General features: G+C 38.2%; 54 protein-coding genes and 4 tRNA genes (2 of these 58 running past the window's edge). 19 read left to right on the forward strand and 39 right to left on the reverse strand.

Annotated features, from left to right (window positions below; genetic code table 11):
* Positions 1 to 491: the 5' portion of a molybdopterin adenylyltransferase gene (mog, locus tag PPBDW_RS18660; protein WP_036791397.1), read on the reverse strand. Its footprint begins 43 nt before the window's first position; 491 of the gene's 534 nt are visible here — the first part of the coding sequence; it begins with the start codon at positions 489 to 491; the stop codon falls past the left edge of the window.
* A gap of 118 nt (positions 492 to 609) precedes the next feature.
* On the reverse strand, positions 610 to 1,056 hold the full coding sequence (locus tag PPBDW_RS18665; protein WP_036791399.1) for a methyltransferase family protein: 447 nt from the start codon (positions 1,054 to 1,056) through the stop codon (positions 610 to 612).
* A 138-nt stretch (positions 1,057 to 1,194) separates the two neighbouring features.
* Here PPBDW_RS18665 and PPBDW_RS18670 point away from each other — a divergent pair, with 138 nt between their 5' ends.
* On the forward strand, positions 1,195 to 1,701 hold the full coding sequence (locus PPBDW_RS18670) for a M48 metallopeptidase family protein (protein ID WP_036791400.1): 507 nt from the start codon (positions 1,195 to 1,197) through the stop codon (positions 1,699 to 1,701).
* A gap of 41 nt (positions 1,702 to 1,742) precedes the next feature.
* The gene (locus PPBDW_RS18675) at positions 1,743 to 2,093 is read left to right on the forward strand and encodes a hypothetical protein (RefSeq protein ID WP_036791402.1); all 351 of its coding nucleotides are present in this window, start codon (positions 1,743 to 1,745) and stop codon (positions 2,091 to 2,093) included.
* A 71-nt stretch (positions 2,094 to 2,164) separates the two neighbouring features.
* Here PPBDW_RS18675 and PPBDW_RS18680 read toward each other — a convergent pair whose 3' ends face one another.
* Positions 2,165 to 2,338: a hypothetical protein gene (locus PPBDW_RS18680; protein ID WP_155395134.1), complete on the reverse strand. Its 174-nt coding sequence runs from the start codon at positions 2,336 to 2,338 to the stop codon at positions 2,165 to 2,167.
* A 295-nt stretch (positions 2,339 to 2,633) separates the two neighbouring features.
* On the opposite strand from PPBDW_RS18680, the gene PPBDW_RS18685 reads away from it, so the two are divergent.
* On the forward strand, positions 2,634 to 3,056 hold the full coding sequence (locus PPBDW_RS18685; RefSeq protein WP_036791404.1) for a DUF3010 family protein: 423 nt from the start codon (positions 2,634 to 2,636) through the stop codon (positions 3,054 to 3,056).
* A gap of 76 nt (positions 3,057 to 3,132) precedes the next feature.
* Here the strand turns inward: PPBDW_RS18685 and PPBDW_RS18690 are convergent, their stop codons facing one another.
* Positions 3,133 to 3,660, reverse strand: a complete 528-nt coding sequence (locus PPBDW_RS18690; protein ID WP_036791405.1) for a rhodanese-like domain-containing protein — start codon at positions 3,658 to 3,660, stop codon at positions 3,133 to 3,135.
* 119 nt (positions 3,661 to 3,779) lie between these two features.
* The gene (locus tag PPBDW_RS18695; protein ID WP_036791407.1) at positions 3,780 to 5,519 is read right to left on the reverse strand and encodes a DUF4832 domain-containing protein; all 1,740 of its coding nucleotides are present in this window, start codon (positions 5,517 to 5,519) and stop codon (positions 3,780 to 3,782) included.
* A 290-nt stretch (positions 5,520 to 5,809) separates the two neighbouring features.
* Here PPBDW_RS18695 and PPBDW_RS18700 point away from each other — a divergent pair, with 290 nt between their 5' ends.
* The gene (locus PPBDW_RS18700; protein WP_036791409.1) at positions 5,810 to 6,655 is read left to right on the forward strand and encodes a mechanosensitive ion channel family protein; all 846 of its coding nucleotides are present in this window, start codon (positions 5,810 to 5,812) and stop codon (positions 6,653 to 6,655) included.
* 48 nt (positions 6,656 to 6,703) lie between these two features.
* Here the strand turns inward: PPBDW_RS18700 and PPBDW_RS18705 are convergent, their stop codons facing one another.
* From PPBDW_RS18705 to PPBDW_RS18720, 4 genes are all read right to left on the reverse strand, one after another.
* Positions 6,704 to 7,495 (reverse strand): ParA family protein, encoded by a 792-nt coding sequence (locus PPBDW_RS18705; protein ID WP_036791411.1) that lies wholly within the window; start codon positions 7,493 to 7,495, stop codon positions 6,704 to 6,706.
* A 117-nt stretch (positions 7,496 to 7,612) separates the two neighbouring features.
* On the reverse strand, positions 7,613 to 7,996 hold the full coding sequence (gene gloA2, locus PPBDW_RS18710) for an SMU1112c/YaeR family gloxylase I-like metalloprotein (protein ID WP_036791413.1): 384 nt from the start codon (positions 7,994 to 7,996) through the stop codon (positions 7,613 to 7,615).
* A gap of 2 nt (positions 7,997 to 7,998) precedes the next feature.
* A complete protein-coding gene (locus PPBDW_RS18715) occupies positions 7,999 to 8,538 on the reverse strand; it encodes a leucine-rich repeat domain-containing protein (RefSeq protein ID WP_036791415.1) in 540 nt (179 codons plus the stop codon).
* 14 nt (positions 8,539 to 8,552) lie between these two features.
* The gene (locus PPBDW_RS18720; RefSeq protein ID WP_036791418.1) at positions 8,553 to 8,768 is read right to left on the reverse strand and encodes a DUF3820 family protein; all 216 of its coding nucleotides are present in this window, start codon (positions 8,766 to 8,768) and stop codon (positions 8,553 to 8,555) included.
* A gap of 332 nt (positions 8,769 to 9,100) precedes the next feature.
* On the opposite strand from PPBDW_RS18720, the gene PPBDW_RS18725 reads away from it, so the two are divergent.
* A complete protein-coding gene (locus PPBDW_RS18725) occupies positions 9,101 to 9,517 on the forward strand; it encodes an META domain-containing protein (protein ID WP_036791421.1) in 417 nt (138 codons plus the stop codon).
* Between the two features lie 57 nt (positions 9,518 to 9,574).
* On the opposite strand, the gene PPBDW_RS18730 is transcribed toward PPBDW_RS18725, so the two are convergent.
* Together PPBDW_RS18730 and mrcB are read right to left on the reverse strand one after the other, a co-directional pair.
* On the reverse strand, positions 9,575 to 10,123 hold the full coding sequence (locus PPBDW_RS18730; protein ID WP_036791424.1) for an NUDIX hydrolase: 549 nt from the start codon (positions 10,121 to 10,123) through the stop codon (positions 9,575 to 9,577).
* Between the two features lie 116 nt (positions 10,124 to 10,239).
* Entirely contained in the window at positions 10,240 to 12,558 is a 2,319-nt protein-coding gene (gene mrcB / locus PPBDW_RS18735; RefSeq protein WP_036791427.1) for a penicillin-binding protein 1B, read from the reverse strand.
* Between the two features lie 293 nt (positions 12,559 to 12,851).
* Between mrcB and PPBDW_RS18740 the strand changes: the two genes are divergently transcribed.
* Positions 12,852 to 13,304, forward strand: coding sequence for a hypothetical protein (locus PPBDW_RS18740; protein WP_036791429.1), 453 nt, complete (start codon positions 12,852 to 12,854; stop codon positions 13,302 to 13,304).
* A 111-nt stretch (positions 13,305 to 13,415) separates the two neighbouring features.
* Here PPBDW_RS18740 and PPBDW_RS18745 read toward each other — a convergent pair whose 3' ends face one another.
* Complete coding sequence (locus PPBDW_RS18745) at positions 13,416 to 13,580, reverse strand: hypothetical protein (protein ID WP_162836320.1); 165 nt, start codon at positions 13,578 to 13,580, stop codon at positions 13,416 to 13,418.
* Positions 13,581 to 13,805: 225 nt separating this feature from the next.
* Entirely contained in the window at positions 13,806 to 14,666 is an 861-nt protein-coding gene (gene hdfR, locus PPBDW_RS18750; protein WP_036791432.1) for an HTH-type transcriptional regulator HdfR, read from the reverse strand.
* A gap of 221 nt (positions 14,667 to 14,887) precedes the next feature.
* Between hdfR and PPBDW_RS18755 the strand changes: the two genes are divergently transcribed.
* From PPBDW_RS18755 to PPBDW_RS18765, 3 genes are all read left to right on the forward strand, one after another.
* Positions 14,888 to 15,244, forward strand: coding sequence for a MaoP family protein (locus tag PPBDW_RS18755; RefSeq protein ID WP_036791434.1), 357 nt, complete (start codon positions 14,888 to 14,890; stop codon positions 15,242 to 15,244).
* A gap of 126 nt (positions 15,245 to 15,370) precedes the next feature.
* Positions 15,371 to 16,396, forward strand: coding sequence for a glutathione synthase (gene gshB, locus PPBDW_RS18760; protein ID WP_036791437.1), 1,026 nt, complete (start codon positions 15,371 to 15,373; stop codon positions 16,394 to 16,396).
* Positions 16,383 to 18,362 (forward strand): flavohemoglobin expression-modulating QEGLA motif protein, encoded by a 1,980-nt coding sequence (locus PPBDW_RS18765; protein WP_036791439.1) that lies wholly within the window; start codon positions 16,383 to 16,385, stop codon positions 18,360 to 18,362. Before gshB ends, PPBDW_RS18765 begins: the two co-directional genes overlap by 14 nt.
* A gap of 91 nt (positions 18,363 to 18,453) precedes the next feature.
* On the opposite strand, the gene PPBDW_RS18770 is transcribed toward PPBDW_RS18765, so the two are convergent.
* Entirely contained in the window at positions 18,454 to 19,740 is a 1,287-nt protein-coding gene (locus tag PPBDW_RS18770; protein WP_036791441.1) for an MFS transporter, read from the reverse strand.
* Positions 19,741 to 20,688: 948 nt separating this feature from the next.
* Between PPBDW_RS18770 and PPBDW_RS18775 the strand changes: the two genes are divergently transcribed.
* The gene (locus PPBDW_RS18775) at positions 20,689 to 21,195 is read left to right on the forward strand and encodes a hypothetical protein (protein WP_036791443.1); all 507 of its coding nucleotides are present in this window, start codon (positions 20,689 to 20,691) and stop codon (positions 21,193 to 21,195) included.
* A gap of 202 nt (positions 21,196 to 21,397) precedes the next feature.
* Here the strand turns inward: PPBDW_RS18775 and PPBDW_RS18780 are convergent, their stop codons facing one another.
* The 7 genes from PPBDW_RS18780 to PPBDW_RS18810 all read right to left on the reverse strand — a co-directional run bounded on the left by PPBDW_RS18780 (position 21,398) and on the right by PPBDW_RS18810 (position 28,325).
* The gene (locus PPBDW_RS18780) at positions 21,398 to 21,871 is read right to left on the reverse strand and encodes an outer membrane lipoprotein (RefSeq protein WP_036791446.1); all 474 of its coding nucleotides are present in this window, start codon (positions 21,869 to 21,871) and stop codon (positions 21,398 to 21,400) included.
* Positions 21,872 to 22,047: 176 nt separating this feature from the next.
* Positions 22,048 to 23,190: an ABC transporter permease gene (locus PPBDW_RS18785; RefSeq protein WP_036791448.1), complete on the reverse strand. Its 1,143-nt coding sequence runs from the start codon at positions 23,188 to 23,190 to the stop codon at positions 22,048 to 22,050.
* A complete protein-coding gene (locus tag PPBDW_RS18790) occupies positions 23,177 to 24,361 on the reverse strand; it encodes an ABC transporter permease (RefSeq protein WP_036792946.1) in 1,185 nt (394 codons plus the stop codon). The genes PPBDW_RS18785 and PPBDW_RS18790 overlap by 14 nt, the downstream gene beginning before the upstream one ends.
* 4 nt (positions 24,362 to 24,365) lie before the next feature.
* Positions 24,366 to 25,340 (reverse strand): HlyD family secretion protein, encoded by a 975-nt coding sequence (locus PPBDW_RS18795; protein ID WP_036791451.1) that lies wholly within the window; start codon positions 25,338 to 25,340, stop codon positions 24,366 to 24,368.
* Complete coding sequence (locus PPBDW_RS18800) at positions 25,340 to 26,773, reverse strand: TolC family protein (protein ID WP_036791454.1); 1,434 nt, start codon at positions 26,771 to 26,773, stop codon at positions 25,340 to 25,342. Before PPBDW_RS18800 ends, PPBDW_RS18795 begins: the two co-directional genes overlap by 1 nt.
* Positions 26,774 to 27,000: 227 nt before the next feature.
* Entirely contained in the window at positions 27,001 to 27,462 is a 462-nt protein-coding gene (locus PPBDW_RS18805; protein ID WP_036791457.1) for a TetR family transcriptional regulator, read from the reverse strand.
* 131 nt (positions 27,463 to 27,593) lie between these two features.
* Entirely contained in the window at positions 27,594 to 28,325 is a 732-nt protein-coding gene (locus tag PPBDW_RS18810; RefSeq protein WP_235604286.1) for a L,D-transpeptidase family protein, read from the reverse strand.
* Between the two features lie 220 nt (positions 28,326 to 28,545).
* On the opposite strand from PPBDW_RS18810, the gene PPBDW_RS18815 reads away from it, so the two are divergent.
* The 3 genes from PPBDW_RS18815 to PPBDW_RS18825 all read left to right on the forward strand — a co-directional run bounded on the left by PPBDW_RS18815 (position 28,546) and on the right by PPBDW_RS18825 (position 32,131).
* Positions 28,546 to 29,799, forward strand: a complete 1,254-nt coding sequence (locus tag PPBDW_RS18815) for a leucine-rich repeat-containing protein kinase family protein (RefSeq protein WP_036791459.1) — start codon at positions 28,546 to 28,548, stop codon at positions 29,797 to 29,799.
* A 278-nt stretch (positions 29,800 to 30,077) separates the two neighbouring features.
* Positions 30,078 to 31,706: an AMP-binding protein gene (locus tag PPBDW_RS18820; RefSeq protein WP_181316443.1), complete on the forward strand. Its 1,629-nt coding sequence runs from the start codon at positions 30,078 to 30,080 to the stop codon at positions 31,704 to 31,706.
* 320 nt (positions 31,707 to 32,026) lie between these two features.
* Positions 32,027 to 32,131 carry a 30S ribosomal protein THX gene (locus PPBDW_RS18825; RefSeq protein WP_065173736.1) on the forward strand — a complete coding sequence of 35 codons (105 nt, stop codon included), beginning with the start codon at positions 32,027 to 32,029 and terminating at the stop codon, positions 32,129 to 32,131.
* Between the two features lie 58 nt (positions 32,132 to 32,189).
* On the opposite strand, the gene PPBDW_RS18830 is transcribed toward PPBDW_RS18825, so the two are convergent.
* The 5 genes from PPBDW_RS18830 to PPBDW_RS18850 all read right to left on the reverse strand — a co-directional run bounded on the left by PPBDW_RS18830 (position 32,190) and on the right by PPBDW_RS18850 (position 35,398).
* Complete coding sequence (locus tag PPBDW_RS18830; protein ID WP_054262183.1) at positions 32,190 to 32,834, reverse strand: DUF1919 domain-containing protein; 645 nt, start codon at positions 32,832 to 32,834, stop codon at positions 32,190 to 32,192.
* A gap of 459 nt (positions 32,835 to 33,293) precedes the next feature.
* Positions 33,294 to 33,370: transfer RNA gene (locus PPBDW_RS18835), tRNA-Asp, on the reverse strand.
* A gap of 40 nt (positions 33,371 to 33,410) precedes the next feature.
* A tRNA-Ser gene (locus PPBDW_RS18840) sits at positions 33,411 to 33,501 on the reverse strand.
* A gap of 164 nt (positions 33,502 to 33,665) precedes the next feature.
* The gene (locus PPBDW_RS18845; protein ID WP_036791466.1) at positions 33,666 to 34,013 is read right to left on the reverse strand and encodes a RidA family protein; all 348 of its coding nucleotides are present in this window, start codon (positions 34,011 to 34,013) and stop codon (positions 33,666 to 33,668) included.
* Positions 34,014 to 34,117: 104 nt separating this feature from the next.
* Positions 34,118 to 35,398 (reverse strand): NAD(P)/FAD-dependent oxidoreductase, encoded by a 1,281-nt coding sequence (locus tag PPBDW_RS18850; protein WP_036791469.1) that lies wholly within the window; start codon positions 35,396 to 35,398, stop codon positions 34,118 to 34,120.
* Between the two features lie 187 nt (positions 35,399 to 35,585).
* Here PPBDW_RS18850 and PPBDW_RS18855 point away from each other — a divergent pair, with 187 nt between their 5' ends.
* Positions 35,586 to 36,620 carry an ABC transporter substrate-binding protein gene (locus tag PPBDW_RS18855; protein WP_036791472.1) on the forward strand — a complete coding sequence of 345 codons (1,035 nt, stop codon included), beginning with the start codon at positions 35,586 to 35,588 and terminating at the stop codon, positions 36,618 to 36,620.
* A 66-nt stretch (positions 36,621 to 36,686) separates the two neighbouring features.
* Here PPBDW_RS18855 and PPBDW_RS18860 read toward each other — a convergent pair whose 3' ends face one another.
* Complete coding sequence (locus tag PPBDW_RS18860) at positions 36,687 to 37,325, reverse strand: deoxynucleoside kinase (RefSeq protein ID WP_054262184.1); 639 nt, start codon at positions 37,323 to 37,325, stop codon at positions 36,687 to 36,689.
* A 350-nt stretch (positions 37,326 to 37,675) separates the two neighbouring features.
* Here PPBDW_RS18860 and PPBDW_RS18865 point away from each other — a divergent pair, with 350 nt between their 5' ends.
* Positions 37,676 to 38,296, forward strand: a complete 621-nt coding sequence (locus PPBDW_RS18865) for a LysE family translocator (RefSeq protein ID WP_036791475.1) — start codon at positions 37,676 to 37,678, stop codon at positions 38,294 to 38,296.
* Positions 38,297 to 38,767: 471 nt separating this feature from the next.
* On the opposite strand, the gene PPBDW_RS18870 is transcribed toward PPBDW_RS18865, so the two are convergent.
* From PPBDW_RS18870 to PPBDW_RS18885, 4 genes are all read right to left on the reverse strand, one after another.
* Positions 38,768 to 38,844: transfer RNA gene (locus PPBDW_RS18870), tRNA-Asp, on the reverse strand.
* A 40-nt stretch (positions 38,845 to 38,884) separates the two neighbouring features.
* Positions 38,885 to 38,975, reverse strand: a tRNA-Ser gene (locus PPBDW_RS18875).
* Positions 38,976 to 39,140: 165 nt separating this feature from the next.
* Positions 39,141 to 40,121 carry a formimidoylglutamase gene (locus PPBDW_RS18880; RefSeq protein ID WP_036791477.1) on the reverse strand — a complete coding sequence of 327 codons (981 nt, stop codon included), beginning with the start codon at positions 40,119 to 40,121 and terminating at the stop codon, positions 39,141 to 39,143.
* Between the two features lie 36 nt (positions 40,122 to 40,157).
* A complete protein-coding gene (locus PPBDW_RS18885) occupies positions 40,158 to 40,886 on the reverse strand; it encodes an IclR family transcriptional regulator (protein WP_036791480.1) in 729 nt (242 codons plus the stop codon).
* Between the two features lie 326 nt (positions 40,887 to 41,212).
* Between PPBDW_RS18885 and PPBDW_RS18890 the strand changes: the two genes are divergently transcribed.
* The 3 genes from PPBDW_RS18890 (at position 41,213) to PPBDW_RS18900 (ending at position 43,370) form a co-directional block, all read left to right on the forward strand.
* The gene (locus PPBDW_RS18890) at positions 41,213 to 41,935 is read left to right on the forward strand and encodes a YebC/PmpR family DNA-binding transcriptional regulator (protein WP_036791483.1); all 723 of its coding nucleotides are present in this window, start codon (positions 41,213 to 41,215) and stop codon (positions 41,933 to 41,935) included.
* Between the two features lie 270 nt (positions 41,936 to 42,205).
* Positions 42,206 to 42,889, forward strand: coding sequence for a type 1 glutamine amidotransferase domain-containing protein (locus PPBDW_RS18895; RefSeq protein WP_036791486.1), 684 nt, complete (start codon positions 42,206 to 42,208; stop codon positions 42,887 to 42,889).
* 193 nt (positions 42,890 to 43,082) lie between these two features.
* On the forward strand, positions 43,083 to 43,370 hold the full coding sequence (locus PPBDW_RS18900; protein ID WP_036791489.1) for a hypothetical protein: 288 nt from the start codon (positions 43,083 to 43,085) through the stop codon (positions 43,368 to 43,370).
* 104 nt (positions 43,371 to 43,474) lie between these two features.
* Here PPBDW_RS18900 and PPBDW_RS18905 read toward each other — a convergent pair whose 3' ends face one another.
* The 8 genes from PPBDW_RS18905 to PPBDW_RS18940 form a co-directional block, all read right to left on the reverse strand.
* Positions 43,475 to 44,062: a DJ-1/PfpI family protein gene (locus PPBDW_RS18905; protein ID WP_036791492.1), complete on the reverse strand. Its 588-nt coding sequence runs from the start codon at positions 44,060 to 44,062 to the stop codon at positions 43,475 to 43,477.
* 9 nt (positions 44,063 to 44,071) lie between these two features.
* Positions 44,072 to 44,716, reverse strand: coding sequence for a bifunctional 4-hydroxy-2-oxoglutarate aldolase/2-dehydro-3-deoxy-phosphogluconate aldolase (locus PPBDW_RS18910; RefSeq protein WP_036791494.1), 645 nt, complete (start codon positions 44,714 to 44,716; stop codon positions 44,072 to 44,074).
* Positions 44,703 to 45,683 carry a sugar kinase gene (locus PPBDW_RS18915; RefSeq protein WP_036791497.1) on the reverse strand — a complete coding sequence of 327 codons (981 nt, stop codon included), beginning with the start codon at positions 45,681 to 45,683 and terminating at the stop codon, positions 44,703 to 44,705. Before PPBDW_RS18915 ends, PPBDW_RS18910 begins: the two co-directional genes overlap by 14 nt.
* Before the next feature lie 192 nt (positions 45,684 to 45,875).
* On the reverse strand, positions 45,876 to 46,730 hold the full coding sequence (locus PPBDW_RS18920) for a tagatose bisphosphate family class II aldolase (protein ID WP_036791499.1): 855 nt from the start codon (positions 46,728 to 46,730) through the stop codon (positions 45,876 to 45,878).
* A 117-nt stretch (positions 46,731 to 46,847) separates the two neighbouring features.
* A complete protein-coding gene (locus PPBDW_RS18925; RefSeq protein ID WP_082386856.1) occupies positions 46,848 to 48,410 on the reverse strand; it encodes a DUF2264 domain-containing protein in 1,563 nt (520 codons plus the stop codon).
* Positions 48,411 to 48,496: 86 nt separating this feature from the next.
* On the reverse strand, positions 48,497 to 50,116 hold the full coding sequence (locus PPBDW_RS18930) for a sulfatase family protein (RefSeq protein WP_036791504.1): 1,620 nt from the start codon (positions 50,114 to 50,116) through the stop codon (positions 48,497 to 48,499).
* A 64-nt stretch (positions 50,117 to 50,180) separates the two neighbouring features.
* On the reverse strand, positions 50,181 to 51,461 hold the full coding sequence (locus PPBDW_RS18935; RefSeq protein WP_036791507.1) for an anaerobic sulfatase maturase: 1,281 nt from the start codon (positions 51,459 to 51,461) through the stop codon (positions 50,181 to 50,183).
* A gap of 192 nt (positions 51,462 to 51,653) precedes the next feature.
* Positions 51,654 to 54,098: a polysaccharide lyase 8 family protein gene (locus PPBDW_RS18940; protein WP_036791510.1), complete on the reverse strand. Its 2,445-nt coding sequence runs from the start codon at positions 54,096 to 54,098 to the stop codon at positions 51,654 to 51,656.
* 504 nt (positions 54,099 to 54,602) lie between these two features.
* Between PPBDW_RS18940 and PPBDW_RS18945 the strand changes: the two genes are divergently transcribed.
* Positions 54,603 to 57,671, forward strand: the 5' portion of a protein-coding gene (locus PPBDW_RS18945; RefSeq protein WP_036791513.1) for a chondroitinase family polysaccharide lyase. 27 nt of this gene lie beyond the right edge of the window; 3,069 of the gene's 3,096 nt are visible here — the first part of the coding sequence; its start codon is at positions 54,603 to 54,605; the stop codon falls past the right edge of the window.

Consider the following 57,671-nt stretch of genomic DNA (forward strand, 5'->3'; position numbering starts at 1 on the left):
CACACAAGAAATGGGCCATCCATCAGATCAATACAGTAAGGCACCGCAGGAAATACAGCATCTAAACATTCGCGGATAGATTTAGGCTTTCCTGGTAAATTAATGATCAAACTATCGCCTCGAAGGCCTGCCGTTTGACGTGACAAAATAGCCGTTGGTACAAATTTTAGCGATTCTGCACGCATTAACTCACCAAAACCAGGCATCATACGATCACATACCGCTTCCGTTGCTTCTGGAGTAACATCACGTTTAGCCGGCCCAGTACCACCAGTAGTGACAATTAAACTACAATTATGATTATCAGCGAGATCAATCAAAGTGCTCTCAATCACATCCTGCTCATCAGGAATCACTTGATAAACAGGCTCCCACGCTGAAGTAAGGTAGTCATTCAGTGTATCAATGATTGCTTGCCCTGAGATGTCTTCATAAACACCAGCACTGGCTCGATCACTAACGGTTACGATACCTATTTTTGCTTTACTCATATACTGCCTCATTCATTTAAACTCAATATTACAGTTAATAGTAACATCCCTATCATTATCAATTGCTCTATAGTGTATGCAAATCAGTAAGCTGGTAAAGCATAAATAATATAAGTATCTAGCACCAGCGTCTGACGCGTTGACAATAGTGACGATACTCATCCCCAAACAAATGCATAAGTATCTTTTCTTCTGGCCCAATCTGATAGCGATTAATGACTAACACAAAGACGATTACTACCAAGCTTGTAGATAACTCACCACTAATAAACACTGCTGCGATAAGTAAAAATAACAAACTTAAATACATTGGGTTACGGCTATATTGATATATACCTCGCGTAACCAACCGAGCTGTTTTTTCTGGTGTAAAAGGGCTAACCGTTGTATCCGCTTTTGCTAACGCTAATACCGACAACAAGCCAATGATTACCGCAACAATGATTAATGGAATAGCCACAAGCCAAAGCGTCTTAAATTGCCATAATGGAATAAAAATCGTACAGCCATACATGGTAAGTAATGCCACAACGGTTAATATTGGAGGGGGTATTTTCAAAGACACAGTTACTCATCCTTACAACTGATAATCATATTATTCATCGAATATAATATATATTAATTTCATTTTACCCAATAATAAGGTTGCCTCGACAGTTGCCACCTTATAGCATAAAGCTTTTGGTTAAGAGTAATAGCGGTCATGCAACAACTCAAATATATTCAAGGTTACCCCCCTCACCTCGTTGATCAAGTTCAGCAATTAATTGAAAAAGATCAACTAAAAACCTTATTACTTAACCGTTATCCAACACCACATACGATTAAAACTGAAAAAGCTTTATACGATTATGTGATTGAACTAAAAAATCAATATTTAAAAAAGTCAGCCCCAATTAGTAAAGTTGGCTACGACAACAAAATTAATGTTATCAATCATGCACTAGGGCTACATACGTTTATTTCTCGTGTCCATGGTAATAAGCTTAAAGCAAAGCATGAAATTAGAATTGCGACAATATTTAAGCAAGCCCCTTTACCTTTTTTACGTATGATTGTAGTGCATGAATTAGCTCACTTAAGAGAAAAAGATCACAATAAAGCATTCTATCAACTTTGCTGCCACATGGAGCCCCAATACCATCAACTTGAATTTGATATGCGCATGTATCTAACACAAGTCGAACATTTTGGTTCTATTTACAAATGAGGTTATCATAGCCATTATATGTAAAATGAAGAGACAACATCATGCAACAAGAAGAATTTGAGATTTTAGTAAAAGAATTGGCAGAGCTCGATAGCGTTTCAGCGATCTTAAATGCATTAAAAGATAATGAAGAGCCTGAAATTGCAGAAACAGCAGCAGCAATGATTGGTCACTTTAGTCTTGCTGAAATCGACGGGCAACAGCGTATTTACCACGTTTTCACTCAAGAAAACGACCAAGGTGAAGAAGAAGAGTTTGCCGAGTGGGTAATGAATGCTAATGATGAATTAATGCGTTTTATTGCTTGGTTCTTCTACACGACATTTGAAATTAACGATAAAGAAACATACCAAGCTGCAGGTCGCTCATACACTCCAGCTAAGCGCAACTAAACGGCAATAATTACTGCCAACGACGATTCGTCGTTGGCATTGTAATCTATATACATAACTTATATGACCAATTAATAGTGGCTTACGTGAACGTCATCTTGTTGGAAATGCTTAGGATCCCAGTTACATAATCTAATCATTGCTATGATGGCAGCGTATTCATCGTTTGTTTGAGCCACTGATAACTGATGTTTAAAAAAAGTTAACATTGTTGTATTTTCGCTGCTAAATAATTCATTATTCATTGTATTCTCTCCTTTAAGTACCCCATCATTTTGACCCAGCTAGCCCAAGCTAAAAACAGAACATCTTTTTTATCTCTTTTCCTGTTTTGGCTTTTTCACTGCACGATTATGTAAACTAATGTGGTAATTGAGGAAATTTCAGCCACTAATTAACGCCCCTTTCTACAAATATTTTCTGATGAAGGCAAGGATGTCAGTTTCAACAACAATATTGATAAAAAACCACTCCATCACTAACAGCTAATCGCTTTTTAGCCTACAATAACGACCAAAATATTATGATTCAGGTATAAACATGAAAATTTGTTCAGTTGAACTACGTAGTAACGAAGCTATTATTTGCCTACTAACATTAGAAGGTGGAATGATCGGTATTCCAGAGTGCCGCACTCAGAAGTTCATTATGGATAATTCTCTTGATAACCAAAAAATGAGAGATTTCCAATTTGCATTTAAAAAACTACTTGATGACTACAAAGTAGAAAAAGTAGTGATCCGTACGCGCGAAACACGCGGAAAATTTGCAGGAAGTTCTGTAGGCTTTAAACTTGAATCCGCTATTCAATTAATTGATGGTCTTGATGTTAACTTTATGTCAAATGCAGACATTAAAGAGAAATTAAAACGCAATCCTATGGCGATTGATTTCCGTGCAACGGGTTTACGCCAATTCCAAGAAGCAGCATTTACAACAGGTTATGCTTTTCTTGGTCGTTAATTAATATAGCTAAATAATAAATAAAGCAGAAGTTTGTAGAAATACTTCTGCTTTACTTCATCAAACTAGATCATATTCATTTAAGTTTTTGTTGTTTTTCTAATTCGTCTTTATCTACATATATCAATTTACAAAGACCCAATAACTTCAATAATGAAACGGCGATTAATGAGCGATAACTTTTATCACAATGTACAATATATGGAGATTCACTATGTTGAAGCTTTCCTTGAATAATTTCAGATACAGGTAAGTATTCAGCATCAGTTTGAGATAAATCACTTTGACGTACATCTAATACTTTGGTGTCAGAATTCGGCAACGATTGAATTATTGTTGCTAATGAAGTGCTCTCAGTTATATCAGTAAGCACACTAACATTCTCATAACCTAGACTTTTTATAGTATCAATCACTTGTTGACAGCTACTATCGGTAATCACTTCAATATCAATATTCTTATCAGGTAATAGTAATTCCAACCAATATTTAAACCCTACACCATGGAAACCTACAAAAACACTATTTTCAACATGATGATCAATAAACTCTTTCTCTGAACGAGTATCAATAATAATATGTTTGCGATCGGTAAATATGTGCATTATTACATCCCTATTATATTTTATAATAACTACATTCTACTAATTTTAACGCTTAGTCTATTTAAATAAAACAATATTGTTAAATATAACCATATCAAGGCTATTATTTTCATAATAAATTAAATAACATTAATTGTTGCTATTTCATTCCAACGTCCAATATTATTTTGTTGCTTAATATATTGTTCACTATGCTTATCCAAAAAAAATGATGATGGATATTTAACATTACCATTATATAAATAATGATTATTATCAACATAACTAACAATACTATTATTGTTTTTAATTACATTATTATTTATGGTATAAGATTGACCCGTATCCGTTGTCATTTTAGTATCATTTGCTAATAAAACCTTGGCATTATATGTACCTTTTTCAACCAATCCCACATCAAGAAAATATTGCCCTTTTGATATTTGATTACCAAGCTGGAAATGATCTGACACTTTATATATTGGCGATTGATCCTCATAATCTGCCGCAGGAAACCAATTTTCTATTTTTGCGTTAGATGTATAATAAGCGATTATACTGCCATTAGCGGTACGTAATCTCCATGTCACAGGATAATTAATATAACTAGGCGCTACGCCTAAGTTTTGCCACTGACTATTAATTGTCAATGTTCTATTTTTGGGAATATTACGACTATAATCAACCTCATTAAGTTGATATCTATATCCTAATTTATTTAAAAATGCAGTAAGCAAAGGTTGATATATATTAGGAATTTGATGTGATTTTGCATCAATCAATGAAGCATGCTCTTTTAATGCAAAATCAAATGTTTGCTGAACTTGATCATAGGTAAGATGTAATGGATTTTTAATATTACTCCAATCCTGAAGTGAGTCTTGGCAAATTTCAAAATCAACGGCGGATTTCTTCCAACGCTGATCAAACAAAACATCAGGAGCTGTATTTGTCTGTATATCTGAAGCATGAGCGATTAATCCAGGATAACCGTCTTCCATTTCACTCCAGCCTTTACTCCAATCGCCAAGACAATCAACTCGCCAGCCAAAACCACGATTCGTAGCATAACTAAGAAAGTCTCCTTTATCCGTTCCTAGCATCGTTTTAGGTGTATGTGGAAAAGCATGAACCAGTGCTGCAATATACGGCTCTAGATCATGTAAAGTATAGCCATTATCAACTAATCCTACGCTATTGCTCGTCTTTGCCGCATACCCAGAAAGATTCCATTCACCCCAAGTCCCCACCATACCCATATCAATACGTAATAACGTCTTATTGTTATCATAACGCTTACCGAGTGCATCAAGAAATTGCTGCATGCGATGAATAAACAAAGGATTTTTAAACATACTCACCGCTTCCTTATCTGATAGGTGACAACTACTACCATTAAGGCCATGACCATATAACTCTTGTACTAACCAGCATGGAATACCACTACTATCTTTATTTACATCAGCATCATATATAGGATCATTTTTACCCCGTAATGCCATGAAACGAATCACAACCTTTTTATTTACAGCAGCAGCCTCTTCTAATACGTTATCAATTTTTTTCTCAAGCATCCTTTCATTAAGATTAGGATCTGTTGCTGTTGTTAATTGATCCCAGTACCAACGGTAATATATCGTACTAGTATCAGGATAAGAGATGACTGGTTTACCTTCATAAAAAGGATTCTCAGGATCATTACTAACAACTCGTTGTAACTCTGTAAAACCAATACCTGGATTAGTTAATACCTTGTTACTTTGCTTTGGAATAACTACAGATAAGTTATTTTCACCAGTAAAACTATGCGTATTATTGTTATTAGCGGTAGGGTTTAATACAGATGTAGCAATTAGAAATGAAAGTAAAGTTGAACTCATTGTGTGCTCTATAATAAGTAATATCAATAAGTTGATAGTATATTTAGGGTGCATTATATTGATAATATGAATAACTTAAACAGTAATATTAATTATTTGAGGTGAAAACTAAATTCTACAAAAAACAACCACATAATTTTATAAATCTATTGTATTTATATAACTACTTGTCATAACTACAATAGATAATTACCAAGAAATAGAATGTAAAATTTATTACTAGATTTAAGCGTAAAAATATGGGATTTTTGTTATATTAATCCTCTAATACCGTCAAGATAAAGGAATTCATGGGTATAATAACTGAAACATTCACCTATTTATTAACCAATAAACTTCTTTTTACCGCACTAATTATTGTGATTATCACGATCGCTCGACGTATTGTACTGTCGCAAGTACGAGGTGATGAATTTTTTGTTACTGAAACCCAGCGAAAATGGATGTCTCGTACTAAGAACGGTACGTTTATTTTTACGCTAGTTATACTATTTATATTATGGCGTTCAGAAATAAATGAATTCGCTTTATCAGTAACAGCGATTGCTGTCGCTATTGTTGTTGCCTCGAAAGAAATCATTCTTTGCTTTACAGGCTCTATACAACGCGCAAGTTCACGATCATTTCGAATAGGTGACTGGATAGAAGTTGGAAAAATCTGTGGTGAGGTTATAGAGCACAATATGATGGCAACGGTCATTCAAGAAATAGATCTTCATCATGGCCAGTATCATTACACCGGAAAAACGGCAACGTTACCAAACAGCATGTTTTTCACTTACCCGGTAAAAAATCTCAATTTCATGAAACGCTATGTTTATCATAACTTTTCCATCGTAGTCAGAGATTTTGTTAATCTTTACCCTTTACTACCCACAATCATCACTAAAATTGATCACCACAGTGAAGATTTTATTGACGTTGCCCGCCGCTATAATAGCATAATTGAGAAACATGCAGGGCTCGATCTACCTGGTTCTGAACCCCATATACATATCAGTAGTTCAACGACTGGTGAACAAATCGTTCATTTTATGCTCTTTTGTCCAACAGAACGAGCAACACACCTTGAACAAGAGATTCGTCGTGATTTCATGGAAGAATATGAACGCGCTTTTCCAGCGACTACCGCATAATCAGTTAATGGTAATTCAACCATGAATTACCATTAATTCAAATTCCGTCTATGCTTTATTCTCCAGTGTTACTGCTGTTTCAATACCATCATACAATTCAATAAATTGCTTAGTTAACTTATGCTTAGGATCAAAATATAGCATTGGGCACTGCTGGTAATGCGATTCTTTCATTTTTATCGATTGGGGTAAATATGGCTCTAAAATAGGAAAACCCAATGTTTTGATCTCCTCAATAATTTGACGAGGAAACTTTGCTTGAGTATTAAACATATTCACCACGATGCCTTCTAACTCTAAATCACGGTTATGATCATCACGTAACTCTGCAAGATTATCCATCACTTTAATTAAAGCTTGCTGAGAGAAACTATCGCAGTCAAAAGGAATTAATAACTTATGCGCTGCGATTAAACCCGACTTAGTATAAAAATTTAAATTTGGTGGCGTATCAATATAGATACGGTCAAAATCAGCCGCCAATACATCGAGCACTTCACGAAGCTTATAAATTTTATAACGTCGTTCAAGTTCGACTTCTAACTTATCAAGTTTTGGGCTGGAAGGAATAATAAATAAATTATCATATGCTGTCGCTTGAGGATAAGCACTGATCGGTGTCGACATCGCAAACCAAGATGCCGTTTGATTTAGAAGCTCTGCAATTGTTTTATCATTCGGTTGATTAATATCAATCCCTAAATAAGCACTACTGTTACCTTGTATATCAAGATCTATCACTAATGTTTTATAGCCTTTAGCTGCGCTAATTGCGGCTAAATTGACAGTTATACTTGATTTCCCCACACCACCTTTTTGATTAAAAATAATCCTACGCATTAACTTCATCCCTGATCATCGATAACTATTAACAACTATACACACTCATGCATATAGTTGTTAGTTAAACATATCATTTGAATTAATATTATATACGCAATAATTAGTTACCGTTTGTTAAATCTGATAAAGCTCTAGGGGTAATCCATCAGGATCACTAAAAAAAGTAAATGCCTTATTCGTTAACTCATCAATACGAATAGGCTCAACCTCAACCCCATTCTTTTCTAAATAGCCTACTGTAACTGCTATATCATCGACAGCAAAAGCTAAATGACGCAATCCCTGAGCTTCAGGATAACTCTGACGTTTTGGAGCACCATTAAATGAAAACAACTCTATTTGACTATTATCTGGTAGTTTTAAATCTAATTTATATGAGTCGCGATCTTCACGATAAGTTTCAGATATAATTTCTAGTTGTAATAACTGTGTGTAAAACGCTTTTGAACGAGAATAATCACTACAAATAATCGCTACATGATGAATTGCTTTTAACATTATTATTCTGCCATTATTGTAGGGCCGTTTGGCACATCTATTGTATGAAAAGGGGTAAGTAAACGAGGATTACGACTAATATCAACATGATGAATCAACGTATCATCATAATTTAAGTACGTCAGTAACGGATTATAACTGACATTTAACGCTTTTAAGCGATTAAAACTTACATTAACAATCTGCAATTGTGGATTATGAGTCAAATTTAAATGAGCTAATTTATTGTGTTCAACACTAAGAACTTGTAGTTGTGGGTTATGGCTTACATCAAGATATGTTAATTGGTTTGATGAGAGATCCAATGTTTTTAAATGGCTGAAATAGCGAACTTCTCGTGCATCTCGTATGTTAAAATGACTACACTTTAAGGATGTGATCTGCTTTATATTTTTTTCGCCTTGTGCAAATACGCAACGTTTAAAATTGGGATCAATAAACGTTAATGATGTTAACGTTGGTTGCACCTGCTGCGCGCACCCAGCCACTATAGACCCAATGATAATGGCAATGATACTCGGCCATATACGGCTATTCTTCACTATTAATACCTTTATTAATCTTGTCTCAAGGGACGAATTACAGATTCTAGCCCTTCTATTTTAAACTCAAGCGCTAACGCCATTAGTGTTCCTAATTGCCCTTCAGGAAAACCTTGCTTTTGAAACCACAATAAATATTCTTCTGGCAAATCAATCAGTACTCGACCTGCATATTTACCAAATGGCATTTTCATATTAGCTAATTGAATAAGATGTTGTTTTTGAAACATATATACACACCAACGAAATTAATAACTTATTATGGCAGTAGTGACGATAAATGACACGCTTCGAACAGATCTCCTCATGGCATAACTTACCATATTAAAAACAATATATACCATGCGGGAATTTACTCGATTAATATCCTATTATTTAACAACTGAACATTTACATTTTTAGCGATCTTTGTCACACTTAGCATCCGTTTTTTTTCATTGATAGTAAACGGATATGATCGGCAATCAATCAACACTTTTCGAGCCCCTGTTTATCTAATAATTGCCGACATCAAAGATAACTTACATCTCAACACCTTACACATAAGATTAAGAGAATATCCATGAGAAAAACGCTATTAACAACGCTATTCATTGCAACAATATTAACTGGTTGCGCAAGCTCACCCCAAAATGCGGTTGGCCTTGCTAATACATGGACAGTAAGCTCAATCGATGGCTATACCCAACCTGTAGATGCTTTGACCATCAAGCCACAACTACAGATTAATAAAAACCTTAACGTTAGCTATTCAGGCTGTAATACGTTAACAGGTAAAATGCGCATCACAACTCAAGATCTTACGACTAAAAATTTAATCTCAACTCAAAAAATGTGCCCTCAAAATGAGCAAGCTACTGTCGACGGGTTTGTAAAGCAGATGTTAACAGGGCCCTCTAAATTTTTAGTCAATAGTAATACATTGATCTTAAGTTCAGATAACCATACCGTAACATTTAAGCGCGTTGAAAAGAAATAACTAGAGATTAATATCCACAATAATGCTTAATTATTGTGGATTTTATTTTTATACAATTTATTGCGTAATTGGTGCTACTAATAATTCAGCGACAATGCGCTTTAATAAAAACGTTTCTCGCTCAATAGACATCCCTTTCTTATCGGAATGTCTCATCGTATGTTCATTGTGTGTAATCGCATCAAAAATATTGATCCATACTGGTTTCATGCCATTTTTCTTCTCATAATCCTCGAGCCGTGTTTCCCCTAATTGCGCATCGATTTTACAGACATAACAGAATGATTCCATATGTACAATATCATGTTCTGGTTTATACCAAGGTCGAAACTCTTCATACATTCCAAACGGTTCAATATCATGGATATTGGTAGCGCCAGTTTCTTCTTCTAACTCTCGAATTAACCCTTGAATCTGATCTTCTCCAACATCAATGCCGCCACCAGGTAAGGTATAATCATGATAACGAGCAGTGTATAACATCAAAATATTGTCGCCATTAAGGACAATCGCACGTGTTGCTTGGCGGTGATATATCGTCAATGTTGGTGATTGAAGATCTAAGTTGACTAAATCAGCGTGAACTGACGATTTTAAAAAGCGCATCAATATTTACTCATTCTACATTGCAAGCCAATATTCTACCGAATTAGTTCTTAAAACACGAATAACACCCATAAAAAAGCCTCCATAGCAGGAGGCTTCAAGATAGTAAGTACTAATTACCAGTTAAATAGTTTATTGAAGAATCCTTCCACTTTATGCTTCACTTTCTCAGCTTGGCAATGCTGCTTAAGATCGCCATGCGGATCCCAAATAGGCATTCGCGTTTGGCCGCTACAACTTGGAATATATTCACCATCAGCTGCTATCTGATAATTTTCAGCTTCAATATTTGCAGGCTGTCGTAACAATAATGGCTCAGGTTTACGATGTTGAATATAATCAGTGTAAAGACGCAATGCGCCACTTGCTCCAGTTAAATGGGTGCTCTTATTATCATCACGCCCCATCCAAACAGTCACGACTTCACGACCATCAATACCAACATACCAACTATCACGGCCATTATTAGTTGTACCTGTTTTACCCGCTAAATGGGTGTTAGGAAATAATTTATTCAGCGAATGAGCAGTACCAAATTTCACCGTATCTTGCAATGCAAACATCGTTAGCCATGCAGCTTGTGGCGGTACCACTTCAGCGGCTTTTGGCCAGTTTTGATATAACACTTTACCATTTTCATCAACCACGGCATTTAAGGCTGTTAATGGTGCTAAATACCCTTCATTACCAATCGCTTGATACATTTGGGCAACCTGTAATGGTGACAAGGTAATTGAGCCCAGAAACAAAGATGGTACTTGAGGAATATCTTGCTCAGCAATACCTAATTTCGTCAATGTCTCAGACATCTTATCAACACCAACAGCCATACCGAGATTAACAGTTGGAACATTATAAGATTTGGCAAGTGCAACAAATAATGGCACTTCACCACGGTATTTACGATCGTAATTACGTGGGCTCCATGTTGCACCATCATGCATCTGAATTGATAACGGCTGATCTTTTAATGAGCTTGCCAAGCTAAATCTCGCTGGATTTTCTAACGCAGTAAGATATAACGCTGGCTTAATCACTGAGCCAACTTGGCGTTGTGCATTAATAGCGCGGTTATAACCCGCAAACCCAGGTTGATCACCGCCAATCATAGCGCGGATTTCACCGGTAGTGCGATCAACAATAACCACTGCTGTTTGTAAATCTTTGCCTGCTCGTTTTTGTACTTCAGGCATCACTTTAGCAACCGCAGCTTCTGCTAGCTTTTGTGATTGAGGATCTAGCGAGGTAAAAATACGTAATCCTTTACCAGCCTCAAACGCTGCACCTGCTTTTTGCTCTAGCTCAGCTTTAATTTGATCAAAGTATGCAGGTTGACGTTTAGCTAGTTGACCTTTTGCCTGAATATCAAGTGGTAGTTTGATCGCTGCTTGATAAACTTTATCACTGATTTCACCGTCTTTGTTCATTAAGTCTAAAACGATATTACGGCGTTCTTTAGCACGTTCAGGATGACGCCAAGGATTGTAATATGTTGGCCCTTTCACCATACCAATTAACAGTGCTAATTGATCAACTCGTAACTCTGATAATGGTCGATCAAAATAATAACGCGACGCTAAAGCAAAGCCATGAATACCATGCCCACCAAACTGAGCTAGATACACTTGGTTCATGTAAGCATCTAGTACTTCTTGTTTACCGTAGCGAGTATCAATGATGATCGCCATATAAGCTTCTTTAAATTTACGCCAAAATGTACGCTGGCTGCTTAAAAACATATTTTTCGCTAACTGTTGCGTCAGCGTACTGCCACCTTGTACCGTATGACCCGCTTTAATATTGGCAATAAACGCCCGCGCAATACCTACTAATGAAATACCATCATGCTCATAAAAATGACGATCTTCGGTATCGATTAAACCAGCAACGAGTAGTTTGGGCATTTTATCTTCAGGCAAATAGATACGCTGTTCGTCTGAATGCGCTTCTAACATTCCTAACATCTTTGGATCGATATGCAAAAATCCTAATTCTTTATTAGAATCTAAATCCATGATGCGAGTTATACTGTCATTATTAAATGACACTGAAACATGACGCGCCCCTTCAGGCCCTTCTTTGAAGTTAAATGGTCGACGTACAAAATCAACTTTCCAACCATTTGCTGCATATTCACCACTTTGATCAGGCTTTGCAACTTTTTGATATCCTAAGACTTTAAGCTCATTAACCAAAGTGTTGTAGGTTATTGGCGCCCCGGGCTGTAACGCCATCTCGCGGGCGTAGACAACTGAAGGTAATTGCCATAATTGACCAGCAAACTTAGCACTAATTTGTTGGTTCAAGTCATAACCTAAATAAGCCATACCCGCAGTACCAATTAATGTTGCACCAATTAAGGCACGTACAATCACACTACGTTTTTTCTTCATTTGAGGTACTTGAGGGGTAGATTGTTGATTATTTGACGTCATAAGCCTGTTCAATGTAATAAATTCGTCGTCGCCATAAATTAGATAATCAGGAGATCAACGTATATTGGTGAAGCCTTCGCTAAATGAGATCAGCGCCTACGCACTGACTTTAATATGATTAACATAACCAGATATTCTAATCAGGTTGTCATCACGTTGTCAGATATTCTTACATCAATCTATCAGTTTGGGTTTTATTAGCCTTTTGGGCACAAATGCTCCAAAATACGTACCTTTGATAATGCGCCAAATGATCAATCCTGATCGGCGTCGTGGTATCTGCGAGAAATTATATGCAACGTGATTACACCTTAAACTGCCTTTTAACCATGCCTCGACATGAATTAGAAGAATTTAGCCTTCGCGTAATAGGTCGTATGGTACCAGAAGATGTGATGCAGGAAATATTTACCTTCGATCAAGAAGAAATAGACAGCGACGAACGTCTAAAATCAACCCAGTTTGATGCGATGCTGCGAATGACTGCGATTGCATTAGGGGAAGTTAATATTGCATTTTCTGATTCTGACAATGCCCAACAAAACAGTGAGCGTATGATCCGCTTACTACTATGGCATTTTTATGCAATATCTTTTCAGCTTGAAGAAGCAGTAACATTAGAACAACATTGTGCTGAAGTAGAGCAGATTTTAACCAACGCACCAGATAATGCCTTCGGCTGGGTGAGTGTCTTAACTGAATTACTGCACCGCTATGCCTCATTAAGTGAACAAAAAAGTTCATAGTAACTATTAGCTATATAAATAACAGTTTTAATAACAAAAAGGCGTACCCTTCTAGGTACGCCTTTTTTAATAATTAATTGTCGATCTTTTATTGTGAATTACACATCACTATTAATAATCGAAATCACTGTACTCCGGACTATCGAAACGCGAACGTGTCACACGACGTTTCTTCTTACCACGAGATTGCAGATCTAAATCCTGAAAATCATCTGCAAACTCAGAATTGAATTTTGATTTGCTGCCTTTGTGAAATTTTTGGTTTAACTTAGCCATTTACGTTTCCTGAACTACATCCAGAGTAGATAATTATTAGAATAGAACACAGGCAATTGTAATGTTCTATTGTGAAAAAACAGTACTAAGTTAACGTAAAAAACATGATAGACAATCCGGTCCATGTTTCATTGTTTCTTACCTTAGCAACGTTTTTCTTAGACTAATTCAGGAATTCACTCCCGTACAACAAGTTATTTTACTGGTAATAACAAACAATTTAAATCAAATGCTTTCGATCACATTCTTAAACGGCACATCTACAATTGCATTAATTAATGCTTCTTTATCATTAGCTTCACGCCAAACTAAATATAAGCTTTGTTCCATAATTGGCGCATCTTCAACAACATACAATTCACCTAAAGCTGCGCTATTAGCAACAACGGGGGATGGGAAGTAACCAACACCACCATTTGCTAAAATATAATCTAACGCCATCTTACATGAATGAGTATGTAACACAGGTGTACGCTGTAATTCAGGTATACGGCTGTGTTCGACTGAGAATCGAGTTCCCCAATCAAGATAAATAAGCGACATATCACGTACACTATGTACATCACAATTAGGCACATTAGTCACTAACTGTAATTGATAATCGCGTACTTTTTGAACATGCAAATTTTCAATTTTCGGCGGTTCACTAGTAATAAACAAGTCAATACTTTTATCAAACAACCGTTTCGCCATTCCTTCTCGCTTCACTGATTCTAAACGTAACGCAAGACCTGGCACTGTGGCATAGATACGATTGATCCAAGCAGATATACCATCAAACTCCCAAAATAAAGGTGATGCACCAATCGTCAATTGGGTATTTAAACTATCAGTTAAAGCAACGTCTTGTTTAGCTCGCCCCCAAGTTTGCAAAATAGCTTCAGCATAAGGCAGCAAACGTTCACCAGCAGCAGTAAGATGCACATTTCCACGTTGACGAGAAAATAGCGGATTACCTAATTGTGACTCAAGCTGACGGATACGAAAGCTGACTGCTGATTGGGTCAAATATAAGTTATCTGCAGCACGACCAAAGTGACGTGTTTTGGTAACTTCCAAGAACGTTTTAAGTAATTCAGTATCCACGGCAAAATTCTCAATAATAAGAGTAGGTTAAATAGAAAAATAACGGTATATATAAGTTATTATATCGCGAATAGATTCAATATTAATATCTTGCGGGATAGTACAACCTATTATCGTTGCATATTAATCAAATATTTTCATCTTAACAATAAAAAATAATTGATTTACAACGTCGCAAGTCTGGATAAATATCAGCGCAAATCACATCAAGGACTTTATGAATGAGAAGTGAAGGTAAATTTTACGACGATAAAAACTTCCCACGCGGTTTTAATCGCTCAGGGGTTTTTACTATTAGTGAAACCAGCGTGTTAGAAAACTATGGACGTTCTATGCGTGCGCTCTTTGACGGCACGACACAACCAATTGATGACTCTGAAGTTCAGTTTTTAGCTGAAGTACATGGTCAACAACAAGCCGTGTCTGAGTTTGGCAAATGCTGGATTAAATACCTAAACCACACCAGTCATAAAACACGTAGTTATACATTATGTGTGTCACAACGAGCTCATACGACAGGCTCATACGGTGACGATGATGACAGCGATAGTGGTACTGATAACGATCTCGATTATTAGACAACACTTTTAGAAACGGATTTTCAAAAAAATCGCCAACAAAATGAAGCCATCCCACTCTGTGTGATGGCTTATTTCTTTATATTAGCCTGTGTTTAATTTAACAGGCCACTTTTTGGTATAGCTATGAAAATTTGTTTTGTTATGTATCCGTGGGAACGCGTTGAAGCAGAAAACGACTCTACTTTACGTTTGATTCACGAAGCCGCAAGCCGCGGTCACACGGTTGCAATTACAACACCGAGTAACTTAACCATGCGCGACAGTATGGCAATTGCATTCTGTAACGTATTAAAAAAAGGTGAAGTCTCAAACAATATTCCAAGCTTCTACCGTAAAGCTGAATTTAATAACGCCGAGCTACCATTAGCAGGCTTTGACGTTATTTTTATGCGTGCTAACCCACCATTAGATACCATGGCGCTGAATTTTCTTGATTCAGTGCGTGATCATACTTTTATCGTTAATGATATTGACGGCCTACGTGTAGCGAATAACAAACTTTATACCGCTTCATTGCCAGATCCAAACAAGGAATTTATTCCTGTTACTCATGTATCTAAAAACCGTGATTACCTTGAGCGTGTGCTTGATGAATCACCACAAGATCGCATGATCCTGAAGCCATTAAACGGCTACGGTGGTAAAGGCGTAATCTTGATCGAAAAAAGTGCTAAATCAAGTGTGAAATCATTATTAGATTTCTATATTGGGGATGATCAGAACTACGTTATCCTACAAGACTACATTGAAGGCGCTGAGCAAGGCGATGTGCGCATCATGTTATTAAATGGTGAGCCTATTGGTGCTATGCGTCGTATCCCAGCAGAAGGCGATGTACGCTCAAATATTCATGCTGGCGGTCGCGAAGTAAAACACGTTTTAACTAAGCAAGAATTAGCCCTATGTAAACACATTGGCCCAAAATTAGTCCGCGACGGCCTTTATTTCGTCGGTCTAGATGTTATTAACGGTAAATTAGTTGAAGTTAATGTACTAAGCCCTGGCGGCATTACCCGTATTAACCGCCTAAATCGCGTGAAGTTACAACGCAATGTGCTTGATTTTGTGGAAAGCGTTGTGATTGCAAAAGAAGTTGGAATCACTCGCAAAAATGATTTTCGGAAGGTAATTGCAGATGCAGCTTACTGAGTTAGAGATTTTAGAAAAAATACGTAGTCTTACGCCATTTGAGGCGCATCTTGACGATGGTAGCTTGATGATTCGCATTAGTGAATATCAACCTTATATTGCAACTGCGATCCATAACGGTCACCAACTGCGTCAATCACTGCAATCACAGTGTGCGTTGACAGAAGAAGAGCGTTATTTTGAAGAAGATCCCTTTACTGGTGACTTCATTTCTTCATTGCCGATAGTATTGCAAGGTAAAGATTCACGTTATGAGTATGATCTCAATCGTGCGCCTGAAAACTGCATTTACGACGACGCATGGGGAAAAAATGTCTGGCTAGCACCTCTAAGCGATGCTGAACGTGAAATAACTTTGGCCAAACACCAAAGTTACTACCGCATTCTACAATGCTTAGTTGAGACGTTAGAGCTGCAATTTGGTTTATGCCTAATTTACGATATTCATTCGTATAACTACCAACGCATTGATACTGTAACACCAACATTTAATCTTGGTACGATGCAGGTTAACCGTCGTCGATGGCGCAAAGAAATTGATGTGTTACTTGAAGGGCTTAATACTGTTGAATTGCCTAACATTGATGTTATTGCGCTTGAAAATGATATTTTTAAAGGCCTAGGCTACCAAGCTACTTTTATTAAGCAACACTTCAAAAACACTTTAATTATGCCAATTGAAGTGAAAAAGATTTTCATGAACGAAGAAGGGGGTGAAGCTTACCCACTCGTTATTGAAAAGCTAAAAGAATCGCTGAAGACAGTGATCACTGAACATGCAGCGTTCACTATCACTAAACGTACCAAAGCCAAAGGGCTAACTGGTAGTGATGTGCTTGCGTCGAATCTATCTAAAGAAGTGATTAATCTTGATCGTCAGTTGTATAAAATAGCAAAAGGAATTAATACCTTAAGCTATATTAACCCAACTAACTTAAAACAAGAAAAAAGACGCTTTTTAAGTAAGCCATACAGCTACCAACCACAATTTACTTATCGTCAATTGGATTTGGATCCGTATAAATTCCGTGAGCAACTTTACCGTTTACCGGTTGAGACAATCCGTGATGCTGACGTACAAAAAATGTATCGTAAAGTCATCGATCAGTTAGCTGTTCGTATTGATCTTCTATGCAGTATTGGCACTGATGAGTTTTTATATAACTCACTGCGTTACTACGGCCAGCCAGATGAGCGTGATATTGCTAATGCTAAATTTATTTTGCATGCCTGCGAATATAAAGAACAGCAACCAGCAAATATCAGTGCTAAAGAAGCAATCGAAGCGTTTAAAATAGCGGCGGCTGAATATGATATCCCTTGTAAAGTCGTATCATCTAAGCAGTTAATTGCTCGTGCAATGGTGAGTGGCAAGGTTATCAAGGTCAACCCAAACAGTCGCTTCACTCAAGGTGACTTAGATGCCTTGATCCACCATGAGTTAGGCGTTCACCTTGTTACATCAGTCAACGCTGAAAGACAGCCACTTAAAATTCTACAATTAGGCTTACCGGGTAACACCCATACCCAAGAAGGCTTAGCGATTTTATGTGAGCATTTATCGGGAAGCTTCCCACTGCATCGTCTAAAAACATTGGCGTTACGTGTAGTTGCAGTAGAAATGATGGTCAATGGCGATAGCTTTAATGACTGCTTTAATAGTCTACGTCATGATTATGACGTGTGTGATGATGAAGCATTTACCATTACTGCACGCGCTTATCGTGGCGGTGGTTTTACTAAAGACTTCCTGTATCTACGTGGCTTAAAAGACGCAATCCAGGCTTATAAAACGGAAGACTTAACCTCATTATTCATTGGTAAAACAGGGTTTGAATTTAAACCATTGCTCGATGAATTAATTGAACGCGGAATTCTTAAAACACCAAGTTTTATGCCAAAAGCACTTTCGATTGAAGCAGAAATCGATCCAGTAATGGACTTTATGCTGAACTCAATTCGTTAATATTTGGTTATCAATAACGATTTTCTATTGTAACTAACACTAAAAAAGCGACCATAGCGGTCGCTTTTTTATTATTAATAGTATCAACGAATTACATAGGTAAGCGTTTACTATCAACGCGAATAATAACACAAGTTAAAATAACTAACGTAACGGCTATACCGGCTAGCAATACAAACACACCATTCCAAGAATAAGCAGTTTCAATCATTGCAATTGGCGCACCAGCAAGTGCAGCACCAATGTAAGTTACACCACCTTTAAGACCCGTTGCAGCACCCGCACCATCAGCGTGAGATGCTTCAATGATACCTAATGCAAACAACATCTGTGGCGCGTAAATACCTGCACCAATAACAAAGAAACACAGCGCAACAAGTAAGTAGCTCATATGGATAGTTAAAGCAACACCGACCATACCAGCAATTAATACAAAGCAGTAAATTAAAATTGTTTTCCAACGATCGGCGCCAAAGAACTTATCAGAAATAATACCTGATGTCAGACCGCCTAAAATACCACCAGCTTCAAACCAAGCAACTAATGAGTTCGATCTAATTAAGTCCCAATGTAGGACATCAACGAAGTAAACACTCACCCAGTCACTTGAAACAGTACGAATCACATAAATACATAAATCACCACCGATCGCTAACCAAATAATCGGGTTAGTCAAAATATAGCGTTGAAACATAACCCACATTGATAGACCAGCTTCAGAGCGCTTATTGATCTCTAATTGCTTGGTATCATTACGCCATTCACCGACATTAGGTAGACCGTAATTTTCAGGTTTACCACGCATCAAAATAGCCGCGATCAAGGCCTGTACTGCAGTAATCGCCGCTGGTACATAAAACGCATAACGCCAGTTACCTGTATAAGCAATAACAGCAGAAGCAATTAACGGTGCCAATGCGCCACCGACATTGTGGGATGTATTCCATAATGAATACCAACCACCACGCTCAGACTTTGAATACCACTGACTGATCGCTTTAGCAATCGGTGGAAAACCACAGCCTTGAACAACAGCGGTCAAACAATACAGCACTAACAGCATCGTAACGCTGTTAGTCATACCAATACCAACGTTAATAATCGCAATAATGACTAACACTGGCGCTAGAAACAAACGAGGGTTAATTTTATCGGCTAAAAGACCAGAACTAAATTTTGAAAGGCCGTATAAAATATAATAAATCGATGAGGCTAAACCAAATTGAACCATGGTCATGCCTAGATCTTTCATTAATAATGGCGCAGCGGCAGCAAACGCTTTTCTTGAGATATACATCACTGTATAGGTCAAGAAAGTAGTAATAATTATTTGCCAACGAAGGCGTTTATAAGTCGCATCTAGTTTAGAATTGTTCATCAAATATGAGTCGTTCAAAGAGGTTTTTTAGAAAGCGCACAGCGTACTCTTTGACACAATTAGTTACAAATTAATTATTCGCTCATTTTCTATACTTTGGAACATTCATTCACAAGCAAGATGCATAAACTTATCAGGCCAGATAAAAAACCTATAAAAACCATTATTAAGAATAAAAACCTAAATTATTAAAAATAACAGCATCTCAAGATCATCAATTGATCACTGACAGAATAATAGTTTGCTAAAAAAGCCTTCTATCTAGGTTAAAAAATATAACCACCGAGCACACAACAAACATCAAAAAGATCAACATTGGCATCAAAATAGCAATAAAAAACAAACGTGATATTATTTTCTTAAACAACAACGAATAAAAATATAGTCTGTAAAAAGTAAAATTTATTTAATGTTAAATTAAACTGTACAACGTAGTAAGCATCCCTTAATGTTATAGCATATGCAGATAGAGCATCTCTGAATACCAGTTATAAGTGGCCAAAGTTTAACTCCTGACAGCCTGCTCTAAATATAAAATTTATTTTATTTCGCTTATTACTAGCCATCAGAATGAAACATTAAATTAATAGAATTCGATAGCTTATAGTAATGAAAATAATAGATTATTACGATTAGTTTAATTAAATATTAATCCATATTATTAATATAAATAATCAGTTTATAATTTATTTATAAGAGTATTAATTGACACTTATCTCCAATAAGTAAAGTCGTATTTAAAATAAACACTAGAATTCTCTCTCCTATTAGATCCTTAATTAAGTTTTATTGATTAAAAGTTTTAACTACATACAGGATTTTATATGAAAAAATTCATTTCATAGCTTTTTCATTCCAAAACTTACTCTTCTCCTTATGTTAGAGACTATAACGAATAAATATCGAGTACGTTTTAACTCAATCTACAATAAAAAAGAGACAATTATAATGATAAATAAAATTGAAAAATTAAAGGTTAGTAATGGATGGAAAAAACGTTTCCAATTATTTAATAGTATCGGTGGCTCAGAAGCTAAATCAATAATAACCTTAACCATTCATAATAAGAAATATTCAGCGTTATCGTGGTGGGATCAATCGTCATTAGTCTGTTTACTCTGGCCACTTATATTTGGTGGGTTCTGGTACTTTGCTAAGAAAATGTGGGGGAAAGGCTTTGTTTTAACTGGCTTAGTAATGCTCATCAAGAGCCTATTTATTATTACAACTTACACCTTGCATATTGAATCAATGGCTCGCTTTTATGTCTTTGGAGCGTTTGCGGTAGGAATATATTCTTATTTGGGAGCCTTTGATTATTATAAATTCAAAGTATGTAATGAGAAAATGTGGCCTGGGTTTGGGATATTTAAACGCACACCTATAATCACCTTATTTGTGATTCTATCATTATTGGTATTAGTGGCCACAATATGGTTTACCACAAAATTATAACAAGATTAGTTACATTAATTACCTCGTACTATAGAAGCTTACTCCTCTATGCATAAATACCAATTCGAAACTTATGATAGTGAGCCGTCATATACTGATTGTGACACCATTAATTACTAAGCTCGAGCACTATTACAGCTAAATACGATTTACAATAAAAAAGGCAGTATTCACTGCCTTATTTATGTATCAGTCTTTCAAGTTAATTTGCAGGTACAACACGTGTGGTACGGCCTTGTTGATAAATATCAACTCGCTGACCCACACGGAAGATCATATTAGGATCAACCTGCTGTACAACCGCAACAGTACGACCACTATCTAACTTAATAACAATATTGACGCCCTGACGTTTACTAATCGCACCACCAGCACTATTACCTAAAGCACCACCCGCAAGGGCACCACCAATTGCAGCAATATCAGAGCCTGAACCGCCACCAACTTTCGACCCTAAAATGCCACCAATAGCAGCACCAGCAAGTGTACCAATAGTACTTTCACCATCAGAGCTCATTGTTACAGCATCAAGTTTAGTAATTGTCCCAGTCAAAACCGTTTGCATAGTGCGAGCTTCACCAACATTGTAAGCATCACCATAAGGGTTTTGAGCACAGCCGACGACACCTAATGACAACATCATCGCCACAGCGACCATTACTTTTTTATTCGCCATTGATTTATGACTCAAGACAACCTCCTACTAGTTAAACGTAACTTTGCTTATTAAGTGTGGCTGTTAATTTAACATTTACCACATCTTATTTACCTAATGGCTGTTAATATAAAACAGCGTACATTTAATTGCAAAAAAAAGAGCATCAATATGCTCTTTTTATTAACATTATTACTTTATTGTCGTGATCGACGCATTAACCAATAGCTGATTGCAGCAAAACTAATAAACTGCAACCACAACTGTCCCCAGCGATCAATCTCTTGCGCAAAAGTCGCTCCAAGCTGATTGAGGCCAAGAAAACCATTAATTGCGGCAGTAGAAGGCGCAAGTTGCGCTATCGCATTAATCGCAGTAGGTATGGCTGAGGGAGGCCAAATAAATCCAGCACTAAACACTAAGGGTAATGAGCTCAATAACACCACAAGTGTCACTAATTCACAACGAGGTAATAATTGTCCTAGCACCATACCTAACATGATCACCGCTAATAAAAACGGAATCGTCATCATGAGCAGATCATTAATTGACGCTAACCGATTAACACCATAGTAGACATAACTGAAGCCAAAGTAATACATCACTAATGGTAGATAGATTAAGGTAAACAATAATGCACGTACTATCATTACCATCCAAACCGGATATTGCGCCCAATAGCCGGTTTTCCCAGCGGCACGCGCTTCAGTTTCAGCAGCCCCCATCATGCCAACCCCTATCAATAAAGTTTGATGAAGAATTAACACAAACACGGCAGGTACCACATAATTGATATAGCCCATCGTGACATTAAATACTGGTCGCATATTAAGCTTCATTGCTGTCGCACGCTGTGCTGCCTCGACGGCACCATCGCCAGTCAACATCATACGATTGACTTTCGCTTTAATCGCTAACGCATTACCTGCACCATTTAAACCTTCAACCACAGTTCCATAAACTAAAAATAGTGCCGCATTACCAGCATAAGCCAAAGTTGGACTGGTCCCCATCATCACATCACGATAAAAATGCTCAGGGATCACTAAAATACCATCAACCTGACGATCTTCCAACGCGACTTTAGCAGCATTCAGACTCCCAAGATGCTCAGTGATTTGAACTTGTGGGGTTGCATCAGCCATACGAATTAATTCACGACTCATTTGACTATGGTCAAGATTAACCACTGCTACTCGTTGTTCTCGCGGTAATTCATTAAGGTATGGTAATGGATATAAAAATGAATAAAACACTACTCCACCAAAAACGGTAAACACCAGCGAGAAATTACTGAAGATAGCTTTTAGTTCATGCTTAAATAAATCACCCCAGCTCATGACGATCTCCCTGCGGTGTCGATATCTTCGCTAATGCTTTATTTCGATGTACTAACATTACTCCCATCGCGAGTAATAAAGCACACATAAAACTACTTAACACCAATAGTTGATGCGATGCTTGATACCAACCAGTACCATAATCAACTTGCTGTAATTGCACGTCAATATAATGGCTAACAGGTAATAATCCACGCCATACTTTGGCAATAATGGGCATATCAGCAGCAGGAAAGGTAATCCCCATAAAAGCAAATGCTGGTGCGGTGTAAGCAGCAACAAAACTCATAGCTCGTGGAATTTCCATTGCGACAAAATAAATCAAACTCCCCATACTTTGGCAAGCAAAAACCATTAGTACTTGAGCGAAAATTAATAATCCCCAATGGCCATGCATCGGCCAATCAAGCACGACATACATCCACCATAAAAACAAAATGCCCTGAATTAAAAACAACCCCGAATAAGCGAGTAATTTCCCCAATAATTTTTGGCATGGTGTCTGCGCTAACCAACGCCATAATCCTTGCCCTCGGGCTTCATGCGCGATTGCTAACACTGTGGTTGCTACAATTAAAATTTGCCAAATGGAAGGAATAATCGCCGAAACCAAAAATTGGCCATAATGACTATTGCTATTAAATAATGGGGTTATCTGTGCTTGAATAGGCACAGCCTGTCCTAATGCTTGCAACGGTACTGGTGATCCGGAACTCATATTCCTCATCGCTTCAACACCCGCGTTATATGTCCCTTCAACTTGCAACATTGCAGCATTAATTAACTTACCAATTAAGATAAATTGACCATTATAAAATGTTGTAATTTGTGGTGTCTCGCCAAGTTTAACGTCTTTCTCATAATTATCGGGAATCACCACCATTGCATAAATATCATTGGCGCGCATAGCCGCACTGGCAGTGTGATCATCTGTGAACTGCCTTGTTACTGCCATGCTTGGACTCGCGTCAATATAACGCGTTAATTGACGCGACATTTGGCTATGATCAAGATCAACCACCCCAACAGGTAAGTTTCGCGCAATACCCGTGGCAAAAATCGCCCACATAGTAAGAAACAGTATTGCAGGTAGCCATACCACCAATGCTCGCAACCATTTATCTTGCCAGATAGTGCGCCACTCAGTTTTTATTGCTGAATATACAACCATATCATTACTCAACAATTACACTCATACCAACTCGTAAACCCTCAATAGGCTGAGTTGGGCGAGCTTCAACTTCAAACGTTCGCATATCAAAACCTTTGGCTGTATCGGTTGCACGCCAAGTTGCGAAATCTCCCATGACCGCCACATGCGTGACTTTCAGCTGATAGCTTTTATTACCTAAAGCGGGAATAGTAACCTTAAACGTTTTACCTTCTTGGTAATCTTTAAGTTTATCTTCTCGAACATTAAATACTGCCCACGCATCACTAATATCGATAATATTAACGACAGGGAAACCTTGTGGCGCTAACTCTCCATCATGTAATAAGACTTGTGACACTTCGCCTTTATGCCAACTACTGACTTTAGTATCCGCGACATAAGCTTGAACCTCTGCCACTGCACCTGCTGCCATTTTAACTTTTTCTTGAGCAGCACGTTTAGTCTCAACTCGTGCACCTTCTTTGGCCATTTGATACATTTGATAAGCCGCACTTTCAGTAAATTGAGCAGCTCGCCACTGGGTGTATACTTCATCACGCTTTTGTTCTGCTAACACACCATCGTTATAAAGATTATTGATTCTGACATACGTTTTTTGCATTAAGGCAGCAGCGGCTTTCGCTTTCCCCCATTGATCTTTAGCGGCAGCGATTTGTTGGATACGCGCACCTTTTTCCGCTTCTTGTGCTAATGCACCCGCGGCTTGCTCACCGGCTTGGGCTTGTTCTAATTTAGCATCAATTTCAGGGCTTAAAAGTGTAAAAATCAATTGTCCAGGTTGTACTTCATCACCTTTGCGAACTAATACTTTATCAATACGGCCTGGCACTTTTGAGGCGATATTATATTGTTGAGCTTCAATTTGACCTTGCATACGTTCAGGTTGAGGTTGGTAAGCATGCCAGAAGGTATAGCCGATCCATCCAACCACAGCGATAACAGGAATAGCGACAGCAATTGCTTTTAACTTACTCATTATAATTTGACCTCTATCCCTTGATATTGCTGATAATTTTTAAATGTATTCATCTCACCACTAATGGCAAGTAAACGGGTTAAGCACGCTACATATTGGTAAGCTGCCGCTAAGCGTTGGGTTTTAATACTGGCCACAAATAACTCAGCATCAACCACATCTAATGACGTTGACAACCCTTGCCCAAATGCTTTTTCACGTAACACACTATTTTCATTCGCCAGTGCCAAGCTAGACGCTAAACCGTTATATTCTTCTAAGGCTTGTGTAGCTTCACGATACGTTTTTTCAACCAAGACCGTTAAATCTTGCTGGGCTTGTGCCTGTAAATGATTCACTTGCGTTACCATTGAATGGGCAGCACTTAATTTTCCTGAACGACCAGAATTATCAATCAGTGGCACACTCACCCCCACACCCACAGCCCAATCAGGTGCCATCGTGGCTGCTAAACTACCGCTATCATGTAAATTATAATCACCGTATAAGTACACTTCAGGGTAATACTTACCTTTTTCGACATCAATCAGCCCACCAGCTTGTTTACGTTTGGCATCTAAAATATGCAAACCTGGATACGTGGCTAAGGTTTTATCGACAAAAGCAGACATCGGTGGCAATGAATTATTAATAAATAACCCAGTAGCTGGCGTCACAGGTGTCGATTGCTTTAAGAGCTGAGTTAACGCCACTTGTGCTATTTCTAAGTCACGCAGTGAGCTCTGGCGTTCGACTTTGGCTTTATCGTAAGCAACTTGGGCTTGTAAACGCTCAACACGGGCAATTTGACCTTGTTGTTCAAGCTTTACTGCGTGTTGATAATGACGTTTTAAACCGTTTTCAACTTCAGTACGTGTTTGTAATACATTTTTAGCAAGTACCACACCAAAATAAAAACGTGATAAATCTTCAAACTTTGCCTGTTGTTGCATCGCTAACATATATTTGGCTTGGTCGGTTTTGCCTTGCGCGATATCTTGCGCTGCGTTAATTCGACCACCGGTAAAGATTGGCCATATCGCCCGAATCGAGCTGGTAAATACATCCCTATCAGAAATATTAGCAGTAAATAATGAGTTAAAATCAGTGCCAGCTGCTTGCGTAATATCAGCAATAATTTTATTAAGAGCTTGTCCTGCTGCCGTATTTGAGGCTGGCATGCTGTCAAAAACATCTGAAGGCGACAATTTAATGTCATGATCTAAGCGGGTGTAATTCGCTCCCACTGTTACTTTGGGTAAATACAAATCTTTAGCGGCATCTTGCATGTATTGCGCTTGTTCAACACTGGCGCGATCTGCGGCTAAACCATCATTTGTTGTTACAACAGTATGCCAAGCATCATTAAAACTGACTGGCGCTGCATGCGCTGTCGGTACGATTGCCAACAGTACAATTGTCAATTGCTTCACCATCAATGGCCTTATTTTCATGTACTAACCCTTACGTTCTTTCCTAGCCAATGCGCCACCACAAATATAGAGCATATACTCTAAAACAGTAAATTTTAGCAGCTTCTTTATAATATTACTCCATTTTAATTACTTATCTAACTGACATAGATACTAATTTCATAATGGCTTATAAATAAAATAGCCCACAATCAATGTGGGCTATTTATATTTAGTCATAAAACTAATCGGCATTAAATCAATAATACTTAACGGGCTAAACGAATTAATGAACGTCCTAATAGGCACTCTAATTCGACAATACTTTGCTTGCCATAACGTTGCTCACACAGTGTAAACAACCGTTCGATACCGCGATGAGCAAATTCATGAGATGTTTCAGCTGAAGAAATATGGTGAAACAATAATCGTAAAATAGCCCGAAAATTTTCATCTTCTAATGCAGCAGACCAACTTATTGCAAATGCCTGCAAATCGCCTGTTAGATCCAATTTATCAACAAAGAGATGGTAGATACGCTCATCAAGTGCATGAGCAAAATCTTGCTTTTTAGGGAAGTGGTGGCTAATACCTGTTCTTGATATTCCAGTTTGGTTACTCAAGGTTGTGTACGACATTTTATCGTAACCTAACGTCAGTATTTGCTCTATCACTGCATCCATAATAGTCTGAATGGTGATTTCGGTGTCTTCTTTACTACGCTTTGGCATAATGCGTTGACTCTGTTCTAATCATTTTATGCAACGGTAATACCCTTGACGCTTACATAATAACGTCAAGAATATTGGTTCGTTGTAGTATTACAAAATGCTTTTCGGTTAACTAGGGTTTAGCCGCATAATTAACGATTAAATTTTCTCGCATGTTGTTCAATGTCACGATATAAAATTTTAGTCCAATAAGGTTGGGAGTTAGCGGCTAACAATTTACCTTTTCTAGGATCGTGTGGACTAATTAATACTTCGATATTATCAATGCCTGTTCGTTCCGCTAATAAAAACAGTTCTTCAATCGCATAATCCCCCATCGCTAAACATCCGACTGAAGCTTGTTTACCATGAATAAAAATATTACTGCCCGGCGAATGACGTCCCTCTAATTGCGCGTACTTGCGATCAAATGCATTAGGGTAATTAAGCTTCATCGATAAATGATAACGACTATTAGGATTTAACAGCGATACTTGATAAACACCTTCAGGAACCTGCTTATCACCTTCACGCATTTTAGGCCCCGTATGACCGCTCATTTTTTTGATATCATAACGTTTAACGTATGACCATTTACCATTTTCTTTCGCCCACAACTCAACATTGCGTTCTTGTTTCATGGCAAAGAGAGCGATATTTTGAGGTGGGTAGGTTAATCCAACATTTTCAAAATAGCGTCTTAATCTTGGTTCAACAAAAGGTGTATAACGATTCATAACATCAGTAACAGTACGACTACCTGCAGGTGGGTATAGAGCATATGTTGATGATGGTGATGGTGATGGTATATATAACGACTCTGCCTGTACGTACTCTATTGGTAATAGTACTAGCATTAATGGACAAATAACTTTCTTTAGCACACTACCCTCAATGATAATTTTTCTACGCGCATAACATTGCGGTAATTTACGTAATAACCAACCTGAATCGCGCTAGTTTACCTGAACTCCTGATTAAATAACCATCACTTTATATTCACATTGTGGATAAATCGTAAACTTGTACAGCAGCAGTGATCTAAGCTTCTAAAATCTTTACAATAGCTACCACCAATTATAATCCTTCAAAAATGAGACGATTTTGCATACGTTAGAACAATTACGCTTAGGCCAGCTTAAAGGCATTACTCATTTAACATTAAGTGAACAGCTGACCCAATTTCCAGAAGAAATTCTAACGCTTGCCAACAGCTTAGAAATATTAGATCTGACCAATAACCAATTAACACATTTGCCTGATAGTTTCAGTCAATTAACTAAATTGCGGATTATTTTTATTTCAAACAACAACTTTACAGAACTACCCGCTATTTTAGGCGCGTGCCCCAATCTGGAAATGATAGGTTTTAAATCAAATCAAATCACCACCGTTGCAGCAAACGCACTACCTAAAAAATTACGCTGGCTAATCTTAACTGACAATAAAATAACCGCTCTTCCTGAAGCGATTGGCGACTGCATCCATTTACAAAAGTTAGCCTTAGCAGGTAACGCACTGACAGCACTACCGCTTACTATGAATAAATTAGTTAACTTACAGCTAATACGATTGTCGGCTAATGCACTCACTACATTTCCAAACCAATTACTTAACCTCCCTAAGCTAGCTTGGTTGGCGTTTTCGGGTAATGATTTCAACCGCCATCAACACGTTGACAATCCACTGCCGACGGTTGCTTCAACAGATTACCAACTAGATAAAATATTAGGTCAAGGCGCTTCTGGGGTAATTTCATTAGCTCAGTGGCTATCAAACCCTCATCAACTTGATAAAAATATCGCGGTTAAAGTTTTTAAAGGACAAGTAACCTCAGATGGTTACCCACAAGATGAATTAAATGCTTGCTTAAAAACAGGGGCTCATACGAATTTAGTCGCATCACTGGCACAAGTGAATGAACCTAATTATCTCGCCTTGATAATGGCTTTAATTCCAGCGCATTATCATAACCTCGGCTTACCACCAACATTTACGACCTGTACTCGAGATACATTTCCAGACCAATTTACACTGTCAATTGAAGCCATATCAAAAATTGTTGAACAAATGGAAGCTGTCATTAACCATATGCAAGCCCAAGGAGTTGCCCATGGTGATATTTATGCGCATAACGTATTAGTCGACGACAATGCTAACATTTTAGTTGGCGATTTTGGCGCAGCTTCAATTTATGATGATCTGTCACCAGAACAACAACAAAAAATAACGGCTATTGAGTGGCGAGCAGTAGGGTATTTTATTGAAGATTTGCTGTCGGTTTGCCAAATTGAAGATCAACACACAACGCTATATCACCAATTACATGCCCTAGCCCACTCTTATATCGCGGCTTAATTATCATTATTTAACCCTTTCCCCCTTACTCAATTTATACACTTAACATAAATTGAGTAAGTTAACTTTCATACATGCGTTTAAATAAAAACTCATAAAATTCAATGTAATAAAAAGAAATACACGTCTGGTACTTATGGTAAGTACTAAACAATTAGCATAATAATTCTTGACTATCGTTTATATAACCGCTTAGATTTAACATATTAGAAACATAAATAATTCACGGCCAATTTGTAAACGGAGTGCTTATGGCTCAACTACAAACACCTGCTGACATGATCATCAAATGGGCCAATGAACGCCCTAACGATATTTATTTAAAGCAAATTATCAATCGTGAATTTGTTAATTACACTTTCGCTAATGTTGCGGATAAAGCCCAACGTCTAGTAACAGCGCTTCAAAAATTAGGTATTCAACCAGGCGATCGTATTGCATTAATCTCTAAAAATTGTGCTGAATGGTTTATTTGTGATTTAGCCATGATGCTCGGTGGCTATGTGAGTGTACCAATATTTCCTACAGCCAGTGCTGACACCATTGCTCATTGTATTGACCATAGTGATGCAAAATTGATCATTATTGGAAAACTCGACAGTCCAACAGCCATCAATGAGGTGGTTAGCACTCATTCACAATTACCTACTATCGCTTTTTCTTATCCAGGTACACCTGCATGTCAGTTCCAATTAAACGATCTGCTTGAACAGTATTTACCAACGTCAGAACGTCGCTCGCACCATGACACCGATTTAATGTCAATTGTGTATACATCAGGTACATCTGGCATGCCAAAAGGTGCAATGCTAACCTATGGTGCATTTGTCTGGTCATCACAAAAAATCATTGAACATATTGGTTTAGAAGACAACGAACGTTTATTTTCATATTTACCGCTCGCACATATTACCGAACGTGTTTATATTTTTGGCGCTTCGGTTATGTCAGGACTACAAGTCGCATTTCCTGAATCTCTCGATACTTTTATTGATGATGTGAAAATGCATCGTCCAACCGTTTTTGTTTCGGTGCCACGTTTATGGACCTTATTCCAACAACGGATACAAGATAAACTTCCCCAAGCTAAATTGAATATCCTGCTAAAGATTCCATTAGTATCAACATTTATTAAAAGTAAATTAGCTCAAGGATTAGGATTAGACCAAGCACGTGTACTAGGCTGTGGATCTGCGCCAGTATCTGCAGGCTTATTACATTGGTATGAAAGTATTGGCCTCAATATTACCGAAGCATGGGGCATGACGGAGTCATTTGCTTACAGTACCCTCAACCACCCCTATCGCAGTGATAAAATAGGTACCGTCGGTAATGCAGGCCCTGGAATTGAATTAAAAATAGCAGCAGATAAAGAAATTCTTGTTCGTAGTAAAGGTCTATTTAGTGGCTATTACAATAATCCTCAAGCAACGCAAGAAAGCTTTGATAATGATGGCTGGTTATACACTGGTGATATCGGTGATTTAGACAATGACGGCTATTTGACTATCCAAGGGCGTAAGAAAGATACTTTCAAAACAGCCAAAGGTAAATTTGTATCTCCGGTACCGATTGAAAAACGCTTTATGGAACTCGGTAACTTTGAGATGGTGTGCTTAGTCGGTTCAGGGATGTCAGCACCAATACTGTTAGCCGTTGCTCATAATTACCCAAATCTTAATCGAGCTCGCTATGAAAAAAAACTACTCGCCATTTTAGTTAAAATAAATAACGAACTAGAGTCCCATCAAAAAATCAAAGGTGTATTGATGGTTAAAGAACCGTGGAGTATTGAAAATGATATCTTAACGCCAACATTAAAAATTAAACGTCATGTACTAGAACAACATTACGCAACAATTGATGATAATTGGAATAATGAACACCTCATACATTGGGAAGAATAGCCAATATGAGAACTATTTTAGGCACGTATTCATTCTAATTCTTATAATATAAGAATTATGTCAAATTAAAACCAATAATAAGTCATATTTTATATGGGCAAAGATCAACATAATATAATTGAATAGTGCAACAACAGATTAATAGTGATCGTATATCTAAATAGATATCGACAATTCCACAATAAAAGATTATAAGTGTCCGAATATATTTACACCATTAGCTTCTGAGTAACTTGCCAATTATATTGTATAAAATAATAAGATATTTAAGATAACAATATCTCTTCAATATTCTATATTTATTAAAAAGGATTATTCTGATGGCTAAAGGTGATATGAAAACATGTAAAGGCAAGCGTCGTGCTCATACACATGGCAATAGTCGTTTAACAACTGAAGGCAAAAGAAAACATCACAACGCATAATGTTGTTAATTGATACTAATTCAAGATATTTACTTGAATTAGTATCATCTCTGAAAGATTAACTGATTACTATTCGCTTGCTATTTAACCACTCAATCATATCAAAATATTGCTCATGAACACGGTATCTAGCAAAAGATTGTGGCGTAATGTCGCCTTTTTCATTGTAGCAGTAGACATAATTGTCTAAATTAGAACGTTTACGGGCGCCAAAGAACACTGAACGCCCATTATCTAAGCGTAAGAAGCGTTCAATATCACCTTCATTACAAATATCACGATCAGACATAACAAAAAATAGATTATCAAAATCAACGCGCTTTCTTCTGCGGTCCCACTTTTCTTTTGCTTCAGCAAACGATGTATCGTGAATAAGATGAATTTCAATATCATCTAATTTACCCAGAAGGTATGGGAAAGAATCAATATATTTAGAACTTGTGGCTTGTTCTAGTTCTAACGATAAATAATATTCAAGATTCTCACAAAACTTCAAGTAACAGTCAGAATAAAAAAACAAACCTACAGTTGGTGAATTAAAAGGTTGAGCTAAATCACTGCAAGTAATACCACCAATACAGTTATTAGAAATCAAACTGAAATTTTTATTCTTTAGTCTTGCTTGTAATTTCTTATTAACATGAGAACGATAAACTTTATATATTGTTCTTCTATAAATAGAAGATATAACACGTTGAATCATCAATAAAACCTTTAAAATTAATTAGATTATATAAGTGATATTGTTTAACACTCACTATAAATAACAAATACTCTATTTTCGCTATTGTATAAGTAATAGTAAAATAAAACAAATAAATAATATAAAACAAATTTATATAATAAAGTCGTAATCAAATAATTTTTTATATATAACAATAAAACTAATTACTAGTATCAATTATTATTATTTATTCCGAAATTAACGCAACCATCGCCATTCCCTACAATGAAGTTACGAACAAGATAAAGAACCTACTATCAGCACATTATATGCGTTATTATTTTTTAATGCTCAAACAAGTAATGAATAGATCACAGATTGCTCGTTCCTCTCTTTCGAGATGACGGACAACAACCAGCGAGGATCTGCGACAAAGAATAATAATAAGTAAGACAGATGCAAAAAAGCCCCGTCATTTCTGACGAGGCTTCGTTGTGTTGGCGGAGCGGACGGGACTCGAACCCGCGACCCCCGGCGTGACAGGCCGGTATTCTAACCAACTGAACTACCGCTCCAATTCTGTGTGAAACTCGATTAAATCAAATTTCTAGAATTTGGCGGAGAGATAGGGATTTGAACCCTAGATACGCTATAAACGTATGCCGGTTTTCAAGACCGGTGCTTTCAACCACTCAGCCATCTCTCCAATGCCGCGCATAATAACGAGGTTAGCCTAATGTGTAAAGCTAAAATTTAACTAAAAATATCAACCGCTTAATTTTCACACTATTTTGTTAATTTGTGGTTTATTTAAATATAAAAAAGGCCGACAATTTGTCGACCTTTAATAATTACCAATAAGTGTTTAATTTATTTTTCAGCAGCAATCACAGAAATTTCAACCAATAGAGTATCACGTGCCATACTTGCTTCAACGCACGCACGTGCTGGAGCATGACCCGCTGGCACCCAGTTATCCCACACTGCATTCATTTCAGCAAACATACTCATATCTTTAATATAAATAGTTGCAGATAACATGTGCTCTTTATCACTGCCCGCTTGTGCAAGCAGTACTTCAACTTTATCAAGCATGGTTTGTGTCTGCTCTGTAATGTCTTTGGTTGCATCGGCACAAACTTGACCACAAAGGTAAATAGTACCATTGTGCTTCACAACACGACTCATACGGGCTTTCGTTTCTTGGCGCTCGATCATAATGCTCTCTCTGATTGGTTTAAATAAGCAAATAATTCACTATTAACCCATCTAAGATAGCAAATAAATTTACTTTTTTGTATTTTATTGCAAATAAATCTTCATTATTTAGCTAATGTATCTTCTAACCGTGCTTTCCAGATAGCCATTGCTAATGCAGGCTTACGCAAAATTTCTGGCGTTGGAATCCAACCATGTTTAATTTTAGCAAACACATCAAAACGTTCAGCAGTCCCAGCCATTGCCTCAGCAACAACTTTACCCGCGATATTCGTCAGTCCGACACCATGACCGGTATAACCGTGCGCAACATAAATATCATTACCTAAGTGATCTATTTGTGGCATATATGAACGTGTTACTGCAAATAATCCGCCCCAATGGTATTCCATTTTTACATCAGCCAACTGAGGGAAGACAGTAATCATTCGCTGACGTAAACGCTCACTTGAATCACTATATTCACCATTGAATGGATGATTAACACCGCCAAACAAAATACGACCGTCTGGTGTTGGACGATAGTAATCAAGACTATTATTCAAATCCGACATTGCCATCATATTACTGATCGGTTGACGATCACCAAGTTGCTCAGTGACACCAATATATGACACTACAGGTAGCACAACACTTTGAGCTTTGCGATGTAATCCATCAAGATACGCATTACAAGCTAATAAAACTTGTTTAGCTTTAACCTGACCTTTAGGAGTATGGATAATATGTGGGTTACCCTTATCAAGTTTTACTGCAGGCGTATTCTCAAAAATAGTCGCACCTAAACTTAATGCTGCTTGTGCTAAACCTAAGGTGTAATTCAGTGGGTGCATATGAGCACTGTTTGAATCATAAAGCCCACCTAAATAGCGCTCAGTATGTGCAACTTGATTTACTTTATCTTTATCCCACCAGCTCGCACTTGGGTAATCATAACGCCCCTGTTTTAAGTCATACCAAGATTTTAGTTCTGTTTCTTGGCTTTTCTTCAACGCTAGTTCGATATAACCTTGTTGGAAATCACAATCAATATTAAATTTTTCAATCCGATCACGAGCAATATCAACCGCTTCACAAGATAAATCCCATAGCTGTTTGCCCCACTCAGGCCCGTATGTTTCATCAACTTCACGTAACCCTAAGCAATAACCCACTAAACACTGACCACCATTACGCCCAGATCCTCCCCACGCTAAACGTTGTGATTCAAGTACCACAACAGAGAATCCTTTTTGACGTAATTCAATCGCGGCATTTAACCCCGTCATACCGCCACCAATGATACATACATCAGCTTCAATCGCCTGATCAAGTAATGGCTGTTCTGGTAACGCATTAACGGTTGCTTGGTAGTAACTATCGATATATTGACTGCTGATTGACATTCCAATTGCCCACAAAAAAGTACAGGTTAAAAATCGCGCGGATGATGTCACGACTCTTATGCCTTCACAAGTAATTTATTACTGTGATTTGGCTCATAGTTTAGCTTGATAGTTTTTGACACTTAGGTAGTTAACTCTAATATCCGCGCTCAGATCTGACTTACCTGGTCAATTAGGGATAAACAATATGAAAAAGATATTTAAAGGGGTGACCACACTAGCATTCGCACTTTCAGCATTTAATGTTTCGGCAGCAAATGATGTGCTTAACGTTTACAACTGGGCTGAGTATATGCCAACAGATGTAATCAAAGCCTTTGAAAAAGAATATGATGTCACTGTTAACTACTCTACTTTTGATAATAACGAATCGATGTACACCAAACTTAAGCTACTCGATAGCAAGGGTTATGATGTCGCATTTGCTTCTACGTATTTTATTGAAAAAATGGCTCGTGAAGGCATGCTTGCAAAGATAGATAAAAGCAAAATGCATCACTTAACTGACATCTATCCTGGCTTAATGAAGCAGCCTTTCGATCCTAATAATGATTACTCTTTACCTTATGTATGGGGTGTGACTGGGATTAGTTACAATGCTGAAGTGATCACTCAAGATCAGGTAACTAGCTGGAAAGATCTATGGAACAAAAATTTTGAACAACAAGTAATGTTACTTGATGATGTTCGAGATGTATTTGGTATGGCACTACGAGCTCAAGGCCACAGCATTAACAGCACTAATGAAGCTGAGATAAAACAAGCCTACGAGAAGTTACGTCAGCTACGTTCAAACGTTGTCGTTTATAATTCTGATGCGCCGCATGTCCCTTATGTTACAGGGGAAGCTATGGTCGGTATGCAATGGAACGGTAACGCTTTTATGGCAAAACAAGAAATGCCAGAGCTTAAGTTTGTCTACCCAACAGAGGGCGCTATTTTATGGATGGATAATTTTATCGTCCCTAAAGGCAGTGAACATAAAGATCTCGCATTCAAATTTATCGACTTCTTTATGCGTCCAGAAAACCAGGCAAAAATTGTCGAAGAACTTGGCTTCCCGGCACCGAATAAACAAGTAAAGCAATTTTTACCAACTGAATTACAAAATGATCCAATGATTTTCCCAACTGACGAGCAAGTCAATAATGGCGAATTCACGGATGATGTTGGTCAAGCCGTTAATATTTACCAAAAATATTGGCAGATGCTAAAAAGCTAACAATAAAAAAGGCTACAGTTAACCATTAACTGTAGCCTCCCTATTTTGACAATAAAAGCCGTAAAATTAGTTGATAACTAAACCAGCGGCATTAAGTTGGGGCACTAAATCTGTAATCGTACGTGGTGTATTCCAATCAATACGAATTAACCTTGTACCCATCTTACGGCACGCTTGTGGTAATACTGCGTCATGAAACGCATCAATATCACTAATATATCCAAGCTCTAATCCCATTTCTTCTGCGCGCCCACGCTGACGCATGCGGCTATAAGCCACTTCAGGATCCGTCTTTAAGTAAATACAATAATCAATGGTCGGATATTGATTAATTTGGCTAATCAAGTGCTGATAACATGCCATATGTTGAGCAATATCTTCAGCAGTGCTGTTGTAATTAGCAATGCAAGCATGGGTAAAGACCAAATCACTCAGCAAAGAACGCTCAATAATATAGACCCCTTTTGGGTCTAAATTATTCAGCAACTCAGCTCGTTGTGCTGTGATATAACATTGAAAATTGCTGCGCACAGTAACGTTAAAAGGGTCACGCGTAAATTCACCTAATAAATGTTGAAATTCAGGATCTGAATCTACAGGCTCTAAAATAGCTGTCGCGTTTAGTGCTGCCGCTAGTTGAGGGAGTAATGTCGATTTACCGGCACCGATATTACCTTCTACACATATAATTTGGGGCTTATCCAAGAATCTTTCCCTCTCAAGGTTTACAGATAAAAGAACCCACTTCGGTTCTTCTAGCGTTTATCAATGCTATAAACCCGACATTCTGAAACTAAACGCCGCAAAAAACCATCCCTTATATACTGTTTGGTGATTAATAAACCAAAACACTATGCTTTGAGTGCTAAAGCCGAACTAAATAAGACCACCCTCCCCATCTCAATTCAGCGAACATTAACTCTGTAGTAAAAGATAGAAATTTAATAAACCTAATCCATTTAGAAAATAACACCACTTCATATGCAAAATTTAGAGCATAAAACAGCTCCATCATGATAGCATTCGCAAAATTTTCATACAGTAAGGACAACAAAGTGTCATTTGAAGCCGCCATCGCATTTTTTGCTGCTATTTTCATTTTTGCAATAACACCAGGCCCCGGCGTATTTGCCATTTTAGCTAAAGCTATGGTTGAGGGGCCTCGAAAATGTACAATGATGGCATTAGGCATGGTTTGTAGCGATCTACTCTACTTACAACTCGCCTGCTTTGGATTAGCAACTATTGCTGATAATTGGTCTGAAGTGTTCTTAATTATTCGTTATCTTGGTGCCGGATACTTAATTTATCTGGGTTATAAAATGTTTACGTCGTTATCTAAAGGTCAACACCCCCAAAATGACCAACAACCACAACAAACACCTTTTGCGAGTTTTAGCCATGGTTTTTTAATTTCCGCTTCTAACCCTAAAGTTATTTTGTTCTATGTTTCATTCTTACCGACGTTTATTGATTTAACTCGCTTAAACCGTAGCGATATCATATTGGTATCAGTATTATCTTCAATCGCATTGATGTCTGCGATTATGTTAGTTGCTTATGGCGCTTCACGATTAGCAAAAGTCATTAAAACGCCCGCAGCACAACAACGTTTAAACCAAACTGCAGGTGGAATTATGATTGCAGCTGGAGCATATTTAGCGGTTAATAAGTAGTTGTTTGATTCGCGAGTAACTAACCTTGCATCATTCTCGACAGCGAGGTGGCGCCCCCCGTCATTCCCTACAACAAGGTGACGAGCGGCGATAGGGAATCTACTTTCCACGTATCGTAGAGTGACTGTTTTATTAGGGTTTTAACGTATGTTTACTGCCGTCTTTAATGCTCAAACACGTGATGAATAGATCACGGAAAGTTCGTACCTCTCTTCCGAGATGACAAATAATAACCTGTGTTATTATTTGTAAAAATAGCCATTCAAATAAACACAAAAAAGCCTCACATTGCTGACGAGGCTTCCTTGTGTTGTGAAGCGGACGGGACTTGCCATTCCGAAAATCAGCGCGACCCTCGGCGTGACAGACCTAACCGCTATTTCAACAAGCCTTTATTGTCTCTAAAACGCTTATCTTTAAAAATTACAAATACAAAAAAGCCCCGTCATTTCTGACGGGGCTTCGTTGTGTTGGCGGAGCGGACGGGACTCGAACCCGCGACCCCCGGCGTGACAGGCCGGTATTCTAACCAACTGAACTACCGCTCCAATTCTGTGTGAAACTCGATTAAATCAAATTTCTAGAATTTGGCGGAGAGATAGGGATTTGAACCCTAGATACGCTATAAACGTATGCCGGTTTTCAAGACCGGTGCTTTCAACCACTCAGCCATCTCTCCAATGGCGCGAATAATACCTATCATCACGGTGGCTGTAAAGCCTTTTTTGTAAAAAACAATCAGATTAGCTAATTTAATATTAATTACTAACCAGAGCCATCAAAAAACAATCTTTCTGATTATAAAACTAGCATTTTCATATTGTTATCTATTTATAAATAGGCTTTATACAAAATGAACTATCGTTTGAATTAGCTTAGTTGCTAATTTCGCCGTCTGGTTATCGTAATCATATTCAGGGTTCAACTCAGCGATATCGACAATCTTGACTTTACCACTTGCCATAATATGCTTAATCGCCCACTCAACCATTGATAAACTCACGCCATGCATACGCGTCATATTAGCACCAGGCGCAATAGACGATGAAAAAACGTCCAGATCAATACTCAGCTGAATACAATCCACATGCTCAATAAAGTTATCAAGTTGTGCCTGAATATGTTTTTTATTGCGAGTCGTCATTTGATTATCAAGTAACCACTGACAACCTAGTTCCTCTGCCAATTTAAACATTGCTTGTGAATTAGCGTGATCGCAAATACCTAAACCAAGAAAATCAAAACTACGTTGCTGTTCTTTGCTATAACACCACGCAGTATGAAATGCAGAACCCGCTCTTAATGATAATGACGGCCTAAGCTCAAAATGGGCATCAAAATTAATGACTCCTACACGAGGAGACGCTAGCATTCGTTGCTGATCTGCCACTGCTGATGCGGATAGTGACTCAGCACTAAAATCAGACAGTGCTTGATAACTGGCAATTGATATTTCATGTCCGCCGCCAAGGACGACAGGAAAGTGACCATCGCGTAAGCTACGCAACAACAATTGATGCTGTCTTTGGCTTACAGCAACAAAACTCTGATCATCAATTGTTTGTTCAATATCACCAGCATCATAAAAAGGCAATTTTGTTTGTGCATGTGTACGCGGAAGTATGCGTCGAATACTCGCAGGGCCTTCTTTAGCCCCTTGTAAACCGCGGCCCCAATCAAGACTAAGATCAGAGATCACCCCAACCAGCATAACTCCAGGCTGACATTGTTGAGTATAAGGGCTGATGAGCGTATGTTTACGATGGTATAACATCGGTTTTTGTGGCTCATTTTTAAATAACTTTTTTAATTGATCAACTAACATACGCCTATCTTCCCTATCTTTCACAAACAACACACACTAGTGTTGCGGTGGTAACGCTCTTGCTGCTTGCAATACACACATTACAATTTTATTTTTGCGGCTATTAATGCGTTCTGCTGGTGCCATTACACTCACCGCACCAACCACTTTATTACCGACAAATACTGGCGCACTAACACCGGAAACACCGACATCAATTTCTGAAGTACTAATTGCGAAACCATCTTGTTTAATCAGATCTAACTCAGCAATCCAAGTATCGATTTGCTGTTGTTCAGTAATGTCGTAATGTTCTAAAATTGTTAATTGGCGAGCCAATGGTAAATAAGCCAGAATCACTTTGGCAGATGCGCCACGAATCAGCGGCTGACTTTGACCTTTTTCATAGCTACAACGCAGCGCGTATGGACTATCAATACTGTCAACACATAACGCATTAAATCCAACTGCAACCATGTATGCTGACATCTCGCCAGTTTGCTGCTGTAAACGTTTTAAAATTGGCCTTACGCCATCTGGTAATGGCGAATTCATTTCAAAATTACGCTGAAGTTGTAATGCAGCAGGGCCTGCACTATAAGTATTACGGCCATGATTTTCTTCAATTAGGTTCCAATCACGAAGCAGAGCCAAATAGCGATATAAGCTACTTATTGGCATTTCCATTTCGGTACTGAGTTGTTGTGCTTGCAGCGGTACATTTGATGCTGCTATATGAATAAGCACTTGCAACAATTTTTCATTAGCACTGAGTGAATGAGTCACAGGTAGGTTATCTCTAATTTGTGTGATGATTATTTGTAACTAATTATATTGCTGACGACAAGTGTTATTCTTACATTATGAGAAAAATTAGGATTTATTTGACTTATTTTATTACCTTGCGAGAAATAAACCCATATTTGAAATCTTTCAGTCCAAAAATAAAACTCATGATTACTCTTTTTAACGGTGGTTTATTATTTCAACGTAAAAATAAAAAAATCGACTTTAGCCAGCATAAATACAGATCTAACTAGCCAGAATAAAGGGGTGCTGGTAAAATATTTGCATAATTGACCGTCTAAAACAGTAAAAGAGAGTGATTCCTCATGGGAAGAAAGTTCGAAGTACGCAAATTGTCTATGGCAAAAACCCAAGGCGCTAAGATCAAGGTTTACTCTAAGTACGGTAAAGAAATCTACGTTTGTGCTAAGAACGGTAGTCCAGATCCAGATAGCAACCTAGCACTTCGCCGTCTTATTGAAAAAGCGAAAAAGGATCAGGTACCAAGCCACGTTATCGATAAAGCAATTGATAAAGCAAAAGGCGGCGGCGGTGAAGATTACTCAACTGCACGTTACGAAGGTTTTGGCCCAGGCAACTGCATGGTTATCGTTGACTGTCTAACAGATAACAACAACCGTACTTTCATGGACGTTCGTCAAGCATTCGTTAAAAACAATGCGAAAATCGGTAGCCCAGGTACCGTTGGTCATATGTTTGAGCACCAAGCAGTATTTGAATTTAAAGGTACTGACGAAGAAGTTGTTCTTGAAAATCTAATGATGGAAGACGTTGACGTTACTGACATCACTTGTGAAGATGGCGAAATTACCATTTATGCCCCTCACACTGAATTCTTTAAAGTTAAAAATGCACTTGCTGCAACAATGGCTGACGTTGTAATTGACTCTGAAGAAATTGCTTTCGTGCCACAGACAATGACTGAATTGGCTGGTGATGATATCGCAATGTTTGAGAAATTTCTTGACGCACTAAACGATTGTGATGACGTGCAAAACGTTTACCACAATGCTGAAATGGCTGACTAATTTTAGACTGCAATTTCTTTACAAAAAGGTCACTTCGGTGGCCTTTTTGTTTATTCATAGTTATATATCACCTCGCTTAAAATACCGCTTCAGTGGCACTTAAACCATACCAACCCTCATGCCATTATTTTAATAATTACTTAGATATAATATTGAAGAAAAACACAACTATTCTACTTGTTCGTCTTATTATTTAAGCCTATAACTAATTGTAATATTAATTTATGTTCAATTAACGCGACTTATTTAAGCGGGAGTTCAAGGATAAATATGAATATTTTAATTGTATTAACGTCTCATCAAAATTTAGGTGAAACCACAGCTAAAACAGGGCTATGGCTAGATGAATTCACGGTTCCGTTTTACGCCTTTAAAGATAATAACTACGCCGTTACTCTCACCTCTCCTAACGGTCGACAAGTACCCATTGATCCAAAAAGTGACACGCCTGAACTGCAAACTGAATCAGTGCTTCGCTTTAAAAATGATCCAGATGCCGTCACACAATTAGCCAATACATTATTACTGTCTACCATTAATCCTGCCGATTATGATGCAGTATTTTATCCTGGCGGTCATGGACCACTATGGGATTTATCCCAAGATACAGCATCACAAAAGATCATTGAATGGTGTTATCAAAACAATAAACCGACAGGCTTAGTCTGCCATGGACCCGCAGCGTTGAAAGCCCCAAAAAATCCTGATGGTAGCCCATTAATCACAGGTAAAAATGTCACCGGATTTAGTGACAGTGAAGAAGCTGCTGTTGGGCTAACCGAGGTTGTCCCTTTTTTACTTGAAGATATGCTAACAAGCCAAGGTGCACATTATAGTAAAGGGGCCGATTGGCAGAGCTATGTTGTTGTTGATAAAAATCTAATCACAGGACAAAACCCTGCATCTGCACTGGCTGTTGCTACTGAAATCATTCATCAACTACAGGCTCATTAATTAGCACTAAAATCCTTGTGCAAACATTTCTATTTATAATCATATCCTTATGTGGATAAATCAAAAAACAATATATCATTAGCAACAAAAAATTATCGTTTAACGATAATTTTTTGTTGCTTTAGGTGTGCTTCACGTTTACATTAGCACGCGTTAACCAACACGTAGTTCTAAATTAATCATGAGGTATATAATGAAAAAATATTTATTCTTATTGGCACTTAGTAGTATGTCTTATTTTGCTAATGCTGCAGATATTGTTCAATCTAAACCAATGCTCGCGCAAATTAATAGTATTTCAGTTTATGCTGGGGATAATGTTGATAGTCAAAAAACAGCACTAAAAACAATTGATAAAGTCGCAGTTCCAGACTTTTCACACTGTGCCGTTTATCTCCCTAAAGAACAACAATCCGCTAGTACAAAAATCACTTTAAGCCGTACTAATGATGGTAAATTTTCAGTATCTTGTGGCAGCTAACTTCTTTATCAGATCATTTAATAACTTAATATCTGTTATTAAGTAAAAAAGCCTAGCTATTCAATTAGCTAGGCTTTAAGTACTGGTTAACATTAGCGTTATAATTAGTTGTTATTCAGTGGCCAATGATCAAAATAGATATGGCTCGCTTGCCAATCAACCTTTTGATGGTTATCAGCTAATAGATAATGCGCAACGGTAAAGGCAAACTCAAAGCTGACCCCTAAACCACGTCCAGTAATAAATTGCCCATCAACGACAACTTTTTGTTTAACAAACTCACCGTCATCAAAGTTTTCAGCTAATTTATCACCGGTTGTATACGTTCGTCCTTGTAATAAATGATGAGCCGCAAGTACTTTAGCGCCCGAAGAACATAATGCACAAATATACTTATCAGCATCAATATGACGTTTTAAAAAAGCAATAACATTAGCGTTAGCTGACAAATTATCAGTGCCTTGCGGACCACCAGGCATCATCACTGCATCATAAGTGCTATCAAATTTATCCGCTAGAAGATAATCGGCACTGATTTTGGTTTCAAAGTAAGTATTAAGTGTGGTGGTTTCCATACAAGACAACACATCCACTTTAATATCTAAACGACGCATAATGTCGATAAAAACGACCGCTTCCCCTTCTTCAAAACCATCAGCAAGAAGTACCGCAACGTATTTTACATCAGTCATAATGATTCCCTATCTGCCTCTCTGATCAATCATCGCTCGCACTTCACGTACATTAGCAGCAATAACATCCCAGTCATGATTATTAATCGCACTTGTTGGCGCTATCCAGGTTCCACCACAAGCAATCACTTGAGGAATTGCTAAATACTCTCCCAAATTAAGCGGCGTAACTCCACCTGTTGGCATCAATTGGATCTGGCTGTAAGGCCCAACCAATGATTTGAGCATATTAATACCACCAGAGGCTTCTGCTGGAAAAAACTTAAGTGCACTCACACCAAGTTCTAATGCTTGCTCAACCGAACTGGGATTATTAACGCCTGGGATCATTTTAATGTTATTGGCTAAACAATATTTCACTGTCGTCGGATTAAACCCAGGGCTAATCACGAAATCAGCGCCGGCAGCCATAGCTGCATCGACTTGTTCAACGGTTAATACCGTCCCTGCACACAACACAATTTGTGGATAAGCAGCACGGATCAAGCGAATAGACTCAGCAGCGGCTGTGGTACGAAATGTAATTTCAGCAGCAGGTAAACCATTATCCACCAACACTTTAGCAAGAGGTACCGCATCCACTGCATTGTCAATTTGAATGACAGGCATTACGCGTAATGCACGCAAACAATCAATCCATTCATTTGTCATCATAATTACTACTCATTAAATCCGTTAAATATTGGGTACATTGCTCAGGAATAACCGCTCCGCGATGCTGAATGACTTGCGCGGCAAGATTATTGCCCCACTGGCAGCACGCAGCCATTGGTAAATCTTTGGCCCATGCCGCTAAATAGGCTGCATTAAAAGAATCCCCTGCGGCTGTTGTATCAACAACGTGTTTAATCTTATTCCCGTCAATAAATCCTTGCTGACCTGCTTGTGACCACATTGCACCTTTACTGCCTAATTTCACCACCACTTGTTCCACACCTAAACGGTGCAAACGCTCTGCAATCATTGGTGCTGGCGTATTGACTTCATCACGCAATAAATCTTCGTCATCCGCAGTCACTAATGCAATATCCGCTAATCGATACAGTTCTGACAGCCATGTTTTTGCATGAGTAACGCCATTCCATAATCGAGGTCGATAATTAGAATCAACCGCAATTTTACAACCGGCAGCTTTCAAGTTTACCAGTGCTTCAATCAGCTTAATTTTGCCATGCTCAGGTAAAATAGCTAAAGAGATCCCTGAAAGATAGATCAAATCGTAAGCTTTGAGTTGTGCCATAATTTGTGAAAACTGAGCATGTTCGCACATATAATGCGCCGCTGAATCGTTACGCCAATAATGAAAACTACGTTCACCTTGAGGATCGATTTCAATGGCGTACATACCTGGCAATTTAGTGTTTTCACGCATCACAAACCGACAATCAATTCCCTCATGCTGCCATGCGTCAATCATGGCATTACTGTAATTGTCGACACCTAATGCTGTCACATAACTCGGTGATATTTTAGGAAGTAATCGAGAAAGATAGATGGCGGTATTAAGCGTATCACCACCAAAATTTTGATTTTGGGTCGCAAAAGGAGCACCACTAAGCTCAATCATGCACTCACCCAAAATAGCGATGTTGCGCTTTATTGCTGAATTTGGAAATGTCATTTTTCTTCACCTACTAAGCCATTGTTAGCTGTCAGAAAAAAGGCCATGATTGCGAGATATGGGAGCTCAATCATGGCCAAAAAACATCATCACTCAAAGTTATAAATGCAATACCAAATAAAGCGATTAGCTTCAGGGGGAAATGGCCTTGCACTGTGTCATCCCTGGCGAGAGGTCATAGTCTGTGGCTAATTACGCTTTTCCTTCGCTACCACATACACGAATTTTATCTTGAATCACTTTCTTCATTGCTGCTTTACCTGGAATGATATAGTGACGCGGATCATTCGCTTCAGGGTTTTCAATAAAGTATTGTTTCACTGCATCAGCAAAAGCAATTTTAAGTTCAGTAGCAACGTTCACTTTTGTAATGCCCAATTCGATGCAACGACGTACATCAGCATCTGGCACACCAGAAGCACCATGTAGTACTAACGGTGTATCTGTTTTACTACGGATGATACCTAGACGATCAAAATCTAATCGCGGCTGCTCTTTATACATTCCGTGTGCAGTGCCGATTGCAATCGCTAATGAATCAATACCTGTTGCATTAATAAATTCAACCGCAGCATCTGGATCGGTATAAAGTGCATCTTTATCTTCAACAATAAGATCGTCTTCTTGACCACCTAAACGACCTAATTCAGCTTCTACTGAACAATCCCAACCATGGCAAAACTGCACCACTTTACGAGTAATATCAATATTGCCTTCAAAGCTATGGTGAGAACCATCAATCATCGCAGACTTAATGCCCGCCTCTACTTTAGTGCGAATATCACTAAATGACTCATGGTGATCCATATGTAACGCAATCGGCGTTTGGTAAATATTTGCCGCTTTAAGACAGATACCCACTAAGTAATCAGTACCAGCGTAAGAATAAGTCCCAGGCGTACCAGCTAGAATAACTGGAGAACGCATCTCAGCAGCTGTTTCAAGCACAACTTGAATTGTCTCAAGATTATGAATATTAAAAGCAGGAACGGCATAGCCGCCTAGCTGCGCTTTTAGCAGCATTTCACGCGAAGAAACCAAAAACATAAAAAACCTCAAACCTTCCGTTAACTTTCGCTTTAGATAATATTCGAAAACAAAGACAAATAAAAAGATCTAAATCACATAAACACTTTCAAATCGAAAAAAAGTAACCAAATGAAATCAAAAGAAATGCGACATTTTGGATGAATAACAAGTAATACCTTTACGCAATAAGTTATTCTTCGGTCTTTCAGCTCGGCCAAGTATATTTTCAAGCCAGTAATGACGTGCTGATTGCGACTCTAACCGACGCGATAATGGATTTTGGTCAATGATGTAATCATTTTTAAAGATCACTACCACCTCTTTCGTTTCGAAAACACCAATCACCTGAGCGTTAATGGCTGGCAATGCAAAATTAAAATCACCTTGTTCAACAGGTAATGGCTGTTGTGGTGCTTGCCACAAACCACATCTATCACCACAAAATAAAGCTATATTCAGTGCCCGCAACGACCAAAAACTACTTGCAGGCCCACTGTAGTTATCGACCAGACGACTATCATCTCCAAATAGCCCTTGGGTTGGTGCGCCATGTTGCATCGCGCCATGACTAATAAAATATTCTAGGCTCGTCGCAAAGGCACGTTGCGCTTCACCAGTAGCAATGACATCGCTATGTTGATCTACCGCCATAATAAGCGGTGCGGCAGCGGCTAAGCGGTAACAAGCACTTCGACCAAAGAAAGGTAAGCCTTCAGCAGTAAATAAATAGCGATATTGACTAACAAAATCAGCTAAAGTTTGACGAATAAAATCACTATCAAAACTTGAATCTATTTGATCGAGCCAATATAACGAATAATGAAATCCCCACGCATTGTAGTAGTCGTAATTCCCTTTAGCGCCGTCGCGGAACCAACCATCGCCGACATGAAATTGTTTTACTCGCTCATATTTATCGTAAGCAACCGTATCTTCACCGGTTAATACTTTAATCACCAATTGCACGGTTAATGGAAATAAATGCCAATTATTATCAACCGTTTGACAATGATTAACTTGCTTAAACCATGTGATTATTTGAGTTTGTTCTTGTGTCGTCATCTGTTGCCAAACATATTCACGACTGAGCCATAATGCCAATGCTAAATCAGCACTTTCACAAATACGCTGGTCATAATCGTGTAATTGCCCCCAATAGCCAGCGTGTTGTGGATCGGTTCCCGCTAAAAAAGCACGACGTAAGATTGCGACAATATCTAATGGCTTACCATTTAAGCCCGCTAATGGTTGTGGTCCATGCTGACTTACCCATGCCGCTAAGGTTGGTAATACTCGACTGGTACCTTCCATTGCATCAGTGCGCGCACTTTGCTGACTTGGGCGGCCAGGATAATAGGCATGGCTATAATCCCATACCGCATAATGTTCAAACGCTTCAGCGACATAACGTACTAAGTATTCACATTTACTCTCAATGCTTACATCAGCTTTAGCAAAACATTCCGCCACAGCCTCATCATTAATAGAATACGTTGAGGCTTTCATTTTTAAACGTACCAACCGCTGTTTAAATAATTTCAAATACATCGCAGTGGTCGGGTGTTCATAAGGAATGGTGGGTCGTTCAGTAGCGCTAATATTCTTGGCGGTATATAACGCTTGTGGTGCGATATGGTGGGATTTTGTCGCTACATCTAACTCAGTTACTGCGGCCGTCGTTTGAACATCATTTATCATTGTCTGTTCTCCATGAACAATAACGCACCACTACCACGTGGATAATATCTCAACATGATCGTGGTGCGATAAAGAGTGATTCGTTATTAACTTTTTGCTGATTCAGTTAGCACGTGATAACGATCTTGTCCCCATGCAACTGGTTTTGGTTTATCTTTAATCCACTCATAAAAAGCTTGCTTCATTTGCTTCACTTTTTGAGGATATTGCTGAGCAAGATCTTTTGATTCACTTGGATCAAGCTTGTCATTGAATAATTTCACTTTATTCGTGCCATCATCATAGAAATATAATGCCCAATCCTGATCACGAATCGCCCATGAGCCTTTTGATAATTTTTCTAGATTTGGATTTTGCGGAATATCATTGGATTCATAGGTGATCCATTTCCAGTAACCATGCCAAAAAGCATCATTTTCTTCGCTGTAATGCTTCGCACCAGGGCCTGCCCAGTAAATATATTGGTGCGGAGATTGCTTGGTTTTACCTTCAAGTACTGGCAAAATATTTTTACCGTCAACATTCATATCTGCTGGAATTTCAATACCCGCAGCACTTAACGCTGTTGGCAGAATATCTAACGCAGAAATCAAAGTATCATTAGTCCCCCCCGCTGGAATATGCTTCGGCCAATAAGCTACAAACGGTACACGCACGCCACCGTTATACATCTGACCTTTGTAACCACGATCCATGCCATTCATTGGCATTGGTGACTCATGTACAGCACCATTATCGGATAAGAAGAAAATTAACGTATTGTCTAACTCACCTTTTTTCTTTAGTAGATCAACAATTTGCCCAAGTCCTTCATCAGCAGCATTGATCGCAGCAAAATATTTATCCGCTTCAACGTTACCTGTTTTAAAACGTTCCATATATTTCGCAGGTGACGCTTCTTCTAATGGAATATGCGGCACACTAAACGCAAGATTAATAAAGAAAGGTTTATCACCACTTTGCTCTATAAACTGCAACGCTTCGTTGGTAAGGTTATGCGTTAAATACCCCGGTGCAGGAATATTTTTACCATTTTGATAAATAGCGGGTGAATCCCATAATGCAGCACCAGAGGCGTAAAAACTGTAGGAATAATTAAATCCACGTTGTTCTGGTGAATATTCTTTTGGCGTTACAGGGATCTGATTATCGTGATAATCACGAGTTTTATTGTTATCAGCAACGGCATTTTTACTGCTTATTTTTGAATTGTGCCACTTACCAATATTGGCAGTATTGTAACCATTTTCTTGAAATAGAGCTGGCAATAACTTGATATCTAACGGCACCCCTTGCAACGCATCATCATTACTATAGGTACCAAAACTGGTTGGGTAACGGCCAGTAAAAATACCTGCTCGCGAAGGACCACAAACAGGATGAGCCACAAAGGCATTAGTCATTTTCACGCCATTAGCCGCAAGCTCTGCAACGGTTGGCATCGCCCGTTTCGCCGCATCAACCATTTTATCGAAATCACCTTGATAACGAACAGGCACAGGGCGTTGAGCTAAGGTTTTTTTATCTAAGCTATCTAAAGCAAAATCTAACTGACCTGTCCCCAGATCATCCATCACCACTAATAATACATTGGGCTGTTTTACCGTAGCTGTTGTTGGGGCAGCATTCGCTACAGCAGAAGAGGCCATGCAAGCAGCCGCTACAAAACTCGCAATTATCGTCTTCTTCGTCGAGGACAGATTCATTGTATACTCCTTGTAATATACTGCTGTAATACACAGCAATACGTCTTAAAATTCAATTTAATAATCAAGATGATGCTGAGCGAAGTTGCGCTAAATAAGGTAATGCGTCAGCGGCTGTGCCACCTTGCTGAATCGCCTGACTCATCATATGCATCGCGGGTGCGGTATGACGGAAAATCTGTTGATATGAGCCACACAAATAATTTTGTTTATGCTTTTCACCAGCAACACTAACTAAGCGATGTTTTGGACAACCGCCGTAGCACAAACCATGCACCTCACACTGCTGGCATTGTTGGGTCAACTTTTGAGATTTTGCATTCCCAAAACGCTGTTGCTGTTTACTGGTTGCTAGTTTCACAAGATTCGTAGCGGCAATATTGCCAAGTTTATTGGCGGGATAAACATAATGATCACACGAATAAATATCACCATTGGCTTCAATCACCATTGCTTGCCCACAGTCTTTTGATTGCACACAGACTGATGCTGGATAACCAAGCCAAGTTGCTAAAATACTGTCAAACATGCGTACAAACACAGTGCCAACGTCATGCTGTAGCCACTCATCAAAGACTTCGCTCATAAATTGACCATAGCCATTCGCTGGAACAGAAAAGTGAGTTAATGGTGCATCTTTTTGTGGCGAATAATGACCATTACTATTAGCTTGGTATTGAGCTTGCACTTCAACAATAGGAATAAACTGTAAATGACGAGCACCTAGCGACGTTAAAAAACGGTAGGTTTCACGACCTTTATTCCAATTTTGATCATTGATAACCGTGAGAATATTAAATTCAACCTTATATTCTAAAAGCAATTCAATGGCTTTTTTCACTCGCTCAAAAGTCGGTTTACCATTCACTGAAATACGATATTTATCATGCACATCAGGAGTACCATCAACAGAAACACCAATTAAAAACTTATGCTCGAAGAAAAATTGCGCCCACTGACGGTTAATAGCAACCGCATTGGTTTGAAAACTATTGGTAATTGTTTTACCTGCGCCATATTGAGCTTGGTATTTCACTACATTGCGGAAAAAATCTAGACCAGCAAGCGTTGGCTCTCCACCCTGCCATGAAAAATCAATCTCAGTGCTATTTTGACTCGCAATATAATCACGCACATAACGTTTTAACATTACATCAGACATTTGGTCACTGCTTGGCGTTTCAGAGGTAGCAGCAGAACTGCATTGATTATTACTTGTACGACCAACGACGGTTTCTTTTTCGAGATAAAAACAGTAATCACACTTTAAATTACAGCGATAACTGGTTGGCTTAGCCATCATATGAAAACGTGCTTGCTGCGAATGAGATGAAGACAAAGCCATATCTAACCTTTTTAAATGCTTTCGAAATACTGATGATACATATTACGAAAGAAAACGAAAGATTAAAGCGGCGGGGATCACAAACGAATAAAAATGAAAGTCAACGTAAGTGTTTTACTGAATAAATCGAAAACTGAAAATAAAAAATGCCACTAAATATATATTCAGTGGCAGCTATATAATACAAGGCTCTTAATTAGCAGCTAATATTTTCAGTGTAAACGGATAACTTTGACCAACGAGCTCCGCAACATTTATGATGAGATTTCCTTGACCATCAAGTTGTAATCGCTGCTCAACATCACTCACAATTTTAATCGGCTGGTTTAACATTATATGTAACGTCGTTTGAGTTTGTAATGGATCACTAACGGCAATCTTTAGTTCTCGCCCCTCTTTTTCAACCATCAATGCCATTTTTGATAATGTGGAGATCTGGTTAGTTATCACGACAGCTTGTTCTGTCCATACATTCGCAGCTGTTACATGCTCATCTTTATGGGTGATGATATGTGCCAAGTTATCATTACGACGTACTTTAATTGGCATTTCTTCAGCAAACTCTTGAGCATCTTCTTGATCAGCATTAGGCATCAACACATACGCATAGTGATCATTTTGAGGTGTTTGATCTATAGTCGCAGAAATAAAGTTAGCACTGACTTGTCCACTACGAGTGCCTATCTCACTCCAATCTCCACTACGTAACTGCTGACCAATAGTCACTATTGTTGGTTTTAAGAATACATAGCTGATATCTGCATCATTAATCTCGTCATTAGTCAGTGTTAATGTACGCAATTTCATGGTGTGATTTAACTGTGGCAGCCACTGCTTACCATTAACAAACAGCTGATTGTTACCACTCTCGGCTAATTTTCTATTCATGACAGTGGTGGTTATATCCGCAGCGATAGTTGAGCTAATATCTGAGCCTAACATCACCACTTGATCATCAAACATAAACCATGATTTTTTAGCGGTTAAGGTATTATCCCAGTTACTAAATTCCATCCCTGCCGCCCCTATACCATCAAAAGCAACCGAACCAACCCATTCCATTTGTGTTTGGCGACCACCACGAATTTGATTACGCTGGCCATCACAATCTGTCATCAATTGATTGTCTACCGTGGTACCTTCCAAACGGTAGCGATTTACCGCAGGCCAATAGTTTTGGTAGTGATCTAGCTGACCATTATAGAGGTAACCCATCCCATCACCGGTAAACCATCCCTGCTTATTTTCATTATTCATGCATTCAAAATTACCAAGGCGGCTAGAATGCATTGCTAAGCTAAAGCTCCAATCATCTCCTCGATACACAACGCGATCCATTGCCGGATAATTAAAGAAACCTTGCAACTGTTGCTCACCATCGACACTACTATCAGCGACTAATGCTTTTGCTTTTTGGTAATTACCAACATGATTAATCGAGGTAAAAAAGTCGAGAGATGTATCTTGCGTAATGTGGGTTTTAATTAAACTTTGTAACTGTCGTTTTGTTTGAGGCTCAGCGCCATCAAGATAATGTAATAGTGATGCGATAACTGAGTGCCCGACATTATGGCCTTGCTCTGTCGGCCGAGAAATAGCACGTCCGTTTACAAACTCCATCATGGTGCCGCGTTCTAATAATGGCGCATAACTTTTAAAAATAATCGGGTAAATATTGTTCAGAACCGGATCAGTTGCTTGCCAAGGTGAGCCAGCAACTAAATCTAATTGCGCGCCTAAACCATTGAGTAATACATTGCCATAGGTACCGTTATAGGCAATATCATAATGTTGTAAAAAGCTACCATCACTATAAAAGCCATCACTGGTTGTAACTTCAGCTAACACTGGTGATAAAGCAGCAATCGATGCTTCTATCTCAGCACTATTATTATCAAGAATCCCTCGTAAAATAACCACTTGGGTATTATCAGTTCGGTTACCTCCTGTCGATAAACGGTAATGAGGATTACTTGAAACATCTGCTCCAGCCCCAGCACCAAGATGCGTTGTCTCTGGCGTAAAATAGCGCGTTGCTTGCGTATGAGCCGTAATTAAGTCAGAAGGTAATTGGTCATATAACAGCACTAAAATATTATGAATATCTTTAGGTGTACCCAACTCCCAGTGCCACCAATTACCCCATTCTTTGGCACCAACTTTATAATAATGTTGGTTAAGGAATGTCATACCATCGATAATGGCACTTAATAACTCAGCATTATTCTGTAACCGTCCATCGCGTAGACGGTAAGCTTTCGCCATGCTAAATAATCGCTGGTAAGAGGTGCGAATATTAGCTCCTAAGACTTTTTTTCCTGTGGCTGTTTGAGGATCTAACACTAAATCATTCCACAGCTCAGTTCGCGCTAAATCCGTTTGCATCGATGACCAATGTCGCTCAGCTGCATTATTGGTCGTAATAACAGTTTGTTTCAATGTCGCGTCAAAAGGAATATTAGCATCACCAAGAAAGCTCGCCGCCCAACGTTGACGTAACGCTTGATACTCAGCCAAAGCCGATGTTTGTTGATGATTAGCAACAACTGTGGAATTAAGTTGAGCAAATACAGAGGTAGGTACTATCAATGTTGATAATGCCACGGCAATAGATACCGCTAAATTAGCGTGCTTCATTATTCCTTTATCCTTCCGTTATTAAGTTTCGTTTAATTACGGTAACGGATAACATGAAAGTAAAAAAGTACACGCATCACTATTGATCGTTTAAAAAACGGCCATAATTTCATTTTTATTCACAATATCACAACCGAAAGTAAATATGGTTAAAAACGAAAGTCAGAATCACTTAATACGTATTGAGCTTAACCATCCTCCCCAAATGGGCTTACTACAAATGCTATAAAAACCAAGCCATACCTGAGTATTTAATTACACCGAATAAATTAAGATAACCGCAGGAACACAAACAACCACAACACTAAATAGCGCCATAATCAAAAGCAAATGAAAGAAAAAAGGCAGCGTGAAAACTAAAAAAAGCGTGATACTTATTCACAAATGAAAAAACAAAAGCATGTGAAAGAGTTGTTAATAATAAGGAAGTGATGGGGATCAATATTTTGCTACATCAGTTTAATTACGCTGGCGTACAAATTATAACCAATAGAGATCTTATCAATGAACATCAATTATTTTTCTAATAATAAGAAGCGCCTACTAACTCTTAGCATCATATTGGCATTGTCTGGCTGTAATAGTGACAATATAAATACCACTCATCACAATCTTAATGGCAAAGGTGCACAACTTGAGCCTGGCGGATATATGTACTTCTTTGAAAATGGAGTACCGGATGCAATTACGACCACAGCAGAGCAAGCATTAACGACCTCAACTCTTCATTTTAAAGATGGTACACACTCATTAAAATGGCAATATGACCCAAAAAGCAGCATTATTTTTCATCAAAATATCGGTTATAGCCCAGAAAAAGAAAATGATATTAATCCACAAACATTTATGGCGTGGGTATATAACGAAATCCCTTCAAATAAAAAACTAACCTTTGAATTAGGTAATGAGAATAACACCAAAATTTATTTTAAATATGGCTTAAACTTTAGTGGTTGGCGTGGAATTGCCGTTCCCTTCCGTGACATGGAAGGAACAGCAACAGCAAATATGGACAGATTACGCATTATTGCCCCTGCTCACCAAGGCACAATTTATTTAGATCAAATAATGGTTTCAGTCCCAGTAGATAATCGTTGGCCAACAGCAGATACTCAACAACCTTACGTTAATCCTGGTGTTGTTGATATGGCGAGTAAGAATTGGACCGCATTATTAATGTACCAACAAATGCTAGAACAACACCAACCAGAATTTAATTATCATGCTCAATTTAATGATGCAACGGGTGATACCGCTAATTTATATCAACAATTTGATCACCATTTAAACGTCAATATTAATGCTTCTATTTCTCAGCAAAAAATTGACGACAATCTCACTGACTATGATTCCTTTTTAATAAAACAAAATCAAGATGGCAGTTGGCAAGGAAAACCACTCGATCATCCGAAACGTCAAAACTTCTTAAAAACTGGAATTGTGAGTCGCACTACATTAACGTCATTAACAGAGACCGTAAATATCAGCAAGTTGGGTAAAGTTATGCTGGAAACAGCTAAATATTTACGAACCGACTCTCTATCAACGGTTAATCGCCACCAACTTGAAACTCAGTTTATACAGGCCTTACAATACGCATTAGATCAAGGCTGGCAAGGAGGGTCTGGACAACAAATAATAACGCACGTTGGTTATCAAACTAAGGAGTTCTTTGATGCCTTATTCATTAGCCGTAACTTATTGGCTGCACATAATCTATTACAACCCGCCCAACAAGCAATGATGTGGTTTAATGCTACTGGACGTATTTATGAACAAGATGAAGACATCACCGCATCTAATGTTGATATCCTAAATACGCAATTACAATGGATGATCAAAAGCTTTTTGCTACTACCAGATCAAAACGAACGCCAAATAATGTTAAAGCAACTTCAGCAATGGCTCAGTAAAACTTTATTAGCTTCTGATGGCCTCGGGGGAGGCTTTAAAAAAGATGGTAGTATTTTCCACCACTCACAACATTACCCAGCTTACGGTAAAGATGCATTTGGTGGTTTATCGGCAGCAATATATGGTTTAAGTGCAAGCCCTTATCAAATAACAGCCACTGCACACCAACGAATCAAAGACGCACTCTTAAAAATGCGGGTTTATACTAAAAACAGCTATATTCCAATCGTATTAAGCGGCCGTCATCCAGACGGTAAACAAAAAATCACCTCGATCCCATTTAAATGGTTAGCACTAGCAGGTTCACCAGATAAAACTCAAACGATCGATCAGCAACTAGCAGCAGCTTATGAAAACCTTACCGATAAATCATTCTTTGAAGATATCCAAGCTGAAGCTGAGCCTACTGGTGCATGGGCAATGAATTATGCATCAATGGCTATTATGCGAGGGGAAAGTGCTACCTCTAAAAAATCATGGTTAATTACAGCGCGAGGTTTTAGTCGTTATCTCGTTGGTAATGAAACGTATGCCGCAAACAATTTATATGGTCGTTATTTGCAATATGGCCAACTAGAAATCACCCCAGCAGATATAAAAAAACGCGCCTTCAGTCATGATGGTTGGGATTGGAATCGTTATCCTGGAACAACAGCAGTGCAATTACCCAATGCCGAGCTGCGAGCAACATTAACTCAACTTCCAGGGGCTGGTATTGAGGAAATGTTGTTATCAACCACCACTTATTCAGCAGCGAATCGTCTCAACGATCAAGCGGCAATGTTCGCAGTAAAATTACAAGGACATAAAAAATACAATCAACAAAATTTCACGGCCAATAAGTCATATTTCATGTTTGATAATACGGTGATTGCATTGGGATCTAATATTCACAATGACGATATTAACAACCCAGTTCAAACGACGTTATTTCAACATAATATAAGCGACTTATCTCCTGTTGAAGTAAATGGCACCATTATTGATCAACTAGAAGCGGAGCAAAAATTAGACGGCGAGATCACATTACAAGATCCAGCAGGTAATCGTTATTTTGTAACGACAACAGCAGCGCAACCGTTATTATTTAGCTATAACAACCAAATATCTAATGACGAAAATGATGGTAAAGAAACCCAAGGTCAATTTGCAACAGCAGTACTTGATCATGGTATTGAGCCAAGTAGCCAAGGCTATGAATATGCAATAGCGATTGAAGCGCAAAAAAAAGAGAAACCACAATATCATCTCATTCAAAAAGATAACTTAGTGCATGCAATTGAAAGCGCTAATGGTATCGAAGCCTATGCGTTTTTTGCACCAGCAACAATTACGGCAGCGAAACACTTATTGTCTGCTGATACTGCATCGCAAATTATGCTACAAGAGCACTCAAATGGCCAGCAGCTAAAGCTCAGTGTCGTAAATCCTGATTTTGCATTCTATCAAGGCCAAGATCCTGAGCAAATAGATGCTAATGGCGATCAAGTTGAAGTCAGTATTTATGATCGAGATTGGCGTTATAGCCTTTCTCAGCCAGTAAAAACCCAATTCACTTTAAAAGATAGATGGCAACTAACGGCGCCTAATAACGTCATTACAATCAAATATGATGGCAATAATACTAATATAACCACCACCACTGTTGACGCAACGCCA

The organism is Photobacterium kishitanii (genome assembly GCF_000613045.3).
Classification (GTDB): Bacteria; Pseudomonadota; Gammaproteobacteria; order Enterobacterales; family Vibrionaceae; genus Photobacterium; species Photobacterium kishitanii.

What these genes read in the sequence shown, in the direction of transcription:
- PPBDW_RS18670 (WP_036791400.1), top strand. Translation starts at nt 1,195, where the DNA reads ATGCAACAACTCAAATATATTCAAGGTTACCCCCCTCACCTCGTTGAT.
- PPBDW_RS18675 (WP_036791402.1), top strand. Translation starts at nt 1,743, where the DNA reads ATGCAACAAGAAGAATTTGAGATTTTAGTAAAAGAATTGGCAGAGCTC.
- PPBDW_RS18680 (WP_155395134.1), bottom strand. Translation starts at nt 2,338, where the DNA reads ATGAATAATGAATTATTTAGCAGCGAAAATACAACAATGTTAACTTTT.
- PPBDW_RS18685 (WP_036791404.1), top strand. Translation starts at nt 2,634, where the DNA reads ATGAAAATTTGTTCAGTTGAACTACGTAGTAACGAAGCTATTATTTGC.
- PPBDW_RS18690 (WP_036791405.1), bottom strand. Translation starts at nt 3,660, where the DNA reads ATGCACATATTTACCGATCGCAAACATATTATTATTGATACTCGTTCA.
- PPBDW_RS18695 (WP_036791407.1), bottom strand. Translation starts at nt 5,519, where the DNA reads ATGAGTTCAACTTTACTTTCATTTCTAATTGCTACATCTGTATTAAAC.
- PPBDW_RS18700 (WP_036791409.1), top strand. Translation starts at nt 5,810, where the DNA reads ATGGGTATAATAACTGAAACATTCACCTATTTATTAACCAATAAACTT.
- PPBDW_RS18705 (WP_036791411.1), bottom strand. Translation starts at nt 7,495, where the DNA reads ATGCGTAGGATTATTTTTAATCAAAAAGGTGGTGTGGGGAAATCAAGT.
- gloA2 (WP_036791413.1), bottom strand. Translation starts at nt 7,996, where the DNA reads ATGTTAAAAGCAATTCATCATGTAGCGATTATTTGTAGTGATTATTCT.
- PPBDW_RS18720 (WP_036791418.1), bottom strand. Translation starts at nt 8,768, where the DNA reads ATGTTTCAAAAACAACATCTTATTCAATTAGCTAATATGAAAATGCCA.
- PPBDW_RS18725 (WP_036791421.1), top strand. Translation starts at nt 9,101, where the DNA reads ATGAGAAAAACGCTATTAACAACGCTATTCATTGCAACAATATTAACT.
- PPBDW_RS18730 (WP_036791424.1), bottom strand. Translation starts at nt 10,123, where the DNA reads ATGCGCTTTTTAAAATCGTCAGTTCACGCTGATTTAGTCAACTTAGAT.
- mrcB (WP_036791427.1), bottom strand. Translation starts at nt 12,558, where the DNA reads ATGACGTCAAATAATCAACAATCTACCCCTCAAGTACCTCAAATGAAG.
- PPBDW_RS18740 (WP_036791429.1), top strand. Translation starts at nt 12,852, where the DNA reads ATGCAACGTGATTACACCTTAAACTGCCTTTTAACCATGCCTCGACAT.
- PPBDW_RS18745 (WP_162836320.1), bottom strand. Translation starts at nt 13,580, where the DNA reads ATGGCTAAGTTAAACCAAAAATTTCACAAAGGCAGCAAATCAAAATTC.
- PPBDW_RS18755 (WP_036791434.1), top strand. Translation starts at nt 14,888, where the DNA reads ATGAGAAGTGAAGGTAAATTTTACGACGATAAAAACTTCCCACGCGGT.
- gshB (WP_036791437.1), top strand. Translation starts at nt 15,371, where the DNA reads ATGAAAATTTGTTTTGTTATGTATCCGTGGGAACGCGTTGAAGCAGAA.
- PPBDW_RS18765 (WP_036791439.1), top strand. Translation starts at nt 16,383, where the DNA reads ATGCAGCTTACTGAGTTAGAGATTTTAGAAAAAATACGTAGTCTTACG.
- PPBDW_RS18770 (WP_036791441.1), bottom strand. Translation starts at nt 19,740, where the DNA reads ATGAACAATTCTAAACTAGATGCGACTTATAAACGCCTTCGTTGGCAA.
- PPBDW_RS18775 (WP_036791443.1), top strand. Translation starts at nt 20,689, where the DNA reads ATGATAAATAAAATTGAAAAATTAAAGGTTAGTAATGGATGGAAAAAA.
- PPBDW_RS18780 (WP_036791446.1), bottom strand. Translation starts at nt 21,871, where the DNA reads ATGGCGAATAAAAAAGTAATGGTCGCTGTGGCGATGATGTTGTCATTA.
- PPBDW_RS18785 (WP_036791448.1), bottom strand. Translation starts at nt 23,190, where the DNA reads ATGAGCTGGGGTGATTTATTTAAGCATGAACTAAAAGCTATCTTCAGT.
- PPBDW_RS18790 (WP_036792946.1), bottom strand. Translation starts at nt 24,361, where the DNA reads ATGGTTGTATATTCAGCAATAAAAACTGAGTGGCGCACTATCTGGCAA.
- PPBDW_RS18795 (WP_036791451.1), bottom strand. Translation starts at nt 25,340, where the DNA reads ATGAGTAAGTTAAAAGCAATTGCTGTCGCTATTCCTGTTATCGCTGTG.
- PPBDW_RS18800 (WP_036791454.1), bottom strand. Translation starts at nt 26,773, where the DNA reads ATGAAAATAAGGCCATTGATGGTGAAGCAATTGACAATTGTACTGTTG.
- PPBDW_RS18805 (WP_036791457.1), bottom strand. Translation starts at nt 27,462, where the DNA reads ATGCCAAAGCGTAGTAAAGAAGACACCGAAATCACCATTCAGACTATT.
- PPBDW_RS18820 (WP_181316443.1), top strand. Translation starts at nt 30,078, where the DNA reads ATGATCATCAAATGGGCCAATGAACGCCCTAACGATATTTATTTAAAG.
- PPBDW_RS18825 (WP_065173736.1), top strand. Translation starts at nt 32,027, where the DNA reads ATGGCTAAAGGTGATATGAAAACATGTAAAGGCAAGCGTCGTGCTCAT.
- PPBDW_RS18830 (WP_054262183.1), bottom strand. Translation starts at nt 32,834, where the DNA reads ATGATTCAACGTGTTATATCTTCTATTTATAGAAGAACAATATATAAA.
- PPBDW_RS18845 (WP_036791466.1), bottom strand. Translation starts at nt 34,013, where the DNA reads ATGATCGAGCGCCAAGAAACGAAAGCCCGTATGAGTCGTGTTGTGAAG.
- PPBDW_RS18850 (WP_036791469.1), bottom strand. Translation starts at nt 35,398, where the DNA reads ATGTCAATCAGCAGTCAATATATCGATAGTTACTACCAAGCAACCGTT.
- PPBDW_RS18855 (WP_036791472.1), top strand. Translation starts at nt 35,586, where the DNA reads ATGAAAAAGATATTTAAAGGGGTGACCACACTAGCATTCGCACTTTCA.
- PPBDW_RS18880 (WP_036791477.1), bottom strand. Translation starts at nt 40,121, where the DNA reads ATGTTAGTTGATCAATTAAAAAAGTTATTTAAAAATGAGCCACAAAAA.
- PPBDW_RS18890 (WP_036791483.1), top strand. Translation starts at nt 41,213, where the DNA reads ATGGGAAGAAAGTTCGAAGTACGCAAATTGTCTATGGCAAAAACCCAA.
- PPBDW_RS18895 (WP_036791486.1), top strand. Translation starts at nt 42,206, where the DNA reads ATGAATATTTTAATTGTATTAACGTCTCATCAAAATTTAGGTGAAACC.
- PPBDW_RS18900 (WP_036791489.1), top strand. Translation starts at nt 43,083, where the DNA reads ATGAAAAAATATTTATTCTTATTGGCACTTAGTAGTATGTCTTATTTT.
- PPBDW_RS18905 (WP_036791492.1), bottom strand. Translation starts at nt 44,062, where the DNA reads ATGACTGATGTAAAATACGTTGCGGTACTTCTTGCTGATGGTTTTGAA.
- PPBDW_RS18910 (WP_036791494.1), bottom strand. Translation starts at nt 44,716, where the DNA reads ATGATGACAAATGAATGGATTGATTGTTTGCGTGCATTACGCGTAATG.
- PPBDW_RS18915 (WP_036791497.1), bottom strand. Translation starts at nt 45,683, where the DNA reads ATGACATTTCCAAATTCAGCAATAAAGCGCAACATCGCTATTTTGGGT.
- PPBDW_RS18920 (WP_036791499.1), bottom strand. Translation starts at nt 46,730, where the DNA reads ATGTTTTTGGTTTCTTCGCGTGAAATGCTGCTAAAAGCGCAGCTAGGC.
- PPBDW_RS18925 (WP_082386856.1), bottom strand. Translation starts at nt 48,410, where the DNA reads ATGATAAATGATGTTCAAACGACGGCCGCAGTAACTGAGTTAGATGTA.
- PPBDW_RS18930 (WP_036791504.1), bottom strand. Translation starts at nt 50,116, where the DNA reads ATGAATCTGTCCTCGACGAAGAAGACGATAATTGCGAGTTTTGTAGCG.
- PPBDW_RS18935 (WP_036791507.1), bottom strand. Translation starts at nt 51,461, where the DNA reads ATGGCTTTGTCTTCATCTCATTCGCAGCAAGCACGTTTTCATATGATG.
- PPBDW_RS18940 (WP_036791510.1), bottom strand. Translation starts at nt 54,098, where the DNA reads ATGAAGCACGCTAATTTAGCGGTATCTATTGCCGTGGCATTATCAACA.